General features: G+C 54.2%; 52 protein-coding genes, 2 tRNA genes, 1 other RNA gene and 1 pseudogene (2 of these 56 cut by a window edge). 39 read left to right on the top strand and 17 right to left on the bottom strand.

What is annotated here, in order from left to right:
- From JGF26_RS13425 to JGF26_RS13320, 22 genes are all read left to right on the top strand, one after another.
- On the top strand, nt 1-788 hold the 3' portion of the coding sequence (locus JGF26_RS13425) for a hypothetical protein (RefSeq protein ID WP_108089718.1). 211 nt of this gene lie to the left of the window's left edge; the window shows 788 of its 999 coding nt (coding positions 212-999); the start codon falls outside the window, past its left edge; it ends in the stop codon at nt 786-788.
- Between the two features lie 9 nt (nt 789-797).
- Entirely contained in the window at nt 798-1,610 is an 813-nt protein-coding gene (locus JGF26_RS13420) for a type VI secretion system accessory protein TagJ (protein ID WP_134708081.1), read from the top strand.
- Entirely contained in the window at nt 1,603-2,166 is a 564-nt protein-coding gene (gene tssE, locus JGF26_RS13415) for a type VI secretion system baseplate subunit TssE (protein WP_028018721.1), read from the top strand. The genes JGF26_RS13420 and tssE overlap by 8 nt, the downstream gene beginning before the upstream one ends.
- A 2-nt stretch (nt 2,167-2,168) precedes the next feature.
- Complete coding sequence (gene tssF, locus JGF26_RS13410; RefSeq protein ID WP_134708082.1) at nt 2,169-4,040, top strand: type VI secretion system baseplate subunit TssF; 1,872 nt, start codon at nt 2,169-2,171, stop codon at nt 4,038-4,040.
- Nucleotides 4,037-5,080 carry a type VI secretion system baseplate subunit TssG gene (gene tssG / locus JGF26_RS13405; RefSeq protein WP_129323414.1) on the top strand — a complete coding sequence of 348 codons (1,044 nt, stop codon included), beginning with the start codon at nt 4,037-4,039 and terminating at the stop codon, nt 5,078-5,080. Before tssF ends, tssG begins: the two co-directional genes overlap by 4 nt.
- A gap of 34 nt (nt 5,081-5,114) precedes the next feature.
- Nucleotides 5,115-7,730 carry a type VI secretion system ATPase TssH gene (gene tssH / locus JGF26_RS13400; protein ID WP_134708083.1) on the top strand — a complete coding sequence of 872 codons (2,616 nt, stop codon included), beginning with the start codon at nt 5,115-5,117 and terminating at the stop codon, nt 7,728-7,730.
- 24 nt (nt 7,731-7,754) lie between these two features.
- Nucleotides 7,755-9,176 carry a serine/threonine-protein kinase gene (locus JGF26_RS13395; protein ID WP_134708084.1) on the top strand — a complete coding sequence of 474 codons (1,422 nt, stop codon included), beginning with the start codon at nt 7,755-7,757 and terminating at the stop codon, nt 9,174-9,176.
- A 36-nt stretch (nt 9,177-9,212) separates the two neighbouring features.
- Nucleotides 9,213-10,631, top strand: a complete 1,419-nt coding sequence (locus tag JGF26_RS13390) for a phospholipase (protein WP_134708085.1) — start codon at nt 9,213-9,215, stop codon at nt 10,629-10,631.
- Between the two features lie 41 nt (nt 10,632-10,672).
- The gene (locus JGF26_RS13385; RefSeq protein ID WP_134708211.1) at nt 10,673-11,389 is read left to right on the top strand and encodes an ankyrin repeat domain-containing protein; all 717 of its coding nucleotides are present in this window, start codon (nt 10,673-10,675) and stop codon (nt 11,387-11,389) included.
- Nucleotides 11,390-11,403: 14 nt separating this feature from the next.
- Entirely contained in the window at nt 11,404-12,159 is a 756-nt protein-coding gene (locus JGF26_RS13380) for an ankyrin repeat domain-containing protein (RefSeq protein WP_134708086.1), read from the top strand.
- On the top strand, nt 12,135-12,623 hold the full coding sequence (locus JGF26_RS13375) for a hypothetical protein (protein WP_238934221.1): 489 nt from the start codon (nt 12,135-12,137) through the stop codon (nt 12,621-12,623). Before JGF26_RS13380 ends, JGF26_RS13375 begins: the two co-directional genes overlap by 25 nt.
- A 31-nt stretch (nt 12,624-12,654) precedes the next feature.
- Nucleotides 12,655-13,422 carry an ankyrin repeat domain-containing protein gene (locus JGF26_RS13370; protein ID WP_134708087.1) on the top strand — a complete coding sequence of 256 codons (768 nt, stop codon included), beginning with the start codon at nt 12,655-12,657 and terminating at the stop codon, nt 13,420-13,422.
- Nucleotides 13,419-13,892: a hypothetical protein gene (locus JGF26_RS13365; protein ID WP_128347566.1), complete on the top strand. Its 474-nt coding sequence runs from the start codon at nt 13,419-13,421 to the stop codon at nt 13,890-13,892. Before JGF26_RS13370 ends, JGF26_RS13365 begins: the two co-directional genes overlap by 4 nt.
- A gap of 65 nt (nt 13,893-13,957) precedes the next feature.
- Nucleotides 13,958-15,880: a type VI secretion system tip protein TssI/VgrG gene (gene tssI, locus JGF26_RS13360; protein ID WP_134708088.1), complete on the top strand. Its 1,923-nt coding sequence runs from the start codon at nt 13,958-13,960 to the stop codon at nt 15,878-15,880.
- 162 nt (nt 15,881-16,042) lie between these two features.
- On the top strand, nt 16,043-16,588 hold the full coding sequence (locus JGF26_RS13355; protein ID WP_240739549.1) for a hypothetical protein: 546 nt from the start codon (nt 16,043-16,045) through the stop codon (nt 16,586-16,588).
- Nucleotides 16,589-16,590: 2 nt separating this feature from the next.
- Nucleotides 16,591-17,031 (top strand): hypothetical protein, encoded by a 441-nt coding sequence (locus JGF26_RS13350; protein ID WP_238934220.1) that lies wholly within the window; start codon nt 16,591-16,593, stop codon nt 17,029-17,031.
- Nucleotides 17,032-17,224: 193 nt separating this feature from the next.
- Entirely contained in the window at nt 17,225-17,665 is a 441-nt protein-coding gene (locus JGF26_RS13345; protein WP_049005139.1) for a DcrB-related protein, read from the top strand.
- A gap of 3 nt (nt 17,666-17,668) precedes the next feature.
- Entirely contained in the window at nt 17,669-22,078 is a 4,410-nt protein-coding gene (locus JGF26_RS13340; RefSeq protein WP_238934219.1) for an RHS repeat-associated core domain-containing protein, read from the top strand.
- Nucleotides 22,075-22,506 (top strand): immunity 26/phosphotriesterase HocA family protein, encoded by a 432-nt coding sequence (locus JGF26_RS13335; protein ID WP_134708089.1) that lies wholly within the window; start codon nt 22,075-22,077, stop codon nt 22,504-22,506. Before JGF26_RS13340 ends, JGF26_RS13335 begins: the two co-directional genes overlap by 4 nt.
- A gap of 143 nt (nt 22,507-22,649) precedes the next feature.
- Nucleotides 22,650-23,132 carry a competence protein ComJ gene (comJ, locus tag JGF26_RS13330; RefSeq protein WP_134708090.1) on the top strand — a complete coding sequence of 161 codons (483 nt, stop codon included), beginning with the start codon at nt 22,650-22,652 and terminating at the stop codon, nt 23,130-23,132.
- Nucleotides 23,133-23,407: 275 nt separating this feature from the next.
- Nucleotides 23,408-23,926, top strand: a complete 519-nt coding sequence (locus JGF26_RS13325) for a hypothetical protein (RefSeq protein ID WP_134708091.1) — start codon at nt 23,408-23,410, stop codon at nt 23,924-23,926.
- A 393-nt stretch (nt 23,927-24,319) separates the two neighbouring features.
- Nucleotides 24,320-24,613: a YciI family protein gene (locus tag JGF26_RS13320; protein ID WP_134708092.1), complete on the top strand. Its 294-nt coding sequence runs from the start codon at nt 24,320-24,322 to the stop codon at nt 24,611-24,613.
- A gap of 54 nt (nt 24,614-24,667) precedes the next feature.
- Here JGF26_RS13320 and ychF read toward each other — a convergent pair whose 3' ends face one another.
- Nucleotides 24,668-25,762, bottom strand: a complete 1,095-nt coding sequence (gene ychF / locus JGF26_RS13315) for a redox-regulated ATPase YchF (protein WP_010432886.1) — start codon at nt 25,760-25,762, stop codon at nt 24,668-24,670.
- Nucleotides 25,763-25,888: 126 nt separating this feature from the next.
- Nucleotides 25,889-26,473, bottom strand: a complete 585-nt coding sequence (pth, locus tag JGF26_RS13310) for an aminoacyl-tRNA hydrolase (protein ID WP_134708093.1) — start codon at nt 26,471-26,473, stop codon at nt 25,889-25,891.
- A gap of 274 nt (nt 26,474-26,747) precedes the next feature.
- Here pth and ychH point away from each other — a divergent pair, with 274 nt between their 5' ends.
- Both ychH and JGF26_RS22425 read left to right on the top strand, forming a co-directional pair.
- Entirely contained in the window at nt 26,748-27,023 is a 276-nt protein-coding gene (gene ychH / locus JGF26_RS13305) for a stress-induced protein YchH (RefSeq protein WP_028018741.1), read from the top strand.
- A gap of 58 nt (nt 27,024-27,081) precedes the next feature.
- Nucleotides 27,082-27,210 (top strand): annotated as a pseudogene (locus tag JGF26_RS22425) (MerR family transcriptional regulator); the annotation flags it as partial.
- On the opposite strand, the gene dauA reads toward JGF26_RS22425, so the two are convergent.
- The 4 genes from dauA to lolB form a co-directional block, all read right to left on the bottom strand.
- Nucleotides 27,196-28,875 (bottom strand): C4-dicarboxylic acid transporter DauA, encoded by a 1,680-nt coding sequence (gene dauA / locus JGF26_RS13300; RefSeq protein ID WP_049005085.1) that lies wholly within the window; start codon nt 28,873-28,875, stop codon nt 27,196-27,198. The pseudogene JGF26_RS22425 and the gene dauA sit on opposite strands and share 15 nt — an antisense overlap.
- A gap of 124 nt (nt 28,876-28,999) precedes the next feature.
- Nucleotides 29,000-29,947 carry a ribose-phosphate diphosphokinase gene (prs, locus tag JGF26_RS13295; protein ID WP_003856663.1) on the bottom strand — a complete coding sequence of 316 codons (948 nt, stop codon included), beginning with the start codon at nt 29,945-29,947 and terminating at the stop codon, nt 29,000-29,002.
- A gap of 125 nt (nt 29,948-30,072) precedes the next feature.
- Nucleotides 30,073-30,942 (bottom strand): 4-(cytidine 5'-diphospho)-2-C-methyl-D-erythritol kinase, encoded by an 870-nt coding sequence (gene ispE / locus JGF26_RS13290; protein ID WP_134708094.1) that lies wholly within the window; start codon nt 30,940-30,942, stop codon nt 30,073-30,075.
- Nucleotides 30,939-31,550, bottom strand: coding sequence for a lipoprotein insertase outer membrane protein LolB (gene lolB, locus JGF26_RS13285; protein WP_028018744.1), 612 nt, complete (start codon nt 31,548-31,550; stop codon nt 30,939-30,941). Before lolB ends, ispE begins: the two co-directional genes overlap by 4 nt.
- A gap of 201 nt (nt 31,551-31,751) precedes the next feature.
- Between lolB and hemA the strand changes: the two genes are divergently transcribed.
- From hemA to kdsA, 6 genes are read left to right on the top strand one after another with little or no spacing between them, the layout of a single operon-like run.
- On the top strand, nt 31,752-33,008 hold the full coding sequence (gene hemA / locus JGF26_RS13280) for a glutamyl-tRNA reductase (RefSeq protein ID WP_128347571.1): 1,257 nt from the start codon (nt 31,752-31,754) through the stop codon (nt 33,006-33,008).
- A 41-nt stretch (nt 33,009-33,049) separates the two neighbouring features.
- Entirely contained in the window at nt 33,050-34,132 is a 1,083-nt protein-coding gene (gene prfA / locus JGF26_RS13275) for a peptide chain release factor 1 (RefSeq protein ID WP_049005087.1), read from the top strand.
- Nucleotides 34,132-34,959 (top strand): peptide chain release factor N(5)-glutamine methyltransferase, encoded by an 828-nt coding sequence (prmC, locus tag JGF26_RS13270; RefSeq protein WP_134708095.1) that lies wholly within the window; start codon nt 34,132-34,134, stop codon nt 34,957-34,959. Before prfA ends, prmC begins: the two co-directional genes overlap by 1 nt.
- The gene (gene sirB2, locus JGF26_RS13265) at nt 34,959-35,351 is read left to right on the top strand and encodes an invasion regulator SirB2 (RefSeq protein WP_028018748.1); all 393 of its coding nucleotides are present in this window, start codon (nt 34,959-34,961) and stop codon (nt 35,349-35,351) included. The genes prmC and sirB2 overlap by 1 nt, the downstream gene beginning before the upstream one ends.
- Before the next feature lie 3 nt (nt 35,352-35,354).
- Entirely contained in the window at nt 35,355-36,164 is an 810-nt protein-coding gene (gene sirB1, locus JGF26_RS13260) for an invasion regulator SirB1 (RefSeq protein ID WP_028018749.1), read from the top strand.
- A gap of 36 nt (nt 36,165-36,200) precedes the next feature.
- Nucleotides 36,201-37,055, top strand: a complete 855-nt coding sequence (gene kdsA, locus JGF26_RS13255) for a 3-deoxy-8-phosphooctulonate synthase (protein ID WP_028018750.1) — start codon at nt 36,201-36,203, stop codon at nt 37,053-37,055.
- A gap of 74 nt (nt 37,056-37,129) precedes the next feature.
- Here the strand turns inward: kdsA and chaA are convergent, their stop codons facing one another.
- Entirely contained in the window at nt 37,130-38,230 is a 1,101-nt protein-coding gene (gene chaA / locus JGF26_RS13250) for a sodium-potassium/proton antiporter ChaA (RefSeq protein ID WP_134708096.1), read from the bottom strand.
- 271 nt (nt 38,231-38,501) lie between these two features.
- Between chaA and chaB the strand changes: the two genes are divergently transcribed.
- Nucleotides 38,502-38,732, top strand: a complete 231-nt coding sequence (gene chaB / locus JGF26_RS13245) for a putative cation transport regulator ChaB (protein ID WP_134708097.1) — start codon at nt 38,502-38,504, stop codon at nt 38,730-38,732.
- Nucleotides 38,733-38,909: 177 nt separating this feature from the next.
- Nucleotides 38,910-39,605 carry a gamma-glutamylcyclotransferase gene (locus JGF26_RS13240; protein ID WP_134708212.1) on the top strand — a complete coding sequence of 232 codons (696 nt, stop codon included), beginning with the start codon at nt 38,910-38,912 and terminating at the stop codon, nt 39,603-39,605.
- A 30-nt stretch (nt 39,606-39,635) separates the two neighbouring features.
- Here the strand turns inward: JGF26_RS13240 and JGF26_RS13235 are convergent, their stop codons facing one another.
- The 3 genes from JGF26_RS13235 to JGF26_RS13225 form a co-directional block, all read right to left on the bottom strand.
- Entirely contained in the window at nt 39,636-39,875 is a 240-nt protein-coding gene (locus JGF26_RS13235; RefSeq protein WP_010432930.1) for a DUF1883 domain-containing protein, read from the bottom strand.
- Nucleotides 39,876-40,086: 211 nt separating this feature from the next.
- Nucleotides 40,087-41,871, bottom strand: a complete 1,785-nt coding sequence (locus JGF26_RS13230; RefSeq protein ID WP_028018753.1) for a methyl-accepting chemotaxis protein — start codon at nt 41,869-41,871, stop codon at nt 40,087-40,089.
- A gap of 106 nt (nt 41,872-41,977) precedes the next feature.
- Nucleotides 41,978-42,331: a DsrE/DsrF/TusD sulfur relay family protein gene (locus tag JGF26_RS13225; RefSeq protein ID WP_049005091.1), complete on the bottom strand. Its 354-nt coding sequence runs from the start codon at nt 42,329-42,331 to the stop codon at nt 41,978-41,980.
- Nucleotides 42,332-42,508: 177 nt separating this feature from the next.
- Between JGF26_RS13225 and JGF26_RS13220 the strand changes: the two genes are divergently transcribed.
- Nucleotides 42,509-43,915: a YchO/YchP family invasin gene (locus tag JGF26_RS13220; protein WP_134708098.1), complete on the top strand. Its 1,407-nt coding sequence runs from the start codon at nt 42,509-42,511 to the stop codon at nt 43,913-43,915.
- 3 nt (nt 43,916-43,918) lie between these two features.
- Here the strand turns inward: JGF26_RS13220 and narL are convergent, their stop codons facing one another.
- Together narL and narX are read right to left on the bottom strand one after the other, a co-directional pair.
- The gene (gene narL, locus JGF26_RS13215) at nt 43,919-44,569 is read right to left on the bottom strand and encodes a two-component system response regulator NarL (protein ID WP_028018756.1); all 651 of its coding nucleotides are present in this window, start codon (nt 44,567-44,569) and stop codon (nt 43,919-43,921) included.
- Nucleotides 44,562-46,358: a nitrate/nitrite two-component system sensor histidine kinase NarX gene (gene narX / locus JGF26_RS13210; RefSeq protein WP_134708099.1), complete on the bottom strand. Its 1,797-nt coding sequence runs from the start codon at nt 46,356-46,358 to the stop codon at nt 44,562-44,564. The genes narL and narX overlap by 8 nt, the downstream gene beginning before the upstream one ends.
- 309 nt (nt 46,359-46,667) lie before the next feature.
- On the opposite strand from narX, the gene JGF26_RS13205 reads away from it, so the two are divergent.
- The 5 genes from JGF26_RS13205 (at nt 46,668) to narI (ending at nt 55,106) form a co-directional block, all read left to right on the top strand.
- On the top strand, nt 46,668-48,065 hold the full coding sequence (locus tag JGF26_RS13205) for a NarK family nitrate/nitrite MFS transporter (protein ID WP_049005094.1): 1,398 nt from the start codon (nt 46,668-46,670) through the stop codon (nt 48,063-48,065).
- Between the two features lie 381 nt (nt 48,066-48,446).
- Entirely contained in the window at nt 48,447-52,190 is a 3,744-nt protein-coding gene (locus JGF26_RS13200) for a nitrate reductase subunit alpha (protein ID WP_134708100.1), read from the top strand.
- On the top strand, nt 52,187-53,722 hold the full coding sequence (narH, locus tag JGF26_RS13195; RefSeq protein WP_028018760.1) for a nitrate reductase subunit beta: 1,536 nt from the start codon (nt 52,187-52,189) through the stop codon (nt 53,720-53,722). The genes JGF26_RS13200 and narH overlap by 4 nt, the downstream gene beginning before the upstream one ends.
- Entirely contained in the window at nt 53,719-54,429 is a 711-nt protein-coding gene (gene narJ / locus JGF26_RS13190) for a nitrate reductase molybdenum cofactor assembly chaperone (RefSeq protein WP_028018761.1), read from the top strand. Before narH ends, narJ begins: the two co-directional genes overlap by 4 nt.
- Nucleotides 54,429-55,106, top strand: coding sequence for a respiratory nitrate reductase subunit gamma (narI, locus tag JGF26_RS13185; RefSeq protein ID WP_108089734.1), 678 nt, complete (start codon nt 54,429-54,431; stop codon nt 55,104-55,106). The genes narJ and narI overlap by 1 nt, the downstream gene beginning before the upstream one ends.
- On the opposite strand, the gene JGF26_RS13180 is transcribed toward narI, so the two are convergent.
- Nucleotides 55,103-55,999 carry a DMT family transporter gene (locus tag JGF26_RS13180; RefSeq protein ID WP_134708213.1) on the bottom strand — a complete coding sequence of 299 codons (897 nt, stop codon included), beginning with the start codon at nt 55,997-55,999 and terminating at the stop codon, nt 55,103-55,105. The genes narI and JGF26_RS13180 overlap by 4 nt on opposite strands.
- 108 nt (nt 56,000-56,107) lie before the next feature.
- On the opposite strand from JGF26_RS13180, the gene JGF26_RS13175 reads away from it, so the two are divergent.
- Nucleotides 56,108-56,551 (top strand): Lrp/AsnC family transcriptional regulator, encoded by a 444-nt coding sequence (locus tag JGF26_RS13175; protein WP_023312105.1) that lies wholly within the window; start codon nt 56,108-56,110, stop codon nt 56,549-56,551.
- Nucleotides 56,552-56,602: 51 nt separating this feature from the next.
- Here JGF26_RS13175 and JGF26_RS13170 read toward each other — a convergent pair.
- From JGF26_RS13170 to purU, 4 genes are all read right to left on the bottom strand, one after another.
- A non-coding RNA gene (locus tag JGF26_RS13170) (RtT sRNA) lies at nt 56,603-56,733 on the bottom strand.
- A gap of 45 nt (nt 56,734-56,778) precedes the next feature.
- Nucleotides 56,779-56,863 (bottom strand) — tRNA-Tyr (locus JGF26_RS13165).
- A 35-nt stretch (nt 56,864-56,898) separates the two neighbouring features.
- Nucleotides 56,899-56,983 (bottom strand) — tRNA-Tyr (locus tag JGF26_RS13160).
- A gap of 157 nt (nt 56,984-57,140) precedes the next feature.
- Nucleotides 57,141-57,671: the 3' portion of a formyltetrahydrofolate deformylase gene (purU, locus tag JGF26_RS13155; RefSeq protein ID WP_028018765.1), read on the bottom strand. It continues 312 nt past the right edge of the window; 531 of the gene's 843 nt are visible here — the last part of the coding sequence; its start codon lies beyond the right edge, outside the window — the gene reads right to left on this strand; its stop codon occupies nt 57,141-57,143.

Raw genomic sequence — 57,671 nt, 5'->3', positions numbered from 1 at the left:
TGCCACGTCTTGGCTCCCTGCTGGAACACCAGTGCAGCAAAGTGAATAAGCTCAACTGGACGCTTAACGATCCGGCGGGCACGACGCTGGCACAGGGCACAGCAGGTAAAGCACAGGATTGGGCGCTGGTGGTGAAACAGGAGCAGTCCGCCCCTGCAGCGACCGTAACCGCAACCCCTGCCAGCGGTGCATTAGTGCCGCCGGACCAGAATGTCGCCGCCCAAACTGCTGCCGCCGACCGCACGCCGTGGCAGGAATTTACCCTTCAGGATGGTTGCCACCTACGCACCTTCTGGGAAGGGGGCTCCTCAGCACCGGCGCTGTTTATTCCGGATACTGACACCACCCGCTGCGGTAACGGGAGCTGGCTGAGCGGACACGCCGTCATCTCGCAGTCCCGTAACGGCGGGCAGAAAGAGATGGCAGTGACGTACATTCATGGCTTCCCGGTAACGGGGCTGAATCAAAGCGCCAACCCTGAAAACGCGCTGATCACCTCCGTCAACAAAGAGCGCATGGTATTCAGCACCCCAAACAGCGACCAGAGCTGGATGATCCTGCCTTACGACGACACCCTAAATAGCTGGAAGAGCAACGGCACCGTAGCGGTGGAGATTTCCCGTGAAACCGCCAGCGACGATGCAAAACTGCAGGCGCGTATTGCGGCAGTGAAAAAAACCTGGAGCGCCTGGGTTGCACCCGGTACCCCGGTGAATATCGTTCTGATTGATACCCTGCGTCCTCAACTGCGCGACCCGGCAGTCGGTGCGTGGCGCGCGGCGAATTAAGGAATGGCTATGAATACGCTTTATCAACACCTGGCGGGTGAGTCGCTCAGCGACGCGCTGGCACGTCTTGAAGCCGAAATCAAAGCCCGTCCGGCAGATGCCGATCTCCGCGCCGCGTTCGTGCAGTTTTTAACCCTCAGCGGCAACTGGACGCGTGCGCTGACTCAACTGAAAAGCTGGCTGGCGCTGAAGCCTCAGGCAAAGCCAACGGTTACGCTGCTGGAGCAGTCAATCCAGGGCGAGTTGCAACGTGCGCAGGTAATGGCGGGACAAGCGCGTCCGGCCATGCCTGAAACCCAGTGGCCGTGGCTGACCACGCTTGCTGCGGCGCTGAGCGAAGAAGGCGAACAAGCAGCGGTACTGCGTCTGGACGCCCTTGAACAGGCGCAGGCAAACCCGGGACACCTCACCCTCGAAAACGAGGAAACACAGACGTTTGACTGGCTGATGGATGGCGATGCCCGTCTCGGTCCGGTGTGTGAAACCATTGTGAACGGTCGCTATTTCTGGCTGCCGTTTAGCGCCATCGCAGAAATCCGCTTCCAGGCCCCGGCCAGCGTCACCGATCTCGTCTGGCGCCATGCGCTGGTACGTCTGACCGACGGTACGGAACAGGTGTGTCAGATCCCGGCGCGCTATCCTTTTGCGGACGATGCCTCCGATGCGGTCAAGCTGGGACGCACCACCGAGTGGCGTCCGCTCGACGAGGACGCCACCCTTTACGAAGGGATGGGGCAGAAAGCCTGGCTGAGCGAACAAAGCGAAAGCCCGCTGCTGACGCTAAGCCTCGTGACGTTTGCGACGGATGGAGCCGATGAGTAATCCCGCTGGCGAAGGCGATCTGCTGCGCAGCGGCTGGCAAGCCCGCAGCAAGCAGGAGAAGGTGGGGGCGCGCGATAAAATGCAGCCCTCACTGCTGGATCGCCTCACCGATAACGACCCGGAAAAAAAACGCGAGTCGGCCAACAGCAATCTGATCACCCACGCTGCGCTGCGTCGCAATGTCCTGCGGGATCTGCAGTGGCTGTTTAACACCATTAACCATGATGCGTCCGGTGATTTGAGTGCGTTGCCACACGTCAACCGCTCGGTGATCAACTTTGGTGTTGCGCCGCTGGCCGGGAAGCGCATGTCGGATATCGAATGGCACGACATTCAGCGCAAGCTCACTGAGGCCATCATCAATTTTGAACCACGTATTTTGCCGCAAGGGCTGCAGGTTCGCTGCGTATCGGATACCTCATCGCTGGATCTGCACAACGTGCTGTCCATCGAAATCAAAGGGCGTTTGTGGTGTGTGCCATACCCGCTGGAGTTTCTGTTTCGCACTGATGTCGATCTGGAAAACGGCCATTTTGAACTGAAAGATGCGGGGTAATCATGGAAAGTAAACTGCTCGAATACTACAACCGTGAACTGGCCTACCTGCGCGAAATGGGGGCTGAATTTGCAGAACGCTACCCTAAAGTCGCCGGACGGCTGGGCATGCGTGGCATCGAGGTTGCGGACCCGTATACCGAACGTCTGATGGAGGGCTTTGCCTTCCTGACGTCCCGCGTGCAGATGAAAATGGATGCGGAGTTTCCGCGCTTCTCTCAGCGCCTGCTGGAGATGATTGCACCGAACTATCTCGCCCCGACCCCCTCAATGGCGATTGCTGAAATCCAGCCAGACAGTAGCCGGGGCGATCTGAGCAAAGGCTTTATCGTGCCGCGCGGCACTATGATGGACAGCCTGGCGCTGAAAAAAACCGGCGTGACCTGCAGCTATACCACTGCGCACGAGGTCAACCTGCTGCCGCTGAAAATCGAGAAAGTCGAACTGGGCGGGGTGCCTGCTGACCTGCCGCTGGCGCAGCTGGGCCTGAGCCAACGGGGGATCAACAGCGCGTTACGGATCCGCATTGCCTGCGACGGCCCGCAAAACCTCGGTCACCTGGATTTCGACCGTCTGGAATTTTTCCTCGGCGGTCCTGACATTGAAGCGCTGAAACTGCTGGAGCTGGTGATGGAGCACCACGCCGGGATCGTCTGCCAGACGGTCAGCCCTCAGCCGCAGCGACAACTGCTGGCATCTGACGCTTTGCGTCAGGAGGGCTTTGAACCGGATCAGGCGCTGCTCCCGGACGATCTGCGTAACTTTGACGGTTATCGCCTGTTGCAGGAGTATTTTGCTTTTCCGGCACGTTTCCGCTTCATCAGCCTGAGCGGTCTGAGCAGGCTTATTCAGCGCTGCGAAGACGAAAAAGCCTTTGATATTTTCATCCTGCTGGATAAATCGGATGAACAGCTGGAGCGCGTCGTTGATGCCAGTCATCTGGCGTTGCACTGTACGCCGGTGATCAATCTGTTCCCGAAAGTGGCGGCGCGACAAAAGCTCAACGACGGTCAGCATGAATACCATCTGGTGGTGGATAACATCCGTCCGCTGGATTATGAAATTTACGCCGTGAATAAAATCTTCGGCAGCGCCGACGGCCAGCGTGACGACCAGACGTTTCGTCCTTTCTGGAGTACCTGGAGCGGCGATGCGGGTAATTACGGTGCCTATTTTTCTCAGCGCCGGGAACAGCGCGTGCTCTCAGAACATGCTCTGCGATACGGCACCCGTACCGGTTATATCGGTTCGGAGGTCTTTGTTTCGCTGGTGGATGAACAGCATGCACCCTGGCAGGAAAACCTGCGCTACATCTCTGCAGAGGTGTTGTGCACCAGCCGCGATCTGCCGCTGATGCTGCAGCAGGAGCTCGGGCAATTCATTATGGCTGACTCCATGCCGGTGAAATCCCTGACCTTGCGTAAAGGCCCAACGCCACCGCGTCCGGCGCTGGCCGAAGGGTTCAGTACCTGGCGGCTTATCAGTCAGTTGCAGATGAACTACCTCAGCCTGATGGACAGCGAAAATGAAGAGGGCGCGGCGGCGCTGCGTCAGCTGTTAGGGCTGTATGCTAACCTGGCAGAAACGCCCGTTGCGCGTCAGGTCGAAGGGGTTCGCCACTGCGTGCTGGAACCCGTTCACCGTCGTGTTCCTGAACCCGGTCCGGTCGTTTTCGCCCGTGGGATCGGTATTACCCTGACGGTGGATGAGCGGGCGTTTTCCGGTGCCAGCCCCTGGCTTTTTGGCAGCGTGCTGGAGCGCCTGTTTGCCCGGCTGGTGTCGATCAACAGCTTCACCGAGTTCACCCTGCAAAGTCAGCAGCGCGGCGAGATCGGCTACTGGGCTCCGCGGATGGGTAAAAGGGCGCTGCTATGAGTGACGTTGCTGTCGCACCGCTGCGCGTCCAGCGCCTGACGCCGCTGCCGGATACGTTCTGGCATGGCGTTCGCGAGACCCCGTGGCGCTACGATCTGTTCCAGCTGTTAAGGCGTATTGATGCTCAGGGCGGCGAGCGCTACCCGCTGGGACGCGCGCCACTGCCAAAGTTTGAGCCGTTACGCATCGGTCAGCAGCCGTCGATGAGTTTTGCGCCGTCGACGGTGGCACAGGTCGGCCTGCGGGAGGAAAGCGGGCTGCATGAAGTGTCTATCCTCAGCTTCGGCCTGTTTGGCCCTAACGGCCCGCTGCCGGTACACATGACCGAGTACGCCCGCGAGCGTATTCATCATCACCAGGACACCAGCCTGAGCGCGTTTGCCGATCTGTTCCATCATCGTCTGACGCTGCTGTTTTATCGCGCGTGGGCGGATGCGCAGCCTGCAGTCTCTCTGGACCGCGCCGACAACAGGCGCTTTGAGGGGTATCTGGCGTCGCTGATTGGTATGGGACAGCCGGGCCAGATGGACAAAGGCAGCCTGAGCTCGCATGCCCGTTTTACCCACGCCGGGCACCTGACCCGTCACGGGCGGGATCCCGAGGGGCTGGAGAAGATCCTGCGCAACTATTTTAAAGCGCCGGTCAAACTGATAAGCAACGTGCCGCAGTGGATGCCGCTTTCACCGCGTGAGCAGGCGCAGTTGGGCGAAGGACGTCGTTTGCCTCGTCTGGGCGAATCTGCGTTTCTCGGCGTTGCCGTCCGCGACGTGCAGCACAAGTTTCGCATCGACATTGGCCCGCTGAGCGCGGAGGAGTACAACCGTTTTCTGCCGGGCGAAGCGTGGGTCACCGAGCTGCGCGACTGGGTGCGCCAGTATCTTGGGGTGGAGTTTGAATGGGAAACACGGGTGATCCTGCGTGAAGACGCGGTACAGGGCACCACGCTCGGCAGCGCCGGGCGATTAGGCTATAACACCTGGCTGGGACTTCAGCCGCAGCCTGTCCCGCGTGGCGACCTGGTGTATTGCGCAGAGCGATAATTTTTCTAACGCATTGTTATCAACGGAACCGAACATGTCAGAAATTAGCCGTGCCGTGCTTTTCGGCAAACTGGATACGCTGTTATTTACCTCTCTGGAAAGCGCCACTGCGTTCTGCAAGCTGCGCGGCAACCCCTATGTTGAGCTGGTGCACTGGCTGCATCAGCTGATGCAGCAGCAGGATGGCGATCTGCAGCAGGTCATCCGCCACTTTGGTCTCGACGAACAGCAACTGACGCGTGATATCGTGGCCGCGCTGGACGCACTCCCGCGCGGCGCGAGCTCCGTTTCCGATCTCTCCGAACATATCGACAGCGCTGTGGAGCGCGCCTGGGTGTTCGGCTCGCTGAAGTTTGGCGTCAGCCGTATTCGTGGCGGGCATTTGCTGATCGGCATACTGAAAACCTGGAATCTGGCTAACGTGCTGAAAAGCATCTCTGCGCAGTTTACTCGCCTTAACGTCGAGGTGCTGATTGAGCAGTTCGACGCTATTTGCGCCAACAGCAAAGAGACGCAGCAGGCTGCTGCCGCGGCGGATGTGCCAACCGGTGCGGTACCGGCTGCACAGGGCACGCTGGCCCAGTATGGTCAGGACCTGACTGCGCGTGCCCGTGAAGGGAAAATTGATCCGGTGGTCGGGCGTGATGAAGAGATCCGCCAGATGGTCGACATTCTGATGCGCCGCCGTCAGAACAATCCGCTGCTGACCGGAGAAGCCGGGGTCGGGAAAACGGCCGTGGTGGAAGGACTGGCGTTGCGTATCGCCGACGGCGACGTGCCGGAACCGCTGCAAAATATTCAACTCTGGCTGCTGGATATCGGCATGCTACAGGCCGGTGCAGGCATGAAAGGCGAGTTCGAAGCGCGTCTGCAGGCATTAATCAATGAAGTGCAGTCCAGCGCTACACCGATCATTCTGTTCATTGATGAGATCCACACTCTGATTGGCGCAGGTGGCCAGCAGGGGACCGGTGATGCGGCGAACCTGCTCAAGCCAGCCCTGGCTCGCGGGCAACTGCGTACCATCGGGGCCACGACCTGGGCAGAGTACAAAAAATACATTGAGAAAGATCCGGCGCTGACCCGTCGTTTCCAGACGGTACAGGTTCACGAGCCGGATGAAGCCAAAGCCATTCTGATGCTGCGCAGCACCGTCTCGCCGCTGGAGACCCATCACCAGGTCCTGTTGCTGGACGAAGCGGTCAGCGCGGCGGTGAAGCTGTCGCATCGCTACATTCCGGCGCGTCAGCTACCGGATAAAGCTGTTGCGTTGCTTGATACCGCCTGTGCCCGCGTCGCGGTCAGCCAAAGCGCGCCACCTGCGCAGCTGGAAGACTGCCTGCGCCACCTTGCCGCGCTGGACGTGGAAATTGAGATAGCGGAACGCGAAGCCCGCGTGGGGGCAGGTGACGTCGATCGCGTGACGGCATTACTTGCAGATCGCGACGCGTATGAAACAAAGCGCGAAGCCCTGGCCCAGCGTTGGGAAGAGGAACGCAGCCTGGTGCAGGAGATTATCCGCCTGCGTGCCGCGCTGTTTGCAGCGGGCGACGACGATAACGCTGAGCTTCGCCGCCAACTGGCGGAACAGCAGCAGGCGCTGAACGCCTTGCAGGGTGATGAACCGCTGCTGTTCGCGGCGGTGGATGAAAACGTGGTCGCTGCAGTGGTTTCTGACTGGACCGGCATCCCGCTGGGCCGGATGGTGAAAAACGAGATCGACGCGGTGCTGAACCTCGCCGACACGCTCAACCAGCGCGTTATTGGCCAGCGTCACGGTCTGGAGCTCATTGCCCGTCGCGTCAAAACCTCACGGGCGAAACTCGACGACCCGAACAAACCGGTCGGGGTCTTTATGCTGTGTGGCCCGTCTGGCGTCGGTAAAACCGAAACCGCACTGGCGCTCGCCGAATCGCTGTACGGCGGTGAACAGAACGTTATCACTATCAACATGAGTGAGTTCCAGGAAGCACACACCGTTTCCACCTTAAAAGGTGCGCCTCCGGGGTACGTAGGGTATGGTGAAGGCGGGGTGTTAACCGAGGCGGTCCGCCGTCGTCCGTACAGCGTGGTGCTGCTGGATGAAATTGAAAAAGCGCACCCGGACGTACACGAGATTTTCTTCCAGGTCTTCGACAAAGGCTGGATGGAAGACGGCGAGGGTCGCCACATTGATTTCCGTAACACCATAATTATTCTGACGTCTAACGTTGGCACCGATCTGATCAGCGCCATGTGTGCCGATCCGGATCTGATGCCGGAGCCAGACGCCCTGAGCGGCGCGCTTCGCCAGCCACTGCTGGAAGTATTCCCGCCAGCGCTGCTGGGCCGCCTGCTGGTGGTGCCGTACTACCCGCTCAGTGACGAGATGCTGGGGCTGATTGTTCGCCTGCAGCTCAAGCGCATTCAGCGTCGTCTGGAAGAGAATCACAGCATTATTTCTGAGTTTGACGACAGCGTGGTGGAACAAATTGTTCAGCGCTGTACCGAGGTGGAGTCTGGTGGTCGCATGGTGGACGCTATCCTGACCAATACCCTGCTGCCTCAGATGAGCCAGATCTTACTTACCGCCAGCCGCAGCGACGAGCAGTATCGACGTCTGCATGTCACCTGCGAGCAGGGCGAGTTTCACTGTCAGTTTGCCGCGTAATAATCATCAAGAGAACTGTAAAAGATGACGGATAATGATAACAATCGGACTGTTCCAAACGCGCTCCCGGTCGGGTATCGCTTCAACGAGTTTGAAATCAAAGAGGTGATCGGCGGCGGCGGATTCGGCATCGTCTATCGCGCGTGGGATCATCAGCTCGAACGCACTATCGCTATCAAAGAATTTATGCCTTCTTCGCTCGCCGTGCGTGGCGATGACATGACCCTCGTGCTGCGCAGTGAGCGCTTTGGCAAAGCCTTTTCCGCAGGCCTGAACAGCTTTATTCAGGAGGCCCGTCTGCTGGCGCGTTTTAACCACCCGAACCTGCTACATGTGCTGCGTTTTTGGGTACAAAACGACACTGCCTATATGGGGACGCTGTTTTACAGCGGTACCACGCTTTCTCGCCTGCGTGAAGAAAAGCCGGAGCTGATTAACGAGGCCTGGATCCGTCGTACGCTGCCGATGTTGTTTGGCGCGATTAAGACCATCCATGACGAGGGTTATCTGCACCGCGACATCTCCCTGGATAACATTCAAATTCAGGAGAACGGTCTGCCGGTACTGCTCGATTTCGGCTCCGCACGTCGCACTATTGGTAACCTGTCTGACGAAACGGAAACCATGTTGCGCCCTGGCTTTGCGCCGATTGAGCAGTACACCGACGACAACGAAAGCGAGCAGGGCCCGTGGACAGATATTTACGCCCTCGGCGCGGTGTTGCGTACGCTAATTGTGGGATCGCCGCCGCCGGTCAGCGTGGTGCGTTCTATCCAGGACACCTGCAAACCGCTGGTAGAAATCATGCCGCAGGGCTATTCCATTCCGCTGCTGCAGGCCATTGACCGCGCGCTGGCGCTGCACATGGAGGACCGTCCGCAGTCAATCGACGAGTTCGCCGCGCTGATTGAGATGCCGGTCGCCGGTATCAACGATGTGCTGACGGCGAAAAAACCTGGCACGATGCTGGTTCCGGTGGAAGAGGAAAAACCGGCTTCTGTACTCGACTGGCGTCGCTACAAGATCCCTGGGATGGTTGCCGCAGGTGTGCTGGTGGGCGTTGTCGCCGGAGCGATGCTGTTTAGCGGCGGCCATGATGCGCCTGAGCAGGCTGCACAGGCACCGGCAGAAACACGTCCGACAGAAACCGCCGCGAACACGCCAGACGTGAAGCCAGAAACGGCGAAGGTTAATGAACAGGCGACGGCGCAGCAGGTGCCACCGCCCGTCGACGCCAGCCCGGTTGCCCTGGTCTATATCCGTATTCTCGACGGCGAAACGCTGAGAGTAAACGGCGAGACAAAAGCGCTGCGTCCGGCAACCAACGGCTATGCGTCGCTCAAGCTGCCCGCTGGTGAAGTGAAGATTGAATTGCAGGGCAACGGAAGAACGCGTACCCAGACGCTGGATATTGCGAAGCCTGGCACCTGGCTGGTGAATCCATAAGTAAGGTAGACAGGGACAGGTAACAGGACGGAGCGAATGTATAACATTAAGTTTGTCTATCTTTTCAACGAGAATGTCTCGCCAGCGCTTTTTGCGAAAATTATCCGCCCGTCCGTTGCCGGGCAGTGGATTATGTCGGTTCCTGACAATTCGCTGCGCTCCCTGTTCACGCGCTACGATTTGCTGCACGCCATCACTGGCGCGAATCCTTATCAGTCAGGGCGTGATACCCGTAAGCTGATTGTGCAGGATCTCGATATGGGCAGGGTCGTTGCTATTGACGAGAGCTATCGCAACTGGTCGTCGGTGACGGAGATGTTTTATATCAATGCCGATGGCCGTCTGCAGGCCGCCTCGTTGAACGGTCTGGGCTGGTACCCGGTAAGTACCATTGTCGATCGTTACGAAACGATGGTGCGAACCTATGGTTCTCGCCCTGCGCCAACAGTGCTGCCGAAGCAGGTTGTGAAATCCAAAACGGCACAGATGCCGGATAAGCCGACACCGGGCAAAGACGGTAAAACCTACGCGGCGCAACTGCAGGAGATGACCAAGGCAGAGCGTTGGCAGGCACGTAAGGATCTGATTGCGAAGGGAAGCAATAGCGTGTATCCCGACGCGCAGATTGCGGCTAAACGCCTGGCGGCGAATAATATCGCGGTAGAAAAAGCGAAACTGGCGGAGAATGTGTATAAGACCGTGAACCCGCTGGAAACCACGCCTGGGGTGCCTGAGGGGTGGAAGGATATTAGTAATGATGCGAGTGCGTTAGACAAATTAGGTCTCAAAAGCAACATGCTCTATGATAAGGCCAACTCACCTGATTTTCTTTCACGTGTTTATCAGCCTGATCCCAAAGTGTTCGGTAAAGACATGAATCCCACTTTAGTCTTTAGAGGCTCGAGGGAGCCAGAGTTTTTCCCAATGAAAAACATGGCTGACTGGAAAAATAATGCCGCTCAAGGATTAGGAATGGAATCTGATTATTATAGAAAAGCCGTTCAAATTGGTAAGCAAATATATAGATCAGGTCAAAAAATAGATATTGCGGGGCACTCTCTGGGAGGTGGTTTAGCTTCAGCTACATCTGTGGCGAGCGGTCAAGCAGGATGGACCTTTAATGCGGCCGGTTTGCATTCAAGCACTGTTGAAAAGTATGGCGGAAGCTTGCTCGGTAATAAGGATAATATTCAGGCTTATCGTGTTGAAGGCGAACTGCTGACTAAAATTCAGGAAGTGAATCTTGTGGAAGACTATAAAATGTTGAACGGTCACATCCCAACACTTATAGCCAAAGAAGAAATCTCTGCCATTATGCCTAACGCTGCCGGTGTTGTACACGATCTTCCCGGTGGGACAGGCGGTCCGCTGGATCGACATGGGATTGGTCAGGCAATAGACTGCATAGAACAGCAGAAGGATGAAGACATTTCTATTATCAGGAGCCGCGCGTGAAATCATTTTTAACAGGCTGGGTAGTGCTTGGTTTCATTTTAATGGTTCAGGGGTGTAAACAAAATATGGATTTAAAACCAGACAATTATTTTAGCGGGCAACAGCTAACAATAGCCCGTGCAATCGAGAATGGTGAGGTCGATGAGGTGATGAAATTAGCTTCAGAGACTGATTTAGACAAGCCTGGCAAAGAAGATATGACATTATTATTTTGGGCTGTCATGAATTCAATAAACGATAAAAAAACGGCAAACCATTTGAAAATAATTACTATCCTGGTTAAGTCAGGGGCAGACCCCTTACAGCCTAGACCAAATGGAGGGAGTAGCCCGGCTGAGTTTGTGCTAAAAGCAGATAGCGGTGTCTGGATTAAGGCTATGCTTGGCGGTGGCTTATCTCCGAATGCAAAAGATAAAATTTTTGATGAGCCAATTATATTTCAAACTATTGAGGCAAAAAATACAGAGACGCTGCAAGCGATGCTTGATCAAGGAAGCAATATTAATGTGATTGATTCATTAGGAAAAACGCTGTTGATTGATGCCCTTGATTACGGAGCCTATGATCATGTACTTCTTTTGCTGCAGCGTGGAGCAAACCCTGAGATAAAAGCTGAAAGTGGCTGGTCGATGGGAAATCAATTGCAGCTCGAACTGGATAGAGCGAAAGAGGGGAGCGAGTTATACAAGAAGCTCAACGAAATTAAAGAGGCGCTTATTCAACATGGCGGGAAATGGCCACCGACTCCAGTTAAATAGGATATGTATAGCATATGCATCTCGCTGTTCGTCTGATGCTGATTTTTATCGTTTTGTTACAGGGATGTAGACAGAACACAAATCAAAATCCGCAAGACTACTTCGGTGGCCAGCAACTGGTTCTGGCTCAGGCTATTGAAAGTGGCAAGTTCGAAGAAGTTAACAAACTTGCCCCAAAAACCGAGCTCAACAAACCAGGGCAACATGATATGACTCTGCTGTTCTGGGCTGTGGGATGCTCAATAAATGATCGAAATTCTGTCTCGAAATTAAAAATAATAACTGATCTGGTAAAGAGTGGAGCGGATCCACTCCAGCAAACTCAGAAAGGTGATAGCAGCCCGGCTGAATTTGTTCTGAAAAGTGATAATGGTGAATGGATAAAGGCAATGCTAGATGGTGGCTTATCGACTGATGCTAAAGATAAGACTTTCAATAAGCCAATAATATTCAACACGCTTGAAGCAAAAAATACCAGGACACTAAAGGTCATGATTGACAGAGGAGCAAATATCAACGTCACTGACTCGCTCGGAGATACTTTACTGATGTATGCAATGGATTACGGTAAATACGAGCATGTACTGTTATTACTGGATAGTGGTGCGGATCCTACAATTCCTGGAAAAGGTGGCTGGACTTTAGGTAATCAACTTGAGCGTCTTTTAACTGACACAAAAGAAGATGACGAGCACTATCAAATCCTAAATAAGATAAAGGAAAAATTAATTAAGCACGGCGGTAAATGGCCACCAGTCCCAGTAAAATAAGAGATAAGCAGGACATGACTGGAAAAGATAAGGTTTTCTTTTTTTGGGGTGGTATGGATATTCTTGCCATCATACTCTATTGTGTGAACTCAGTACGAATGGGAAGAATACCTGTCATTTCGGATACCCAATCATTTATTGATCTATGGTATGCACACAACGCTGTAGTGCCTGGCATATTCGTAATGATCCTTTTTATCCTGGATCTAGGACTTCTGCTTTCTTTTGTTGTCTCAGCAATTCTTTTCTTTAAACGGAAGCACTGGGCAGTTAAGTTTGCTCTGTTTCAAGAAGTTTTTCGATTGATATCATTCCGTTGTTCCGTTTCATTATTCCCGTTGCTGGTGGGCGTTACTGGTATCTCGAATGTTTGGGTTAATCTTATTTTATTCATAATCTCCGAAACGCTAAAATTGTACTCCCTAAAATATTATAAATATGTGCAGAAGGGAGTTTCTGCGTAAAATAGTGCTTTTATCTAGCACTGAGGGGCGAATGATTCTTCGAAATTTTTTCGTGTTAGTAATAGTAATCCTTTTGCCAGGTTGCAATTGGGATGTAGAGATGGGCCCCCGGGATTATTTCAGTGGTTCACAGCTTTTTCTGGCTGAGGCAATTGAGCGTGGCGATACGAGTCATGTAAAAAAACTTGTGGCAACAACTGAACTCAACAAACCTGGTAAAGAGGACATGACGCTGCTCTTTTGGGCGCTGATGAATACGCTCTATGATAAGAAAACGCAACCGCGCCTACAGATTGTGACGGAACTGATAAGGGCTGGAGCCGACCCGCTTCAACCAAGGCCTGATGGAAAAAGTAGCCCGGCAGAATTTGTTCTTATGGCAGACAGTGGGGAGTGGATAAAGGCGATGCTGGATGGTGGTTTATCCCCGAATGCAAAAGATTACGTTTTTGATAAACCCATTATTTTTCAATCAATTGAAGCAAAAAACACCGAGACGCTGAAAGTGATGCTTGACCGGGGCGGTAATATCAACATTACGGATTCACTTGGTAATACGATGCTCATTGATGCTTTCGATTTTCATTCCTACGATCATGTTTTCCTTTTACTGGAGCGTGGGGCTGATCCTGACATTCGTGCTGATAATGGTTGGACATTAGGAAATCAGTTGCAGCGTTTTCTGAGAAAAACAAAAAAAGACAGCGACGAGTATAAAGACCTTATTGCTATTAAAGAATCACTTATTCGACATGGTGGTAAGTGGCCACCAGAGCCGGTCAAAAGAGGGATTGAGTGAATATAACCGCGAAAAATAAAATATTCTATTTCTGGGGCATTATGGATGTCATTGGTATTGTGTTTTATTCAATTGGCCCATACCACTTGCTTCAGTCATGGTGGGATTCTACAGGCGGAAACTTTGGTGTTATTATCTTTATGCTGATAGCAGGAGGGGTAAACGGTTTATTGGCGGGGCTTTTTTACCTCGTTTACCTTCTGTGGCCGGTTTCATTATGCTTCTCTGCCTGGTTTTTTTTCACAACGCACCGATATGCCGTCCGGTTTGCTCTGGCGCAGGAAGTACTGCGCCTGCTCACCATGAGTTGTTCGGTGACCTTGTTCCCGATGATTATAGTCGGTCTTGGAATGAGTGTTATCCCTCTCAATATCACGCTGTTTGTTTTTTCTGAAATAGTGAAAATTGGTTCGCTCATATTTGTAATGAAAAAATATTGTTCTGTGAATATCAAGTCTGATTCAGAATAGACATTATCATCGTACGTTTATTGCCTTAATTATCTACATCGCATAAGCCATATGGATTAACGATTATGCTCAACCGAATTACCGTTCAGCTCCCGGTCGAGGGGCTTCTTTTCTGGAAACTTTCTGGCCGCGAGGCGATGTCCGAATCGTTCGCCCTGACGCTGACGCTGCTCGGCACGGATGCGCGCATTGACCGCAGTAAACTGCTGGGGCAGCCGGTCACGGTCACCATTCCGACGCAGAATCTGCTCACTTCCCGCTACATCAACGGCAAAGTCACACGTGTGGGGGTCAGCGCCGTGGAACTGACGGGCACCCGCTATGCGGTCTATCAGTTGACGGTAGAGCCAGATTTGTGGCCGATGAAACGTGACCGTAACCTGCGAATCTTCCAGGGCCAGACGGTGCCACAGATTGTGAAAACCCTGCTGGGTGAGCATCAGGTCAACGTTGAGGATAAACTCACCGGCAGCTACCGGGTGTGGGATTACTGCGTGCAGTATCAGGAGTCCAGTCTGGACTTCATCAGCCGTCTGATGGAGCTGGAAGGGATTGCGTATCACTTTAATCACGAAGCGGACAAACATACGCTGGTGCTGACCGACGCCGCGACGCAGCATCAGCCGTTCAGTGGCTATGAGGTCATTCCTTACCACCAGACACCGTCCGGCGGCAGTACGGACGAAGAGGGCATCAGCCAGTGGGCGCTGGAAGACAGCGTCACGCCGGGGATTTACAGCCTCGACGATTATGACTTCCGCAAGCCGAATGCGTGGTTGTTCCAGGCTCAGCAGAACCCGGCGTCACCGAAACCGGGCAGCATCGACGTCTACGACTGGCCGGGTCGCTTTGTGGAAACAGGGCATGCGGAGTTCTATGCCCGCATCCGCCAGGAGCGCTGGCAGGTGGAGCATCAGCAGATTCAGGCCACCGCGACGGCGGCAGGAATTGCGCCAGGCCACACCTTCTCGTTAACCAACGCGCCGTTCTTCAGCGATAACGGTGAGTATCTGGTGACGGCCGCAGGTTACCACCTCGAAGAGAACCGCTATGCCAGCGGCGAGGGGGAAACCATTCACCGTACCGATTTCACGGTCATCCCGTCGGCGGTGGTCTACCGTCCGGCGCAGTCCACGGCATGGCCACGCACCTACGGGCCGCAGACCGCGAAAGTGGTGGGACCGCAGGGGGAAAGTATCTGGACGGATAAATATGGCCGCGTGAAGGTGAAATTCCACTGGGACCGTCTGGCGAAGGGCGATGACACCAGCTCCTGCTGGGTACGCGTGTCGAGCGCGTGGGCGGGCCAGGGCTACGGCGGGGTACAAATCCCGCGCGTCGGCGATGAGGTGGTGGTGGACTTTATCAACGGCGACCCGGACCGTCCGATTATTACCGGCCGTGTGTATAACGACGCGAGCATGCCACCGTGGGCGCTGCCCGCGGCAGCGACGCAGATGGGCTTTATGAGCCGCACGAAAGACGGTTCCGTCGACAACGCAAACGCTCTGCGCTTTGAGGACAAAGCAGGTGCAGAGCAGGTGTGGATCCAGGCCGAGCGCAATATGGATACCAGCGTTAAAAACGATGAAACGCACAGCGTCGGCGGGGAGCGCAGCCATTATGTTAAGAAAAATGAATTGCATCGGGTGGAAGCAAACCAAATCCAGGCCGTAAAAGGCGGAACCGAAATCCTTACGGGTAAAGGCAAGCTGGATGCGGCGGTAGAGCAGTATGTCATTGCTTCCGGGACGAAGCTGCGGCTGGTCTCAGGTGAAAGCGCTATTGAGCTGAATGCTAACGGCAAGATTAACCTGATCGGCAAAGAGTTTAACTTCTTTGTTGAGGGCGATGGTTATATCACCACAGGCGGTAAGCTGCATCTGAATACCTCCGGTACAAATCCAGGTACCACGGCACCGGGAGCGGGACATAAAGGGGATATTGATGCGGCGGTGCAGGAGAAATTTACGACCAAAGGTGAGTAAGGCAGGAGCGGTGCTTGCCGCTCACTTAAAACGTTATCCGTTATGAATCTGAGTGCTGCACCGCTTCGGTTTCACCATGAAAAAACCTGACTCTCTTGCTTTAGTCTTCATTTTTCACCAGTGGTGAGAAACGCAATACACATTCCTTAAATGACAAATAACGTGAAAAAGTGCATCCCGACATATCTCTGCTGTGCCCTGATGTTGACCTGTCTGAGCAGTTATGAAGTATTGGCTCAACAGGTTTTAGTAAAACAGGATTTTTCTGTGCAGGTAAAAGACCATACTGTCGCATTGGGCGACAGGTGGACTCATGACGTTGCGCGTAAAATCGAGGTGCCGGTTGAAGGGAATTTTGTTGGTGAGGTTCCTTTTGACGGAACCAATTATAAATTCTACCAGCATCAAAGGGCTGGGTTAGAAATATTCAGTTCCAATCTCTGGTGGGATAAAGCGGAAAGACGCGTTGATGATTATATCGTGTCGCAGATTACGCTGACGGTAGCGGATATCAAAACGCCGCGTGGTATCCATGTGGGTTCAACGACGACGGAACTGAATAAAGCATACGGTGACGGTCTGGTCGAAAATGATTCCGGGGAACGGTGGGTTTCCTATGAATTGGGTAAGAAATTGCTCTCTTTTGAGATTAAAGACAGCAAGATCGCAAAAATAACAATGAATTACGATAATGGTACTTCAGAGTGATTATGACCAGAAAATATTTGGCAGCTGCCTTGCTCGCAGCTTTATTGACTGGCACTGTTGAACCGTCATTTGCACTTGAATTATCTCAGTACAATAACCTCGATACGGTAAGTCGCATCGTTGACGACAGTGCAGTGACAGACAATCTCAGGAAGGCGCTGGGTCGAGATTACGAGACGTTTATTGATAACTTTGATGTCTTTGGTGAACCGCATACCACCCCAGGTGGCGGATTGTTTGTTGAAGGCTGGCTAAAAGATCTTTATCAGGAGAACGCATCAGCTCTGGTCATCAATCCTGACGGCAAAATCTTTGCGGCCTGGGTGGTTCCGGAGTCTGACGTTATTCATTATCGGTCATCTGATAATAGTCCGGATATTCATGCCGATATTCGGCAATGGGCCGCCAGATTCAAGACGATGCATTTTGCAACGATGAACTAATCAAGATTATGCACCGTAAAATTTATTGTCAGCAAAGGCAGCCATATTTTAGTCGACCAGTCAGGTCATTGGCTCACAAAATAAAATAGCCAGCCAGCCAGCCAGCCAGCCAGCCAGCCAGCAGGCCAGCAGGCCAGCAGGCCAGCGTGAATTGGCCATTCCTCTCTCAATAGTCATCATCCCGAGTTCACTTATGAAATACACCCTTCAGGAAGGTTCGTTTTCCCTATTCCCTGCTGCCTGGCAGGATAACAGCATGAACATTATTCGTGATGACGAAAGTGGGTTGTCCGTGGTGGTCAGTCGCGGCGTTATCCCGGATGGCAGCAACTACGAACAAGAGTTCCACCGCCAGTGGGATGCTCTGCGTCCTCAGATGGGTGAGATTGCCCAGAGTGAATTCCGCAACGTAAAAGCCGGGCCTGACGGAAAAATTAACGGGCTGGAAGTCGAGACCACCTTTGACCGTAATGGCCAGCGCCTGTGGCAAAAACAGCTGGCCGTTCAGACACCGGGCAAACCGGTATTGATGATTTTTACCCTCTCGGCACTCAGAGCCTTCACCGAAGAGGACGAGGTGCGCTGGAGCGCGCTTAAGCAGAGTCTGACGCTAAACGACAACCGGAATGTGTAAGGCATGAGCGATAACAACGCGGCCCGTAAGGGCGATGAGATTATTCACTCCAGCATTTTTGCTGACATCACCAGCATTGTGGCGGAAGGTGCCGCCTATGCGGTGATCGGTGCGGCGGTGGGCGCGGCAGCCACCGTCGCTGCACCATTGCTGGGGGCGGGGGCTGCTGCCGCAGGCGTGGCGGCGATTGGTTCCAGCTGTTTGCTGAGCGGTATCATTGGCGGGGTGCTGGCAAACGTGGCGGGCATCACCGACGATATCAGCAACGCTGCGGAGGGATTGGGTAATGCACTTTTCCCGCCATCGCCTGCGGGTAAAATCACCACTGGCTCGAATAACGTTCTGACGAATGCGATCCCTGCTGCACGCGCGGCGGGCACGCTGACGCCCGCGGATACCCCTTCGCCCGAACCGCAGTCCCCGGGTAGCTTTGCCGATTACGCGGGCATGCTGCTTTCCGCTGCCGGACAGTTCGGCAGTGAAATGTGGCAGCCGAGTGTGGCATCTGCCGCTGCGGGGACTTCGCCGCTGGAAGAAGACAAGGTGGCGTGCGAAAAACACTCCGGGCCGCAGTATCTGGCAGAAGGCTCCAAAAGCGTCTTCATCAACGGACAACCCGCTGTGCGTGCGAAAGATCGCACCACCTGCGAAGGCACCGTTTCCGACGATGTCTCCCCGAACGTGATCATTGGCGGCGATACGCTGACGGTCCGCGATATCAAAAGCGGCAAAACGCCTGGGCTGGCGCTGGGGATGATTGCGCTATCCTTGCTGCGCGGGCGTCCGGGCAAGATCCTGAAAAACATGCCCTGTGCGCTGGCGGCAGCCGGCGGCGGGATGCTGGCCGATATGGCCGTCAATGCCGTGTTTGGCTCCTCGCATCCGGTTCACGCCGCCACTGGCGTGAAGGTCTTGAATGACGACGACGAGCTCGACTTCTCGCTGCCGGGGCGTTTCCCGCTTCGCTGGCAGCGCAGCTATAACAGCCTGACCACCCGCGAAGGGCTGTTTGGCCTGGGCTGGGCTACCACCTTTGACAGCTATCTGACGCTGGAAGAGAACAACGCCACCTGGTTCGATGAAACAGGACGAGAGCTGACTTTTGAGCTGCCGCCGGTTGACCGCGCGTTTTACAGCATCAGCGAAGGCATCATTATCCGCCGCAATGAGAGCGGCGACGTGGCGATTGCCGACGATGACGGCGCTGTGTGGCGTCTGTATAAACCAACCCGGGCGGAGCCATCTATCCTGCGTCTGGCCTCTCTCAGCGACGAATACGGCAACGCGCTGCTGACGGAGTGGGATGAGCACGGCAGGCTGGTCGGTCTGCACGATGAGTTGCGGGCGATAGATGTCACCCTGCGCTATGAAGATGAACGTTTCCCGCAGCGCGTGACCGCTGCCAGCCATTTTGACGGTAACCAGACATGGCCGCTGATGCAGTGGCGCTACGATGCGCGCGGACAGCTGGCGAGCGCGACGGATGCTTCCGGCGTGGTGACGCGTGAATACCGCTATAACGACCACGGCCTGATGGTCTGGCATCGCCTGCCGGGCGGTCTGGAAAGTGAATACCGCTGGAAAAAATTTGACCACTGGCGCGTGGTGGAAAACCGCACCAGCACAGGGGATGGCTGTCGCTTCACCTACGATCTGAACGCCGGGCTGACCACCGTTGAACACTACGATGGTCAGAAACGTCAGCACTACTGGAACGCGCAAAATCTGATCGTCCGCTACGTTGACGAGCGCGGCGAGAACTGGCGCTACGCGTGGGATGACAACGAGCTCCTCACGCAACGCATCGATCCGCTCGGGAACGTCGTCACCTTCGTCTACGACGACATGGGCAATCGGGTGCAGGAGATCGACGCCGACGGCAATGCCCGTACCACGACCTGGCTGGAGCACCGTGCGCTTCCCGCGGCGATTATCGAAGCAGACGGCAGTGCCACCCGGTTCTGGTACGACGAACACCACGGCCTGAAACGCGTGGTGGACCCGATGGGGCAGACCACGCAGCTGCGACGGGATGAGTTCGGTCAGGTGGTTGAAGAGGTGGACGCCGCCGGGAACAGCCGCTACCAGGAGTACAACGAGGCCGGACAAGTCGTGCGTGCGACGGATTGCTCTGGCCGCACGACCCGGTATCACTATCATCCGCTGGGCTGGCTGACGACTGAGATAAGCGCTGACGGTGAAGAGACCCATTACCGCTATGACGCTACAGGGCGTCCGGTGCAGCTCGATCGCCCGGAAGGCTGGACAGAGTCGCTCAAATGGAACGAACGTGGCCTGCCTGTGAAGCATGCTGGCGCCGACGGGAAAGAGAGTGAGTTCAGATACGATGAGGCAGGGCGCTTAACTGCCATCCGCAATACCCGGGGCGAAGAGGTTCGCCGCCGCTGGGACAGCCGCGGGCGTCTGATTGCTCTGGAAAACGAAAACGGCGAAGCGTATCAGTTCCGCTGGGGCGCAGACTCGCTGCTGCTGGAAGAGGTGGGGCTCGATGGGGTGGCCTCGCAGTATCGCTACGACGCCTGCGGGCGCACGATAGCGCGTACCTTTGCCGCCGGTCATCCCGAAGCCATTACTCACGCCTTTGCCTGGAGCGCGAGCGGCCAGTTGGTCGCCCGCACCACGCCGGAAGGGCAGACCCGCTACCATTACACCCCGTCCGGGCTGTTAAGCCGGATTGGCCTGCACCCTGCGCTTTCAGCGGATGCGTGGAGCACCGAGGCAGAGCAGGAGCTTGCCTTTGAGTATGACGCGCTCGGTCGCGTCACGCGCGAGGCGGGTGAGCACGGCGAGCTGGCGTGGCAGTATGACGCGCTGGGCAACCGCACGTCCGTCACGCTGCCAGATGGCCGCGAGCTGAAGCAGTTCTACTACGGCAGCGGGCATCTGCTCAGCATTGCCCTTGATAAGCTGTCGGTCTCCGACTTTACCCGCGACGAACTTCACCGGGAGACCAGCCGCACCCAGGGGCTGCTGACCACCCGCAGCGAGTACGACCGCCTCGGCCGCCTGCATCGCCGGGACGTCTTCACCGGCAACGCTCAGCGCCCTTCGCCGCGTCGCTGGTCCCGCCGCTGGGATTACGACTACCGCAATAACCTGGTGCGGGAAGAGCGGGACGATAACCCGTTCAGCTGGTACCGCTGGCAGTACGACAGCGCCGGACGTCTGCTCGTTCAGGACGGTACGCTGCCCGGACAGGAGCAGTGGCGCTGGGATGCGGCCGGTAACCCGCTCGAAGGCACTGCTGAGAAGATCACGCACAACCGCCTGACGCAGCTGAACGGCATTCGCTGGCGCTATGACATCCACGGCCGCACCGTGGAAAAAGATAACGGCCAGACCCGCTGGCACTACCGCTATGACGGTGAACACCGCCTGACGGAGGTCATCAGCCAGCCGCGGGACCGCAATAAACCGCAGACGCAGGTCAGCTTCCGCTACGACCCGCTCGGACGCCGCATCAGCAAAACGCGCCGCCAGATGCTGGGCGGTCAGCCAGCCGGCAAGCCGGTCACCACCCGGTTTGTCTGGGAAGGGTTCCGCTTGCTGCAGGAAGTGCACGGGGATGTGCCTCTGACCTACGTCTACAGCGACCAGGACAGCTACGATCCGCTGGCACGTATTGACGGCGTGGATGCGCCGGAGATTTTCTGGTTCCACTGCCAGCCCAACGGCACGCCGGAGCGGATGACGGATATCGAGGGGCAGGTGCGCTGGGAAGGAGTGAACAGCGCCTGGGGCAAGCTGCTGCGGGAAAGCGAGACGCAGATATCAGGATATTCTCAGAACCTGCGGATGCAGGGGCAATACCTGGACCGTGAGACAGGGCTGCACTACAATCTGTTCCGGTATTATGACCCGGACTGCGGAAGGTTTACGCAGCAGGACCCGATAGGGTTAAATGGCGGGTTAAATCTTTACAGCTATGCTCCTAATCCTATAATCTGGACAGATCCTTTAGGTCTAACACCTTGTAAGGGTTTACCTTCTACACGTAGGGCTGGGGGAACAGGCAAACATTATGATCCTGTAAATGGACAAGGGTTGTATGTGCTACACGATGGAAAGAATATTATCTATGTAGGACGTGGGGATGCACCAACGCGTTTAAATAGCCATGCAAATACACCGGGTAAATCTCATTTGGAACAGCTGACTATATTTGATAATAATTTGACCAAGGCTGAAGCTAAATACTTGGAACAAAGAATTATGGATCTTAATGGTGGAGCTAAGTCAACGAATTCCTTAACAAATCTCCTCAATAAAATCAGATCATATAGTCCTAATAACCCAAATGCTAGCACATATGATATTGCGGGTCATAGCAGTGATTGGGGTGGGAAAGTATTGAAAGATGCGTTATCAATTCTGAAAGGTAATGGTTTATGAAAGTAAAATATAAAGAGGGTGACATTTTTGTCATTCCATTGAGTAATGGGGAATATGCGATTTGTCATATTGTTTTTGCTCCAAGCAAAAAATTTAAGCAAGCAATAGGGTTCTGCATATTATCATTACAGCATACTGAAGAACTTATGGATAGCGGTTCATTAACGCCTTTAGTTTTTGAAAAGTTTGGTAAGGAGATGAAAGTTATCTTTACTGGCAACCAAAATATCAGCAAAGGCGTTTGGAAAATTATTGGTTACGCTGATCTCACAGAAGAAAAAAAACAACTGAAAATATTTAATTATGCAGGTGGTTTGTATAATGGAGAGGACGAAATCAGGAGATTATCTGTTGCAGAATACCCTAATTACACAACAATGGGGGTATCAGGGTTTGAGCTTGTCGATAACATTCTGACCAATATTTGAGTATCAGGGGAAGGGTGCTTCCCCTGTCACCTTTCGTATTACAGCAACTCATTAACGCCTTGAAAAATATCACGGGAATTTTATTTTTTGATGGCCTGACCTCACATTATAGGTAGAGCGAGAATAAAAATAGAGGTAATGTAATGAATGATAAAAAAATACAAATAGTTGACCTACTGATTTCGCATAGTCAAATATTTTTACGTTCCCGAGATTATGACGAAAAACTGAGTCAGTGGGGAAAAGGCAATGTTTCTCAAGGTGCTGTTCTACACAAGGATTATGTTATATTCGATCCATTACCAGAGGACGCGTTTGGAGCAAACGTCAATATCAAAATAGAGAATGCTTTCAAATTGGATGAAAATGCTCAGCGCTGTATTGTTGTACCATTTTTCATTACGGATAAACATAAGCTGCAAATCGCTTCTGTAACTGAGAAATTCGATTTAAATATAGATGTGAACGATAAGGTTTATTCACTCTTTTATGAGATTTGTGAAGGGGATGAAATTTACTATAATTTCACTCTTGTACCGACAAAAGAAGCTATTACTGCTAAGTTTTTGCTAGATGACCCTTGGGGAGGAATAAAAGATTATCCTCTCAAAGAAGGTTTTTTTTAAGTTAAAATTGGAATATAAAAAAACTACGTCACGCCACTGTATGGAGTTTTCGTTCAAAATAAATCAAAAATAAAACAAGAAGTTAATCACATCGCTGTCTGTGACGATGTAATCTTTCCCACCGTCCCCAAGGGCTGCTGACCAGCCGCAGCGAGTACGACAGCCTTGGCCGATTGCATCGCCGCGTCTTTACCGGCAATGCGCAGAGCCCTTCACTTTATGGAGCTTGAAGAAGTAGCGATTCCAGGCTCGGGGAATGTAAATTAGGTTGCTATATGAATGTTAATAAAGATGATGAACTCCTTGTAATAGTAAAGAACGAAGGAAGATTTTTTTGGTTTGTTGCCTTTAAAGAAAAGTGGGTTTTGGACAGAGTTAAATGGGTAGACGATTTTGTGAAAAGCGGGGTAGAAATAAACCTACAGGATATCCATAAGGAAAGATATGACATACCAGTAGTAAATGAAGAAAACGTACAGATATTCATTGATAACTTAATTAAAGATGGTTATTTATACGATAAGGATGATATAGCTGAGGCGTTTTACAATAGACTTTCAGAAAAAACAACCTGGTGGGATATATATGATCTAATGCCGGATTTATTTATAGACTTTGATAGTAAGCGACTATTTTCTGAATATGTTGAGAGTATGCATTATCACAAATATGTTTCTGATGGGTGGTTAGGTGAACTTGTTGATTTCTGCAGTGATGGATCGTTACCTCAAGATGAAATGTTCTGGATAAAAAATGAAACAGATTATAGAAGCGTTGTGATCGCTAAAGGGTAAAAATATACTTTCGGCATATCATTTTTAGACTATGCAATGTTCTATTCAACACGTTAATTATTCTTTATATTAAATGAACAAAAGCCGTTACCAGCCGTTTTGACAAACTTCAATGCACTGTGTTAAAAATATATTTCTCAGCACCTCCCCAAGGGACTTTTTTTATTGCTTAACACCCACTCTCCCAAGGGAAGTCGTCATTGTCAGTAACTGTGCGGTAAAAAACGGCTGGCATGATTGGTTTTTTCCTATGATTCTTAACGTGTTGTCCCAATCCGGACCCGCGTATTAAGATTAAAATACACATAAACGTTATACCAATACCGGGTGGCAAAAGAGGAGCTGCATAAGCAGTTCCAACAAGCGGTTTAAAGCAGAGCTAAGAGGCAAAGGATGAGTACGGTTTACATTGTCATACTGACCTATATCAAACCACTTGAAGAGGTTGACGCAGCGATACCTGCTCATGTTGAGTGGCTTAAAAAGGGGTACGAGGAAGGGATATTCCTGGCGTCCGGTAGACGGATCCCAAGAAACGGTGGGGTCATTGTCGCGAAATGTGAGAGCCTTGCCTCTCTTGAAGAGCGCTTACGCGAGGATCCTTTTCAGAGGTTAAAGCTTGCGACTGCCGAAATCATTCCCTTTGAACCCAGCATGAAAACAGAACTCCTGGAAAATGTGTTTTAACCCCGGAATAAAAAAATCCACGCCAAAGCGTGGATTTTTTTCATTCAAAACAAATCAAACGTTAAACAGGAAGTTCATTACATCGCCATCTTTAACTATGTAATCTTTCCCTTCCGCACGCATCTTGCCTGCTTCTTTCGCGCCTTGCTCACCCTTGTAGGTGATGAAGTCTTCAAACGCGATTGTCTGCGCACGAATAAAGCCTTTCTCGAAGTCGGTGTGGATCTTACCAGCCGCCTGAGGCGCAGTTGCACCTACAGGGATGGTCCACGCACGTACTTCTTTCACGCCAGCGGTGAAGTAGGTCTGCAGGTTCAGCAGCTCATAGCCTGCGCGGATCACGCGGTTCAGGCCCGGCTCTTCCAGACCCAGCTCGGCCATGAACTCTTCACGGTCGGCGTCGTCCAGCTCGGCGATGTCGGATTCAACGGCAGCGCACACCGCCACAACCACAGAACCTTCAGCCGCCGCGATTTCACGCACTTTGTCGAGGTACGGGTTATTCTCGAAACCGTCTTCGTTAACGTTGGCGATGTACATGGTTGGCTTCAGGGTCAGGAAGCTCAGGTATTTGATTGCCGCCTTGTCTTCTTCCGTCAGATTTTTCAGCGCGCGCAGCATGCCCGCGTTTTCCAGCTGTGGCAGACATTTTTCCAGCGCAGCCAGTTCCGCTTTCGCGTCCTTGTCGCCGCCTTTGGCTTTCTTCTGCACGCGGTGAATTGCGCGTTCGCAGGTGTCGAGATCAGAGAGCGCCAGCTCGGTGTTGATAACGTCGATGTCGTCAGCCGGATCCACTTTGTTGTTTACGTGGATAATGTTGTCGTTCTCGAAGCAGCGCACAACGTGACCGATCGCTTCGGTTTCACGAATATTGGTCAGGAACTGGTTACCCAGACCTTCCCCTTTGGATGCGCCTTTTACCAGGCCCGCGATATCCACGAATTCCATGGTGGTTGGCAGAATGCGCTGCGGCTTCACGATTTCCGCGAGCTGGTCCAGACGCGGGTCCGGCATTGGTACAACACCGGTGTTAGGTTCGATGGTACAGAACGGGAAGTTCGCCGCTTCGATACCCGCTTTGGTAAGCGCGTTAAACAGGGTGGATTTGCCCACGTTTGGCAGACCGACGATACCGCATTTGAATCCCATTTCTAAATCACCTTAATATCTTGATAATCAATCCGTTAACGATAACCGATTGATGAAAAGTAAATAACTACGCCTATTATACACGTAACCCGCATGACGCGCGGTAAAAAAGCCGGATCGGGCGGATTATTGCGCTTTGAAAGCGTGTAAGCGGTTTGTCGCTTTGGTTAACCCATCTTTCAGCCAGATTTCAGTGCAGCGAGCCGCTTCGTCTACCGCCCCGTCAATCAGTTTCTGCTCAGAAACCGGGGGTTTACCGAGTACGAAACCAACAACTTTGTTTTTATCGCCCGGATGACCGATTCCCACGCGCAAACGGTGGAAATTCGGGTTATTACCCAGCTTGCTGATGATATCTTTTAGACCGTTGTGGCCACCGTGCCCGCCGCCCAGTTTGAATTTTGCCACACCAGGCGGGAGATCCAGCTCATCGTGCGCCACCAGAATTTCATCCGGGTTGATACGATAAAACGTTGCCATCGCCGCCACGGCTTTACCGCTCAGGTTCATAAAGGTGGTTGGCACCAGCAGACGAACATCAGCGCCAGCAAGGTTGATACGTGAGGTATAGCCAAAGAATTTAGGTTCTTCACGCAAAGGAGCACGTAACCGCTCGGCCAGGAGATCGACGTACCATGCCCCGGCATTATGGCGTGTTGCCGCATACTCTGCGCCTGGGTTGGCGAGGCCGACAATCAGTTTAATCGTCACGATTCAATTCCTAATGGGTTCCAGATCTGGCGCGTAGTTTACTGTCTGACGAGCCGCTTGACAAAATTCTGCGATCTTCACAGCGGAATACGAATAATTTCTTATTTGAACAATTAGAATTTCAAGCTGTTCAACGTCTTATTTGTAAACTTTTGTTTGGATGTGATCGGTAATTGTGATCATTCACGCAACTCATAAAAGAGGCGTTGTCTATACTTTACACACAAGGATTAGGGGCTTTTCCCCTGACAACCCAAAGTTCCGGAGGTGACACATGAAACGCAAAAACGCTTCGTTATTCGGTAACGTGCTGATGGGGTTGGGACTGTTCGTGATGGTAGCCGGCGTGGGTTATTCAATTTTAAACCAACTGCCGCAGCTTGACCTCCCGCAATACTTCGCGCATGGCGCTATATTGAGCATCTTCATTGGTGCGGTATTGTGGCTGGCAGGGGCCCGCATGAGCGGTCGTGAGGAAGTGTGTGACAAATACTGGTGGGTGCGCCACTACGACAAGCGCTGTCGTCGCGACCAGCACAAGCACAGTTAGTGCGACGATAAAGAACACCGAAACGGCTCCCAAGGGAGTCGTTTTTTTTTGCACGGACATGAAGCAGGAACCGCATATGATGAAGGGAATATGGATGGTGCCTGCCGTGCTTGCATCGCTCCAGCAGGCCACCCGGGTGATGATGCAGAGACGTTATTCTGCATCAGGCCACTCACAGATCCGCTAATGCGGCTTCACGGTTAGGGTAGAAGGAGAGTCGGCCAGGGATTGGCTGCACGCCCGCGCGCGCCATGGTGCGTAGAGGCTGGAATTCCAGGTTACTCACGCGCAGCTCACAGCCTTCCGGCAGACGTTTCACAAAGCGCTGGAAGGCATCCAGGCCACCGGCATCCAGCACCGGAACGGCATCCCATTTAAGCACCACAATCCGTTTACCCGCGATGCGGGATTCGAGATCGCTGAACAGCCCCTCCGCGGCGGCAAAGAACAGCGGGCCAATCACGCGCAGAACCAGCACATCGTCAGGCACTTCGACGTTCACCGGGGAAAGACGCGTCATCTGCGCAATACGACGCATAAACAGCAGGGACGCCAGCACAATCCCGACGCTGATGGCAATGACCATATCAAACAGCACGGTCAGCGACATACAAAGCAGCATCACGATAATGTCGTCTTTCGGGGCACGGCGGAGCAGGTTCACCACCTTATGCGCCTCACTCATGTTCCAGGCTACCATCAGCAGCAGAGCTGCCATGGCTGAAAGCGGTAGCCAGGAGAGCAACGGAGCAAGGATAAGCAGGGCGAGGATCACCAGCACGGAGTGGATCACTGCCGAAATGGGGGATGTTGCCCCGGCACGCACGTTTGCCGCGGAGCGTGCGATGGCTGCCGTTGCAGTGATGCCGCCAAAGAACGGTGCGATAAGGTTACCCAGACCCTGACCAACGAGCTCGCTGTTGGCTTTATGCTTCGTTCCCGTCATGCCGTCCAGTACCACCGCGCAGAGCAGAGATTCAATGGCCCCCAGCATTGCCATTGAGAAGGCCGCGGGAAGGAGGGCGCGCAGGGAATCCCAGCTTAGCGTGAAGCTGGAACCGGGCATATCCCACGGCAACACCAGCTGCGGTAACAGCTGCGGAATACCGCTTCCCTGTGAACCGTCCGCCAGAACATAGTGGAATTGCGAGCCGATAGTAGCGACATGGCCACCGAACATATTGACGATGGCCATTACCGCGCAGCCCAGCAGCAGTGCGGGCAGATGGCCAGGGAGACGAATGCCCAGACGAGGCCACACAATCAGTGTACCCAGCGTCACAATCCCGATGGCGGCGTCGCCCAGGTTGGCGGTCGGCAGCGCCATAAATAGCGCACCGACTTTTTGCAGATAGTGTTCAGGTACGTGAGCCATCTGCAGGCCCAGGAAGTCCTTGATCTGCATGGTTCCGATGGTGATACCAATCCCGGAGGTGAACCCCAGCGTCACGGAAAGGGGAATGTATTCTATCAACCTGCCAAAACGGGCCAGACCAAACAAAATCAAAAAGACGCCGGACATCAGGGTGGCAACCAGCAGGCCTGCCAGGCCAAACTGCTGGGAAACCGGGTAGAGGATCACCACAAAGGCAGCGGTCGGGCCAGAGACGCTAAAGCGTGAACCACCGGTCAGGGCAATGACGATCCCGGCAACGGCCGAAGTATAAAGGCCATACTGTGGTGCAACGCCGCTGCCAATCGCCAGCGCCATTGCCAGCGGAATGGCGATAATGCCAACGGTGATCCCGGCTATCAGGTCACGTACAAAGCGTGACGAGGTGTATTTCTCTTTCCAGCAAGCGTCGATGAGGGCGCGAAAGGGCAGAACATGTGAGGAGGTTACGTTTTTCACAATTATCTATCTTCCAGATGCGCATCATCTGTCATGTGAATGGCAGGTGAAGGAGGCATTGATCATACAAATAAATATTAAAGACAAAAAAACCCGCCGCAGCGGGTTTTTTGGCCGTGCTCGATTAGTGTTCGAACATAGCTGAGATGGATTCTTCGTTGCTGATACGACGAATCGCTTCGGCCAGCATCCCGGACAGGGTCAAAGTACGCACGTTTGGCAGCGCTTTGATTTCGTCACTCAGTGGGATGGTATCGCACACCACAACTTCGTCAATGACGGAGTTACGGAGGTTGTTTACCGCGTTACCGGAGAAGATAGGGTGAGTTGCGTAAGCGAATACGCGCTTGGCACCACGTTCTTTCAGTGCTTCTGCAGCTTTACACAGCGTACCGCCGGTATCGATCATGTCGTCAACCAGCACGCAGTCACGGCCAGCTACGTCACCGATGATATGCATCACCTGAGAAACGTTAGCGCGCGGACGACGTTTGTCGATGATCGCCATATCGGTATCGTTCAGCAGCTTCGCGATAGCACGAGCACGTACCACGCCACCGATGTCCGGAGAAACCACAATTGGGTTGTCCAGGTTCAGTTGCAGCATGTCTTCCAGCAGAATTGGGCTGCCGAATACGTTATCTACCGGGACGTCGAAGAAGCCCTGGATCTGCTCTGCGTGCAGGTCAACGGTCAGTACGCGGTCAACGCCGACGCTGGACAGGAAGTCAGCAACAACTTTGGCGGTGATAGGTACACGTGCAGAACGAACACGACGGTCCTGACGGGCATAGCCGAAGTAAGGGATTACAGCAGTGATACGGCCTGCTGAAGCGCGACGCAGCGCGTCGACCATAACAACCAGTTCCATCAGGTTGTCATTTGTTGGAGCACAGGTGGACTGGATGATGAAAATATCACCACCGCGTACATTTTCGTTAATTTGTACGCTGACTTCGCCGTCGCTAAAGCGACCTACGGCGGCGTCGCCGAGGGAAGTGTACAGGCGGTTGGCAATACGTTGTGCTAGTTCCGGGGTGGCGTTACCAGCAAAAAGCTTCATATCAGGCACGAGAAGAACCTCAGGCATGCGTCCAGTGGTGGATAGCGTTCGCCGCAAACTGTGCGGGCCAGGCGAATACTACCCAGGCGGTGTATTAAAGAGCGCGATGCAACGTCTGGAACAGGGTGACGTTGTCACCGAAACTCAGTCTGCGCCAGAATGGCCTGCTGTAGGGGAGAGGTGTTCATCCCACGCGCTACAAAACCATGCAGCCAAACCGGCGCTTGCTCAAGCACCTGACGAGCGGCGGATTCGGTGTCAAATTCAGCAAAGACACAGGCCCCTGTACCAGTCAGGCGCGACGGCGCGTATTCTAACAGCCAGGAAAGCACCGCATCAACCTCGCGAAAACGTTTTCTTGCGATATCCTCGCAATCGTTGCTGAATTCACAATTTAATAACGTTTCTATTGACCGAACCGGAGTATCTCTTTTCAGGTCAGGATCTTTAAAGATGACCGGGGTCGGAATGCTCACGCCGGGATGGGCAACGAGATACCATTTTTCCGGCGGCTCGACCGGAGAGAGGATCTCACCTACACCTTCGGCAAATGCCGCATGACCACGAATAAACACCGGTACATCCGCGCCCAGCGTCAATCCTAAGGCTGCCAGTTCGTCCGTCGACAGCCCACAACCCCAGAGATGGTTCAGAGCAACCAGCACGGTTGCGGCATTGGATGAGCCCCCACCGAGACCGCCACCCATTGGCAGACGTTTCTCAATGCGGATATTTGCGCCGCTTCCTGTCGGTAGTCGTCCGGAGTCAGTTGTCGCTCTCATCAGCAGGCGCGCAGCGCGGACAATCAGGTTGTCCTCATGCGCAACACTTTCGACAGGCGTCAGCAGGCAAACCTGCCCGTCCTGACGCAGCTCAATCGAGATCGTGTCACCATAGTCAATAAACTGAAACAGCGTCTGCAGGGTGTGATAGCCATCAGCACGCTGGCCGGTGATGTATAAAAACAGGTTCAGTTTTGCCGGAGAGGGCCAGTGGGTCATCATTTAACGATCCAGTTGTCCATTTTCAGCTTGATACGCTGGCTGCCCTGGGTCAGTTCCATATTCGATGGCAGAGAAGGTTTACTGTTGCTGTCATAGGCGCTGTACACCACTTTCCAGGTTTTGCCATTCTGCGCGTAATTCACCTGGCTTAGACGGTACTGATCGTCAAGCTGGTAGTCGGTGGCATCCCCCGGCAGGCCAAGGATCCACTGGCGCAGGCTGTTGAGCGGGATAGGCATTCCCGTCAGCTTACCAATCATCTCTTCGGCATCTGTTGCGGTGTAATGCTGGCCTTTGTTATCGGTGATCTGCGCTTCGCCCGGTTTCGCGATAAGCTCCAGTTCGGTGCTGCCCAGCGGGTTCAGCAGCAGCAGACGGTAGTTGTCCTGGCCTGTTTGCTGCCAGAAGAAACGCGCATAAACCTTTTGTTCGTCAGAGAGATACGCGAAAGCGCCGCGAGTCTGGTACTGGCTCAAATTACGGACGTCCTGCTGGTGTTGACGCCACTGCGGAGAATCAGGGCTTTTGCCTGGGCCTTTTGGTTGGGTGACAGTACAGGCGGTCAGAACCAGTGCGGCCAGCGGCAGCAGGCGAATCAGTCGGGTCATAATGAGGACAAATCCTTGAGATACGTTGCAGTTATAACTGTTAATGCTAGCGTTGAAGGGGCCCACCGTCTACGTTCAAATTATCTCAAAGCGCGATGTAACCTATTACTCCGAAAGGGTGCAGTCTCTTTTATTGATCTCGCGCATCCTGTATGATGCGTTCTGCTAACCTTATTAACGCTGGTACTACTCCCGCTCAACATGACCTTATTAGCACTCGGCATTAACCACAAAACAGCCCCGGTTTCGCTGCGAGAACGCGTAACGTTTTCGCCAGACACGCTTGACCTGGCGCTGGACAGCTTGCTTGCACAACCTATGGTGCAGGGTGGCGTGGTGCTCTCGACGTGCAACCGTACCGAGCTTTATTTGAGTGTGGAAGAGCAGGATAACCTGCACGAGGCGCTGATCCGCTGGCTATGCGACTACCACAATCTCAACGAAGACGAACTGCGCAATAGCCTGTACTGGCATCAGGACAATGATGCCGTCAGCCATCTGATGCGCGTGGCCAGCGGGCTGGATTCGCTGGTTCTCGGCGAACCGCAAATTCTGGGGCAGGTGAAAAAAGCGTTTGCGGATTCGCAAAAAGGGCATCTGAAGGCCAGTGAACTGGAGCGTATGTTCCAGAAGTCATTCTCCGTGGCTAAGCGTGTGCGAACCGAAACCGACATTGGTGCCAGTGCGGTTTCTGTTGCTTTCGCGGCCTGCACCCTTGCACGCCAAATCTTTGAATCCCTGTCGACCGTTACCGTGATGCTGGTGGGTGCGGGCGAAACCATCGAACTTGTCGCGCGCCATCTGCGCGAACATAAAGTGAAAAAGATGATTATCGCCAACCGTACCCGCGAACGTGCTCAGGTGCTGGCGGACGAAGTGGGCGCAGAGGTGGTGGCGTTAAGCGACATTGATGAACGCCTGAAAGAGGCGGACATTATTATCAGCTCTACCGCCAGCCCACTGCCGATCATCGGTAAAGGGATGGTGGAGCGTGCGCTGAAATCCCGTCGTAATCAGCCGATGCTGCTGGTGGATATCGCCGTCCCGCGCGATGTTGAGCCAGAAGTCGGTAAACTGGCTAACGCCTATCTTTACAGCGTGGATGACCTGCAAAGTATCATTTCGCACAACCTTGCCCAGCGTAAAGCGGCGGCAGTGCAGGCGGAAACCATTGTTGAGCAGGAAACCAGTGAGTTTATGGCCTGGCTGCGCGCGCAAAGCGTCAGCGAGACCATCCGCGAGTACCGCGGGCAGGCGGAGCAGGTGCGTGATGACCTGACAGCCAAAGCGTTAGCGGCCCTGGAACAGGGTGGCGACGCAAATGCGATTATGCAAGATCTGGCGTGGAAACTGACCAACCGCCTGATCCATGCCCCAACCAAATCTCTTCAGCAGGCTGCCCGTGACGGGGATGATGAACGCCTGACTATTCTGCGCAACAGCCTCGGGCTGGAATAGCGCCCTATACCCATTTTCTAAGACAAGGTGCACTTACGCCTATGAAGCCTTCTATCGTCGCTAAACTGGAAGCTCTGCACGAGCGCCATGAGGAAGTACAGGCGCTGCTCGGTGATGCCGGGACCATTGCGGACCAGGAACGTTTTCGCGCGCTCTCTCGCGAATACGCGCAGTTAAGTGATGTTTCTAAATGCTTTACTGACTGGCGACAGGTTCAGGAAGATATTGAAACTGCGCAGATGATGCTTGATGACCCTGAAATGCGCGAAATGGCGCAGGAAGAGTTGCAGGATGCGAAAGCGCGTTCGGAAGAGATGGAACAGCAGCTTCAGGTGCTGCTGCTGCCGAAAGATCCGGACGATGAACGTAATGCATTTGTGGAAGTCCGCGCCGGTACCGGCGGTGATGAAGCGGCCCTGTTTGCCGGGGATCTGTTCCGCATGTACAGCCGCTACGCTGAATCGCGCCGCTGGCGTGTGGAGATCATGAGCGCCAACGAAGGCGAGCATGGTGGTTTTAAAGAAGTGATCGCGAAGATCAGCGGCGACGGCGTATACGGTCGTCTCAAGTTTGAATCTGGCGGTCATCGTGTGCAGCGCGTACCTGCCACCGAATCGCAGGGGCGTATTCATACGTCAGCCTGTACCGTTGCGGTCATGCCGGAGCTGCCGGAAGCGGAACTGCCGGACATCAACCCGGCGGACCTGCGTATTGATACCTTCCGTTCCTCCGGAGCGGGTGGTCAGCACGTTAACACCACCGACTCCGCCATCCGTATTACCCACCTGCCGACCGGTATTGTCGTTGAATGTCAGGACGAACGTTCGCAGCATAAAAACAAAGCCAAAGCGCTTTCCGTGCTCGGTGCGCGTATCCACGCGGCAGAAATGGCAAAACGCCAGCAGGCAGAAGCGTCTACCCGCCGTAACCTGCTGGGCAGCGGCGACCGCAGCGACCGTAACCGTACCTACAACTTCCCGCAGGGGCGCGTGACCGACCACCGCATCAACCTGACGCTTTACCGTCTGGACGAAGTGATGGAAGGCAAGCTGGATATGCTGATTGAGCCTATTGTGCAGGAATACCAGGCCGATCAGCTGGCGGCGCTGTCCGAGCAGGAATAATGGATTTCCAGCGCTGGTTACGCCAGGCCGTCGGTGAGCTTTCAGAAAGTGAGAGTCCAAAACGCGACGCCGAAATCTTGCTTGAGCATGTGACGGGGAAACCGCGCACGTATCTGCTGGCTTTTGGGGAAACACAGCTGGCTTCTGAGCAGGAGACGCAACTTGCCACGCTGCTTGCCCGTCGTAAGGCCGGTGAGCCGGTGGCGCATCTGGTTGGAGAGCGGGAATTCTGGTCGTTACCTTTGTACGTTTCGGCAGCGACCCTGATCCCACGTCCGGACACCGAGTGTCTGGTCGAGCAGGCGCTGGCGCGTTTACCGGCTAGCGCCAGTCGAATCCTCGATCTTGGCACTGGCACGGGCGCTATTGCACTGGCGATTGCCAGTGAACGCCCGGACTGTGATGTGACGGCAGTGGATGTGATGCCAGACGCGGTAGCGCTGGCAAAGCGTAACGTGGACAGGCTCGGCCTGACTAATGTCACCGTACTGCACAGCAGCTGGTTTAGCGCGCTGGAAAATCACACGTTTGGGATGATTGTCAGCAACCCTCCTTACATTGACGAACATGATCCGCATCTTGCGCAGGGAGATGTCCGTTTCGAACCGCTGACGGCCCTGGTCGCCGCTAACGAGGGACTGGCCGATCTTGATCACATTGTGACAACGTCACGGAAGCATTTAGTTCGCGGCGGCTGGCTGCTGGTGGAGCACGGCTGGACGCAGGGAGAAGCCGTGCGGGCGCTGTTTACGCAAGCAGGCTACACCGCAGTGGAAACCTGCCGCGACTACGGCGGCAACGAACGTCTGACGCTGGGGCAGTGGTGATGAGCCTGTTTACTGTGCTTATTTCCGCTCACCTGATTTCCGTTGCGCTGACCATCGGTTTTTTCATCGTGCGCTACTGGTGGCGTTACAGCAACAATCCGCTGATGGATGCCCGCTGGGTGCGTGTCGCACCGCACTGTATCGATACGGTTCTGTTCCTGACTGGCGCCGGACTCATGTGGAAGACCGGCTATCTGCCATTTACTGATAAAGGCGCATGGCTGACTGAAAAGCTGTTTGGCGTTATCATCTATATCGTTTTGGGTTTTATCGCGCTTGGGCGTCGTCGTCCGCGCAGCCAGCAGGTGGGATTTATTGCCTTTCTGCTGGGTCTGGTGGTGCTGTACATCATCATTAAACTCGCCACCACAAGAATACCGTTACTGGGGTAAGTCATGAAGTCCTTAGCCGATTTCGAATTTAATAAAGTGCCGCTTTGCGATGGCATGATCCTGATTTCGGAGATGATCCGTGACGATTTTACGTCGCAGTATGTCTACGATGAGCTGGAAAATCTGGTCAGCCTGGCGCGTGAAGAGATCAATCAGGCGCGTCCGCAGGACTGGCAATTAGAGAAGCTTCTGGAACTTTTCTACGGCGAATGGGGTTTCTGCGACACGCGTGGCGTGTATCGCCTGTCTGACGCATTATGGCTGGATCAGGTCTTAAAAAATCGTCAGGGCAGCGCCGTTGCGCTGGGCTCTATTTTGCTGTGGGTCGCACACCGTCTGGATATTCCACTGGTGCCGGTCATTTTCCCGACGCAGATGATCCTGCGTGCCGAGTGGCTGGATGGTGAGATGTGGCTCATTAATCCGTTTAACGGCGACACGCTGGATGAGCATACGCTGGACGTCTGGCTGAAAGGCAATATCAGCCCGGTGGCCGAGCTTTTTAACGAAGATCTCGACGAGGCGGATAACTCAGAAGTGATCCGCAAGCTGCTGGATACACTGAAATCAGCGCTGATGGAAGAGCGTCAGATGGAACTGGCTTTGCGTGCCAGTGAAGTGCTGCTGCAGTTTAATCCGGAAGATCCGTATGAAATTCGCGACCGTGGGCTTATTTATGCTCAGCTCGATTGTGAACACGTCGCGCTGAATGATTTGAGTTATTTCGTGGAACAATGTCCGGAAGATCCGATTAGCGAAATGATTCGCGCGCAGATCAACGCGATCTCGCACAAACAAATTACACTGCATTAATCTTAACTCCGATTCACACCTGAATAAGGCGATCCTATGAAACAAAAAGTGGTTAGCATTGGTGATATCAACGTGGCAAACGACCTGCCGTTCGTGCTGTTTGGCGGTATGAACGTGCTGGAATCCCGCGATCTCGCTATGCGTATCTGCGAACACTACGTGACTGTGACCCAGAAACTGGGTATCCCGTACGTGTTTAAAGCCTCTTTTGACAAAGCCAACCGCTCCTCCATCAACTCTTACCGTGGCCCGGGCCTGGAAGAGGGAATGAAAATTTTCCAGGAGCTGAAACAGACCTTTGGCGTGAAAGTGATCACCGACGTGCATGAAGCCGCTCAGGCGCAGCCTGTGGCCGATGTGGTAGATGTTATCCAACTGCCGGCGTTCCTGGCTCGCCAGACTGACCTGGTTGCCGCGATGGCGAAAACCGGTGCGGTGATCAACGTGAAGAAACCACAGTTCGTGAGCCCGGGTCAGATGGGCAACATCGTCGATAAGTTTATCGAAGGTGGCAACGACAAAGTTATTCTGTGCGATCGTGGTTCAAACTTCGGTTACGACAACCTCGTTGTGGATATGCTGGGCTTCAGCGTGATGAAGAACGTCTCTAATCAGTCTCCGGTGATCTTCGACGTGACGCACGCACTGCAGTGCCGTGATCCGTTTGGTGCAGCGTCCGGCGGCCGCCGTGCCCAGGTTACCGAGCTGGCGCGCGCCGGTATGGCAACCGGCCTGGCGGGTCTGTTTATCGAAGCGCACCCGGATCCGGCTAACGCGAAATGTGACGGTCCATCCGCGCTGCCGCTGGATAAGCTCGAGCCGTTCCTGAAACAGATCAAAGCGATTGACGATCTGGTGAAGAGCTTCGACGAGCTGGATACCAGCAACTAATAAAAAAACCCGCTTCGGCGGGTTTTTTTATGGGGCATATTGCCGGGTGGCGCTTCGCTTGCAGGGCAAAAAGGCTACGCAAATATCGTCATCAGATACGCAATAAACAAGGCCATATGCGCCGCACCGTTCAGCACGTTGGTGCGTCCCGTCGAGAACGAAATCTGACACAACAACAGTGATGCCACCATCACGATCATCTCTGGCGCACCCAGCGCAAACTGCAGCTCATTACCGGTCATAAAGGCAATCAGCGTCACCACTGGTACGGTAAGCGAAATCGTCGCCAGCACGGAGCCGAAGAACAGGTTCATTGCGCGTTGCACCTGATTATTCAGTACCGCTTTCAGCGCGCCCAGTCCTTCAGGGGACAGAATCAACAGCGCTACCAGGAAGCCGGTAAAGGCCACCGGCGCGTTCAACTCGGTTAACAGCGTCTCCAGCGAATTGGCGTTCATCTTGGTGACCGCGATAACCGCAATCAGATGCACGATCAGCCAAACCGTGTGCCACGCGCTGCTGTGGGCCGACGGTTTACCGTGATGCGGGTCGTCATCGTCGCTGTCGTCTTCATGCTCATACACAAACAGACTCTGGTGCGTTTTGGTCTGAATCAGCAGGAATACGCCGTACATGGCCGCGGAAATCAGCGCAACCAACAATGCCTGACCGGTGGAAAAGTTCGCGCCCGGCAGCGCCATCGGGAACACCAGCACGATAATCGCCAGCGGGAAGAGGGCAATCAGATACTGTTTAATGCCGAACAGGTTCATATACTGGGTCGCGAATTTACGACCACCCAGTAACAGCGAGAAGCCCACCAGACCGCCCGTCACAATCATAATGATTGAGTAGAGCGTATCGCGCATCAGCGTCGGTGCGGCATCACCGGTCGCCATCAGCGCAGAGATCAGGCTAACTTCGAGGATAACAACGGAAAGACTAAGAATTAACGAACCGTACGGCTCGCCCAGACGGTGGGCTAATACGTCGGCATGGCGAACGACGCTAAAGGCGCTGGTTAAAATACCAACCAGAGCAAGAATATTGATACCAACCACCACTGGCAGTGACTGACTGCTTCCCCAGAAGAGCAGCACAGCCAGTGCCAGAACCGGGAAAATGAGTGACGTCTCCTTGTGGCGGGTCTTTACCGCCTCGTGTGTTGCTGTCATGTGCTTCTCCATCAATGCAGGTGCTTGTAATTATAGATAGATTTTTGAGGTCATTAAACTAACAGATCTCTGTTAAATACCCTTTATTTTTTACTTAATTTTACCATTTGTCATAATTTTTGTTTCTTGATGGGTAAAATGCAGAGTCTTTGTTTATTAGTCATTAAATAACAATGTATTAAAAATATAATATCCTCATAAATTATTGCCGGGTGGCACCATACCATATCGTCGTCCACACTTATCTCTTTAGCCAAAAGAGAGGTCAGTGATGCCCTATAAAACGAAACGCGAATTACCCGATAACGTGCAAAACGTGCTGCCCGCCCACGCGCAGGATATCTACAAAGAAGCGTTTAACAGCGCATGGGATCAATACAAAGATAAGGACGATCGCCGGGATGATGCCAGCCGTGAAGAGACGGCGCACAAAGTCGCCTGGGCCGCCATAAAACATGAATATCAGAAAGGAGACGACGATAAATGGCATAAAAAGAAATAGCCGTGAAATAATTCGCTGCCTTCATTTTGACTTTTCAGGCGGTTGAACTTCCGTTGTATTGCAACTGGTCCGCTAATTGCTTATCGTTATTTGACTGCTGGCAAAATGACCAGCACCTAAGGCCGGGAAGGCGAATTACAGATGTCGCAAGGAAGCATGCAGTGGCGGAGGTGTAAAGTGTTAACGCGTGATTTCTTAATGAAGGCAGATTGTAAGACGGCATTTGGTGCTATTGAGGAATCGCTTCTCTGGTCGGCTGAACAACGTGCGGCGTCACTCGCTGCCACGCTTGCCTGCCGCCCGGATGATGGCCCGGTATGGATTTTTGGCTACGGCTCTCTCATGTGGAACCCGGCTCTGGAATTTGTCGAATCGGCAACGGGAACGCTGCCGGGCTGGCACCGCGCATTTTGCCTGCGTCTGACGGCCGGGCGTGGCAGTGCGTGTCAACCTGGGCGCATGCTTGCACTGAAAGAGGGCGGACGCACCACGGGCGTGGCTTATCGCCTCCCGGATGCCACGCTGGAAGAGGAGCTCACGCTGCTCTGGAAGCGCGAGATGATTACCGGCTGCTATATGCCGAGCTGGTGCAAGCTGGAACTGGACGACGGACGTACCGTCAATGCGCTGGTCTTTATTATGGACCCGCGCCATCCGCTGTATGAAGCGGATACCCGTACGCAGGTGATAGCCCCGCTGATTGCTGCCGCCAGTGGCCCGTTGGGTACTAATGCGCAATATCTCTTCTCTCTTGATGACGAGCTGACTCGCCTCGGTATGAAGGACGACTGTCTGAACGAACTGGTGGTGAGGGTAAAGGCTCTGCTGGAAGGAAACCCGCTTAACAGCTCGCTGCGACCGGGTTTTGCCTGAGAATACGCCCGGCTCGCCGGGCGTTTAATGTTATGCTGCTACGTAGCTGACAGAATGCTCCAGTGACTGACTGTGGCTGTCGATCAGCACATCCCACGTGCCGGTATAGGGCACCGTAAGCCAGGCTTTATCATCCTGCACGGTCAGAATATCTGCCTGCGATTGTTTTTGTGCTTTTGAACTCATCAGATGAATACGGCAGCGCTCTGAACAACGAACCACTACCGTATCCCCGCCAAACAGTTTCAAACTTGTTTTTACCAGTGCCATTTTTTACCCCGTAGTCTTAAACAACGCTCTCCCTGCTGCCATATCCGAGCGTGATATTGTTCACAATTCACTCATTGCATAACACCAAAGGGGAGGGGCCGGGATGCTGATTTTGATCAAAAAATGGCATAACGATTAAACAAAAATGACAAAATTCCTAAAAATTTCAGCTGGCGCGCGTTTTACCCGCTAAACGCGCGCCGGGATAAAATTAAATGCGGAAATGTCCGGCGGTTTCAGCAAGGTCACCCGCCTGGCTCTGCAGGGCGCCCGCGGCGGCGGCGGATTGCACAACCAGCTCGGCGTTCTGCTGTACCATTCTGTCGAGATGGGTTACCGCATGGTTGATCTCATGGATACCTTTCATCTGCTCGCTGGTGGCGATGGAGATTTCACGCATGATGCCCGAGACGCTGCCGATGCTGGCGCGGATTTCATTCATGCTTTCCCCTGCCAGATGCACGTAACGGGAGCCCGTTGCCACGCTGTCAGTGGTGGAGTCGATGAGCGATTTGATCTCTTTCGCCGCCTGAGCGCTACGGCTTGCCAGATTACGCACCTCTCCTGCCACCACGGCAAACCCACGCCCTTGTTCCCCGGCTCGTGCTGCTTCCACCGAGGCGTTCAACGCCAGAATATTGGTCTGGAAGGCAATGCCGTCAATTACGCTGGTGATATCGCCAATTTTTGCGGATGCCACTTCGATGGACTGCATGGTGCTGATTGCCTGCGATACCACCTCTCCACCGCGCGCCGCGGCCGCTGAGGCTTTGCTCGCCTGGTCGTTGGCTTCTGCTGCAGACTCATTCGACTGCGTCACGGAGGCGGTGATCTGCTCCACGGCACTGGCGGTCTCGCGCAGGCTGGATGCCGCCTGCTCGGTGCGTCCGGAAAGATCCTGGTTACCAGCCGCAATTTCCTGCGCGGCATTTTTTACCGATGCGCTGGCATCACGGAGCTGTACCATGACGACGGAGAGTTTATCGCTGAAGGCGTTAAACGCTTGTGCAATCTGCGCGACTTCGTCTTCACCATCATCCGGCAGGCGCTGTGACAGGTCGTTAGTCCCGTTAGCAATGTTGTGCATCGCGTCGCGGATGTCAGACAGTCGCTTCAGCAGACGGGCAATCAGGAAGTGAACAATAGCGGCGCTCAGCAGAGCCAGGATCACCAGCGAGATAGCCGACGCTTTAAGCAGGGAACGCATGCCGGATGTCGCATCGCCATTGTCGAGGGCGACAACTAACATCCAGTTAGTGCCTGGCACGGCCGTCGCAACAAAGGTTTTTTCTTTGTCATCGAATGTGCCGTCAACCGGATTACCGCTTTTCAGCGCCGCAAAATCGATACCTTTGATCGTCTCGGCAAACGGTTTAAGCGTCAGCGCCGGATCATTGGCAGCAATCACGGTGCCATCGCTGGTCAGAAGTAATCCACTACTTGCCGGGGTCGGATGGATCCCGCGCACGTTAGCGACCACGCTATCCATGGCCACATCGCCTGCTACCACGGCTTTCAGGGTGCCATTTTCTTTCACCGGCACGGCGAACGTCACCACCAGCTTCCCGGTACCGGCATCTACGTAAGGTGCGGTGACGACCGGGGCGTCCTGGCTTACCACCTGCTGATACCAGGGGCGAATGGTCGGGTCATAATCCGCGGGGACGCCCGCTGGGTCAGAGAATTTGGCTGTCTTGCTGGCATAACCAACATAGACGTTGGTGAATCCCCCCGCCTGCGCAAGCTGTTTGAATACCGGAACCGGATCGTCACTCAGCGCCACGGTCTGAGCGGAGGCGATCACCGTCATTTTGCTTTTTACCCAGTCGGCAATCGCCATGTTATGGCTGGCGCTGGTGCTGGTCAGGATATCGCGCTGTGACTGCTGGTTATCCTGACGCGTGACCTGGAAGTTGATAACGGTATTAAGGAGAAGGGCGACGACCAGACAGCCTGCCGTCGCGGCGATGATGCGTGCACGAATCGATCTGAACATAAGTGAAATACCTGCTGTGTTGTTTCCATGCCTATCGGCAACCTTGCAGGTAAACTTGATGCTGAAACCGCGTCCATAAGAAAATAATATTTTTACGGGTTTATTATTAAAAAGTTAATACTTTATCGGCGGACAGCGTCCACTCGGCCAGCTCAACCAGCGTACCAATCTCTACACCATCAATCAGCGGCAGCCCGGTAATGCCGCGGCCGTCGGTGCAGGTCTTGCACAGCTTCACCGGCACATTTTGCGCGGTGAGGATCTCCAGCATTTGCTGAATGTTGTAGCCTTCTGCAGGTTTCTGTCCCTTCAGCCCGGCAGTGACCGCGTCCGACATTAAAAAGAGCCGTAACTCCAGTTCGCTCTCTTTATCGCGGAGTGCGATAGCCAGACGCAGGCTGTTAAAAAGGGATTCGCTGCCGTAAGCCGCACCGTTGGCGATGATCACTATCTTCTGCATGTTGACTCCTGTTCTTAAAAAGGCACGAATAATATAGGGTTTACCAAGTTTACGCCGTCTACAGCCGACAATAAACTTCAGGATATTCCTGAAATTTCCCGTAAGGCTGCAATTCTTTCTTAATAGCGTTAAGGTAAGAGCGTCTTTAACAAAACCCAGGCGCTAAACCCGACGTTGATGGCTGTATCGTCCTGCATTCGCTTTCTGTTATTACTCCCCCTTCTTACGGCGGGAGCCGTTCACGGTGCCCCGAATTCCTTTATGCATCAGGCAGAAAATCCCTTTGATAACAACGGGGATAGTTTGCCCGATCTCGGTATGTCCCCCCCAACTGGCGAGGGAGAAAAACACCTGGCCGAAATGGCAAAAGCGTTTGGTGAAGCCAGTATGACCGATAACGGTCTGACCACGGGCGAGCAGGCGCGCCAGTTTGCGTTTGGTCAGGTACGTGATGCGGTGAGTGGGGAAGTGAACCAGCAGATTGAATCCTGGCTCTCCCCGTGGGGTAACGCCAGCGTAAACTTGCTGGTGAATGACGAAGGTAAATTTAACGGCAGTAGCGGGAGCTGGTTTATCCCCTGGAATGATAACAACCGTTACCTGAGCTGGAGCCAGTTTGGCGTGACGCAGCAGACGGATGGCCTGGTCAGTAACGCCGGGGTAGGTCAGCGCTGGATCGCCGGCAAGTGGTTGCTGGGCTACAACACGTTTTACGATAACCTGCTGGATGAAAACCTGCAGCGTGCCGGGCTGGGCGCGGAAGCGTGGGGCGAAAATCTGCGTCTGTCTGCTAACTACTATCAGCCGTTTGCCAGCTGGCGTGACAGCTCGGACGTTCAGGAGCAGCGCATGGCGCGTGGGTATGATGTCACCGCCAAAGCCTGGTTGCCGTGGTTCCATCATCTGAACACCAGCGTTAGCTTCGAGCAATATTTTGGCGATAACGTCGACCTGTTCAACACCGGAACCGGCTATCACAACCCTGTCGCGGTAAATCTGGGGCTCAACTATACCCCTGTTCCGCTGGTCACATTGACGGCCGCCCATAAGCAGGGAGAGAGTGGCGTCAGTCAAAATAATCTCGGACTGAAGCTTAACTATCGCTTCGGCGTACCGCTTATAAAGCAGATCTCTGCCGGAGAAGTCGCCGCCACGCGCTCCCTGCGCGGGAGCCGCTACGACTCGCCGGAGCGGGACAACCTGCCGGTTATGGAGTTCCGCCAGCGCAAAACGTTATCAGTGTATCTGGCGACGCCACCGTGGGATCTGAAAGGGGGCGAGACCGTGATGCTGAAGCTACAAATTCGCAGCACGCATGGTATTCGTCAGATCCACTGGCAGGGTGATACCCAGGCATTGAGCCTGACATCACCGGCGAACAGCAACAGCGGCGATGGCTGGAGTGTGATTATGCCTGCCTGGGATAGCCGGGAAGGGGCAACTAACCGCTGGCACTTGTCGGCAGTGGTAGACGATGAGAAAGGCCAGCGCGTCTCTTCCAATGAGATCACGCTTATCGTGGTGCAACCGCTGGTCGCATTACCCAACGATGACCCGCGCTGGAGGCTGCTGCCGGATGAGTAATGCTTAAAAAATCCGTTCCTGATGTACCCACACAGCGGCTTCAACGCGGGATTTTAACTTCATTTTCTTCAGCATGTGCTTCACATGTACTTTGACCGTGCTTTCGGTGATATCCAGGCGGCGGGCAATCATCTTGTTTGGCAGACCCTGAGCAATCAGCTTGAGAATGTCGCGCTCGCGTGGCGTTAACTGACTGACGTCGCGATCGGAGGTGGCGCGGTTGGCGCGCAGGCTGGCGGCCAGTACCGGCGTTAATGCTTCGCTCAGCACCATCTCACCTGCGGCAGCCTGTTGCAGCGCTTTAAGCAGATCTTCCGGCTCCATATCTTTCAGCAGATAGCCGTCCGCGCCACGCTTTAGCGCTGTGACCACATCTTCTTCATGGTTCGACACGCTAAAGACCACCACGCGACCGGAAAGGGATTTTTCCCGCAGCTTGTCGAGGGTTTCCAGACCGTTCATGCCGGGCATATTGAGATCAAGCAGGATCAGATCGGGATCAAGCGCTTCGGCAAGCTCAATGCCTTGTTCACCGTTGCTGGCTTCGCCTACGACGGTGATATCGGGTGCCATGCTGACCAGCTGTTTCACGCCAGTACGCAGCATCGGATGGTCGTCGATCAACAGAATTGATGCCGGTTCCTGATTAGTCATGGGTTTCTCCTTGAGCAGTTGTGAGCGGTTTCTCGGGAATAAAGGTGACAACAACTTCCGTGCCACCTGTCTCTCTCCGGCGAACCTGGCAATCACCGCGCAGGCTTTGGGCGCGGTCTCGCATGATGATTAAACCATAGTGGTTAGTTCGTTCGGCATTTTCCGGCACGCCGCGGCCGTTGTCATGAACCGTGAGCCTGACCTGATTAGCGTGCTGGCTGACGGTGACGGTTACCGCCGTCGCGCCGGCATGTTTGAGCACGTTACTCAACGCCTCACGGGCGATCTGCAGTAAATGAATGGCCTGATGCGACGGGACAAACCGTGGCGGTAACTGGTAATCCAGCTTCACCGGGAACCCCAGCCGGGCACTAAATTCGTGACAGCTGGATTCCAGGGCGGGGCGCAGGCCAGGTTCAGTGAGCTGCAGACGGAAAGTGGTCAGCAGTTCACGAAGTTGCACCCAGGAGGTATTCAGTTCGTTGCGGATCTGGCTCAGCAGCTGTTTATTACTTTCCGGCATCTCCGTATCCTGCATTTGCAGGCAGCTCACCTGCATTTTCATACAGGAGAGCGACTGGGCGATGGAGTCGTGAAGCTCGCGGGCGATGGTTGCACGCTCTTCCATGACGATCAGCTGCTGCTGTTTTTCCTGATGACGGTCGAGCGCCAGCGTGGCCGTCAACTGTTCAACCAGCGTATCAACCAGCTGCTGCTGGTCGTGGCTAAGGTGACGACCGGCCGGCAGGGTTGCCAGCAGAATGCCGTACTGGGTGTGGTTGTCCGTCAACCGCCACTTCAGCGTGGTGCCGCTTGACGTCAACGGCGGCAAGCCGCGAGGACAAAGATGGCAACCTTTGTCATCACAGGACATATCGGACTGACAGGTAAATTCCTGGTGGTTATCTTCGTCTTCCACATCATAGACCCGCAACTCCAGGTCGTGAAGCAGGGTCAGATTTTGCAGGCCATTCAGTACCGGCGAGAGACGCTCGCAGAGCGGTACCTGCATATGCAGACGACGGTTGGCTTGCCACAGGAAGGAGAGCATCTCGTTTTTCTGCTCCAGCCCGGCCGTTTTTTCCTGAACGCGCTGCTCCAGCACCGCGTAGCTTTCGGAGAGTTCTGCCGACATGGTATTCAGCGCCTGGCCGAGCATCGCCATCTCGTTGCGCCCGCTAATGTGCGTGCGCTGGGTAAAATCGCGTGCGGTGACGGCGCGGGCCATTGCCAGCAGCTGTTTCCAGGGATTCAGCAGCCGTGCACGGAGCCAGACAATCGTGAAGATGAGTAATAGCCCCATACACAGAGCCATTGCACGGTGCATCATCACTACCCGGTCAATACGCAATTCGGTGGTTTGGTCAAAAGAGGAGACCAGGGCATCAATGCGTGATACGAAACCTGCAACGTCATGCGCAACCGCTTCTGGACTGCGCGCCTGCTTCAGCCCCGGCTGCAGTTGGTTATGCCAGTAACCCTGGAGTGCTTTAAGCTGAGATTGCTGACCGGCGCGAATGGCGGCGTTTTCCAGTTCCGGGCTGAACGCCGTGCGTTCCATTTCATCGATCAGTGGCTGATCGCCCTGCGTCAGAGGAACCGATGCCAGCAGACGGTAACTCTGCATGCGTAGCGAGCCTGCCTCATTGATGGCATGCGCGTTACCCTGTACTCCCTGTACCAGCCAGCCGGAGATCGCCATGCCCGTCACGCCGAGGGCGGTGGACAGCAAAACGATCAGCGCGACCTGATTCACGAGTGTCAGCGGAGATAAACATCTTTTTAACATAGAGTTGCCGTGCTCCTGACGTGGCCTGCTTGCAGGAATGGCGCTATTCTGGTGCATACCCTGGAGTATACCCATACCAATAAAGGATTACTCCCAAATTGCCAACGGAGTAACGGGAAGGGGGTGGGGGTAGCAAGGAAACGTCAGCACCGTGAAAAACCACATCTTTTTTATCGTAATAACCTACTCATTAAGGATGAGGGCTTTTTTTGCACCGCAAATCCTCCCACTTTTCCTTTGATTTATATCAACTTACCGCCGCTCTAAAACCCTAATGTTTGCAGCATCATTCGAGAATCAGAGGTGTCTATGAGTCACTCATCCGCTCCCGAAAGGGAAAATGGTGCCGTTATTACAGACTGGCGTCCAGAGGATCCGGCGTTCTGGCAACAGCGCGGCCATCGTGTAGCAAGCCGGAATCTGTGGATTTCCGTTCCGTGCTTGTTGTTAGCGTTTTGCGTCTGGATGTTGTTTAGTGCGGTGGCGGTAAATCTGCCAAAAGTCGGTTTTACCTTTACAACCGATCAGCTGTTTATGTTGACCGCGCTACCGTCTTTATCCGGCGCATTGCTGCGAGTGCCTTACGCGTTTATGGTTCCGGTGTTTGGCGGCCGTCGCTGGACGGCATTCAGCACCGGTATCATGATCGTGCCATGTGTCTGGCTCGGTTTTGCGGTGCAGGATACGTCTACCCCGTTTAGCGTGTTCGTGATTATCTCCCTGCTGTGTGGCTTTGCGGGTGCGAACTTCGCCTCCAGTATGGCAAACATCAGCTTCTTCTTCCCGAAAGCGAAACAGGGCGGCGCGCTGGGTATTAATGGCGGTCTCGGCAACATGGGCGTGAGCGTGATGCAGTTGATTGCCCCGCTGGCGATCTCTGTCTCCATTTTCGCAGCGTTTGGCGGCGGTGGCGTTGAGCAAGCGGATGGCTCTTCCCTGTATCTGCAAAACGCCTCCTGGATCTGGGTTCCGTTCCTGGTGATCTTCACTCTGGCAGCCTGGTTCTTTATGAACGATCTGTCAGCGTCAAAAGCGTCACTGAGCGAGCAGTTGCCGGTGCTGAAGCGCGGGCATCTGTGGGTAATGGCGCTGCTGTATCTGGCAACGTTCGGTTCGTTTATCGGATTCTCTGCGGGCTTCGCCATGCTGTCGAAAACGCAGTTCCCGGACATTCAGATCCTACAGTTTGCCTTCTTTGGGCCATTTATTGGTGCCCTGGCGCGTTCGCTGGGTGGCATGGTGTCTGACCGTCTGGGCGGGACGCGTGTGACGCTGGTGAACTTTGTGGTAATGGCTGTCTTCTGTGCGCTGCTGTTCCTGACGCTGCCAACTGACGGACAGGGGGGTAACTTCACCGCCTTCTTCGGTGTGTTTATGGTGCTGTTCCTGACTGCCGGGCTGGGCAGCGCTTCTACTTTCCAGATGATTTCCGTGATCTTCCGTAAACTGACCATGGATCGCGTAAAAGCGCAGGGTGGAACCGAAGAGCAGGCGATGCGTGAAGCGGCGACGGACACGGCGGCAGCGCTGGGCTTTATCTCTGCCATCGGCGCAATTGGCGGCTTCTTTATTCCGAAAGCGTTCGGTATCTCTCTTGATCTGACCGGTTCTCCGGCGGGGGCAATGAAAGTATTTCTCGTCTTCTATATCGCCTGCGTTGTGATCACGTGGCTGGTATATGGCCGTAATACTAAGAAAAATAAGTAAGTTTGATTATCCGTTTACGCGGCCTTCGGGCCGCGTTTTTTTTGGCTCGTGAATAGTTACAACATACTGGCGGGTTTGCAGAGGAAATCTGCGGGTAACACTGTGATCGCCATCGCTTTGCAGATGGTTCTACCCCTTAATACCTGGGATGTTAAATCGTCTCCGCCTTTTTGTATGGCGAAATAAAAAATATTAATATAAATCATAATTATATGAAAAATAAAAAGCTACCGCTTTGGTGGTATTCGCTCTAATACCTCGCCTGAAAGTCCCTCGTCGTCTTGATCGTTATCAATTCTCCCCCTCTTTCAGGGCGTTACCTTCGCTGCAAATCAGCAATGTCGATTTAGAGAGCCACAGGCTCCACACAGGAGATACCCGATGAGCAAATTTTTGGACCGGTTTCGCTACTTCAAGCAGAAGGGTGAAACGTTTGCCGATGGGCACGGCCAGGTTCTGGAGACTAACCGGGACTGGGAAGACGGTTACCGCCAGCGCTGGCAGCATGACAAAGTCGTCCGTTCGACCCACGGCGTGAACTGCACTGGCTCATGTAGCTGGAAGATTTTCGTTAAGAACGGTCTGGTGACATGGGAAATGCAGCAGACCGACTATCCGCGCACTCGCCCGGATATGCCAAACCATGAGCCGCGCGGCTGCCCGCGTGGGGCGAGCTACTCCTGGTATCTCTACAGTGCTAACCGGCTGAAATACCCGCTGATGCGCAAGCGCCTGATGAAAATGTGGCGTGAAGCGAAAGTTCAGCACAGCGATCCGGTTGATGCCTGGGCGTCTATTATCGAAGACGCTGACAAAGCGAAAAGTTTTAAGCAGGCTCGCGGCCGCGGTGGCTTTGTGCGTTCTTCCTGGAAAGAGGTGAACGAGCTGATTGCTGCCTCTAACGTCTATACCGTTAAAACCTACGGTCCGGATCGTGTAGCGGGCTTCTCACCCATCCCGGCGATGTCGATGGTCTCTTACGCCTCCGGGGCTCGCTATCTGTCACTTATCGGCGGTACCTGCCTGAGCTTCTACGACTGGTACTGCGACCTGCCGCCGGCGTCTCCGCAGACCTGGGGCGAGCAGACCGACGTGCCGGAATCCGCCGACTGGTACAACTCCAGCTACATCATCGCCTGGGGCTCTAACGTGCCTCAGACCCGTACGCCTGACGCGCACTTCTTCACCGAAGTCCGTTACAAAGGCACCAAAACCGTAGCAGTGACCCCTGACTACGCGGAAATCGCCAAGCTCTGCGATCTGTGGCTGGCACCGAAGCAGGGTACCGATGCCGCGATGGCGATGGCGATGGGCCACGTCATGCTGCGTGAATTCCACCTGGATAAGCCTAGCCAGTACTTCACCGACTACGTGCGTCGTTACACTGACATGCCAATGCTGGTCATGCTGGAAGAGCGTGATGGCTACTACGCTGCAGGCCGTACGCTGCGTGCTGCCGATCTGGTGGACGCGCTGGGCCAGGAAAATAACCCTGAGTGGAAAACCGTTGCGTACACCAGCAACGGCGAGCTGGTGGCGCCAAACGGCTCTATCGGTTTCCGCTGGGGTGAGAAGGGTAAGTGGAATCTTGAGCAACGCAACGGCACGACCGGTGAAGAGACGGAACTGCGCCTGAGCATGCTGGGCAGTCAGGACGAGATCGCCGATGTGGGCTTCCCGTATTTCGGTGGTGAAGGTTCCGAGCACTTCAACAAGGTCGAGCTGCAGAACGTTCTGATGCATAAGCTGCCGGTAAAACGCCTGCAGCTGGCTGACGGCTCCACGGCGCTGGTCACCACCGTTTATGACCTGACCATGGCGAACTATGGTCTGGAACGTGGTCTGGGCGACGAAAACTGCGCAACTCACTACGACGAGGTGAAAGCCTACACCCCTGCGTGGGCGGAGCAGATCACTGGCGTTCCTCGGGCACAAATCACCCGTATCGCTCGTGAATTCGCAGAAAACGCCGACAAGACGCACGGCCGTTCGATGGTCATCGTCGGTGCCGGTCTGAACCACTGGTATCACCTCGATATGAACTATCGTGGCCTGATCAATATGCTGATCTTCTGCGGATGTGTCGGTCAGAGCGGCGGTGGCTGGGCGCACTACGTGGGCCAGGAAAAACTGCGTCCACAGACCGGCTGGCAGCCGCTGGCGTTTGCCCTCGACTGGCAACGTCCGGCACGTCACATGAACAGCACATCCTACTTCTATAATCACTCCAGCCAGTGGCGTTACGAGACCGTAACCGCGCAAGAACTGCTCTCGCCAATGGCGGATAAATCCCGTTACAGCGGCCACCTGATCGATTTCAACGTGCGCGCAGAGCGCATGGGCTGGCTGCCATCGGCACCTCAACTGGGCGCCAACCCACTGCGCATTGCAGAAGAGGCGAAGAAAGCGGGCATGTCGCCGGTGGATTACACCGTTAAGTCTCTCAAAGACGGTTCCATTCGTTTCGCGGCAGAACAGCCTGAGAACGGTAAAAACCATCCGCGTAACCTGTTCATCTGGCGCTCCAACCTGCTGGGCTCGTCCGGTAAAGGGCACGAGTACATGCTGAAATATCTGCTGGGCACCGAGAACGGTATTCAGGGGAAAGATCTGGGCAAGCAGGGCGGCGTGAAGCCAGAAGAAGTGGAATGGAAAGATAACGGCCTGGACGGCAAGCTGGATCTGGTGGTGACCCTGGACTTCCGTCTGTCCAGCACCTGCCTGTACTCCGACATTGTGTTGCCAACCGCGACCTGGTATGAAAAAGACGACATGAATACCTCGGATATGCATCCGTTTATTCATCCGCTGTCTGCGGCTGTTGACCCTGCGTGGGAATCGAAAAGCGACTGGGATATCTACAAAGACATCGCGAAGACATTCTCCGAAGTCTGCGTCGGGCATCTCGGCAAAGAGACTGACGTGGTGACGCTGCCCATCCAGCACGACTCCGCTGCCGAACTGGCGCAGCCGCTGGACGTGAAGGACTGGAAAAAAGGCGAGTGCGACCTGATCCCGGGTGTCACCGCACCACACATTATTGCGGTTGAACGCGACTACCCGGCAACCTGGGAGCGCTTTACCTCTATCGGCCCGCTGATGGAGAAAATCGGTAACGGTGGGAAAGGGATCGCCTGGAATACCCAGAGCGAAATGGATCTGCTGCGCAAGCTCAATTACACCAAAGCGGACGGCCCGGCCAAAGGTCAGCCAATGCTGAATACAGCGATTGATGCCGCAGAGATGATCCTGACTCTGGCACCGGAAACCAACGGCCACGTCGCCGTGAAAGCGTGGGCGGCACTGAGCGAGTTCACCGGCCGCGACCATACGCACCTGGCGACGAATAAAGAGGAAGAGAAAATCCGCTTCCGCGATATTCAGGCCCAGCCGCGCAAGATTATCTCCAGCCCGACCTGGTCAGGCCTGGAAGATGAGCATGTGTCCTATAACGCGGGCTACACCAACGTTCACGAGCTGATCCCATGGCGCACCCTGTCAGGCCGCCAGTCGCTGTATCAGGATCACCAGTGGATGCGCGACTTCGGTGAAAGCCTGCTGGTGTACCGTCCGCCAATCGACACCCGCTCCGTGAAAGCCGTGATGGGCGCGAAATCGAACGGTAACCCTGAGAAGGCGCTGAACTTCCTGACGCCGCACCAGAAGTGGGGTATTCACTCCACCTACAGCGACAACCTGCTGATGCTGACCCTGTCGCGCGGCGGTCCGATTGTCTGGATGAGCGAAACGGATGCCAAAGATCTGGGTATTGAAGATAACGACTGGATCGAAGTGTTCAACAGCAACGGTGCCCTGACGGCGCGTACGGTGGTGAGCCAGCGCGTACCGGCCGGGATGACCATGATGTACCACGCGCAGGAACGTATCGTTAATCTGCCGGGGTCAGAAATTACCGAGCAGCGCGGCGGGATCCACAACTCCGTGACCCGCATTACGCCGAAGCCGACCCATATGATCGGTGGCTATGCTCAGCTGGCCTACGGCTTTAACTACTACGGCACCGTAGGATCGAACCGCGATGAGTTCGTGGTGGTACGTAAGATGAAGAATATTAACTGGTTAGACGGCGAAGGTAATGACCAGGTACAGGAGAGCGTAAAATGAAAATTCGTTCACAAGTCGGCATGGTGCTGAATCTGGATAAATGCATCGGCTGCCATACCTGCTCGGTCACCTGTAAAAACGTCTGGACCAGCCGTGAAGGTATGGAATACGCCTGGTTCAACAACGTGGAAAGCAAGCCGGGCACCGGCTTCCCGACCGACTGGGAAAACCAGGAGAAGTGGAAGGGCGGCTGGATCCGTAAAATCAACGGCAAGCTGCAGCCGCGCATGGGTAACCGCGCTTGGCTTCTGGGAAAAATCTTCGCTAACCCGCATCTGCCGGGCATCGATGATTACTACGAGCCGTTTGACTACGACTACCAGAATCTGCACAACGCGCCGGAAGGCAAACACCAGCCGATCGCCCGTCCTCGCTCGCTGATTACCGGCCAGCGCATGGACAAGATCACCAGCGGTCCAAACTGGGAAGAGATTCTGGGCGGCGAGTTCGAGAAACGCGCCAAAGACCAGAACTTCGAGAACATGCAGAAGGCGATGTACGGCCAGTTCGAAAATACCTTCATGATGTATCTGCCGCGCCTGTGCGAGCACTGCCTCAACCCGGCGTGCGTGGCGACCTGCCCGAGCGGCGCCATCTACAAGCGTGAAGAAGACGGCATCGTGCTGATCGACCAGGATAAATGTCGCGGCTGGCGTATGTGCATCACCGGCTGCCCGTACAAAAAAATCTACTTCAACTGGAAGAGCGGGAAATCCGAGAAGTGCATCTTCTGTTATCCACGTATTGAAGCGGGGATGCCGACCGTCTGCTCTGAAAGCTGTGTAGGTCGTATTCGCTACCTCGGCGTGCTGCTGTATGACGCGGACGCGATTGAAAACGCCGCCAGCACCGAGCACGAGAAAGATCTGTATCAGCGTCAGCTGGACGTGTTCCTCGATCCTAACGATCCAAAAGTGATTGAACAGGCGCTGAAAGATGGCGTACCGCAGAGCGTGATCGACGCCGCGCAGCAGTCACCGGTGTACAAAATGGCGATGGACTGGAAGCTGGCGCTGCCGCTGCATCCGGAATACCGCACGCTGCCGATGGTCTGGTACGTGCCGCCTCTGTCGCCGATTCAGTCAGCTGCAGATGCGGGCGAACTGGGCAGCAACGGCATTCTGCCGGACGTGGAAAGCCTGCGTATTCCGGTTCAGTACCTGGCGAACCTGCTGACTGCCGGTGATACGCAGCCAGTACTGCTGGCACTCAAGCGGATGCTGGCAATGCGCCACTTCAAACGTGCGGAAACGGTAGACGGTGTTATTGATACCCGTGCGCTGGAAGAGGTCGGTCTGAGTGAAGCGCAGGCGCAGGAGATGTACCGCTATCTGGCCATTGCCAACTACGAAGACCGTTTCGTCGTACCGAGCAGCCACCGTGAACTGGCTCGCGAAGCCTTCCCGGAGAAAAACGGCTGCGGCTTTACCTTTGGCGACGGTTGCCACGGGTCAGACAGCAAATTCAACCTGTTCAACAGCCGCCGCATCGACGCCATGGATGTGACCAGTAAAACGGAGCCGCACCCATGATTGAACTTGTTATCGTTTCTCGTTTGCTCGAGTACCCGGATGCTGCGCTTGTGCAGCATCAACAGGAACTTTTCGATGCACTCGCAGCATCTGAAAACCTGGATAAAGAGGATGCCCAGACATTGGGCATTTTCTTCCGGGACCTGTTAACGCGTGATCTTCTGGATGCGCAGGCGGATTACAGCCAACTGTTTGACCGGGGTCGCGCAACCTCTTTACTGCTGTTTGAACATGTTCACGGTGAATCCCGTGACCGTGGTCAGGCGATGGTTGACCTGATGGCTCAGTATGAGCAGCACGGCCTGCAGCTCGACAGCCGCGAGCTGCCTGACCATCTGCCGCTGTATCTGGAGTATCTGGCGCAGTTGCCGAAAGAAGAGGCCCTCGGTGGTCTCCAGGATATCGCGCCGATCCTGGCGTTGCTCAGTGCGCGTCTTCAGCAGCGCGAGAGCCGCTATGCGGTACTGTTCGAGTTGCTGGTGAAACTGGCTAACGCATCTGTCGACAGTGAAAAAGTGGCGGAGAAAATCGCCGATGAAGCCCGCGACGATACGCCGCAGGCGCTGGATGCCGTCTGGGAAGAAGAACAGGTGAAATTCTTTGCTGACCAGAGCTGCGGCGAGTCTGAAATCTCGGCTCACCAGCGCCGTTTTGCCGGCGCTGTGGCCCCGCAATATTTGAATATCTCTAACGGAGGACGGCAATAATGCACTTCCTGAATATGTTCTTCTTTGACATTTACCCGTATATCGCGGGCACCGTGTTCCTGGTGGGAAGCTGGTTGCGTTATGACTACGGTCAGTACACCTGGCGTGCGGCCTCCAGCCAGATGCTGGATCGGAAAGGGATGCATGTGGGTTCTAACCTGTTCCACATCGGTATTCTGGGGATTTTTGCCGGTCACTTCCTCGGGATGCTGACGCCGCACTGGATGTATGAAGCGTGGCTGCCCATTGAGGTGAAGCAGAAGATGGCGATGATCGCAGGGGGTGCTTGCGGTGTGATGACGCTGGTGGGTGGTTTACTGCTGTTGAAACGCCGTCTGTTCAGCCCGCGTGTGCGTGCGACCACTACCGCAGCGGACATCCTGATCCTCTCCCTGTTAATGGTGCAGTGCGCGCTGGGCCTGCTGACCATTCCGTTCTCAGCACAGCATATGGACGGCAGCGAAATGATGAAGCTGGTCGGCTGGGCACAATCTGTGGTGACTTTCCACGGTGGTGCGTCGTCGCATCTGGACGGCGTGGCGTTTATCTTCCGCCTGCATCTGGTGCTGGGGATGACGCTGTTTGTGCTGTTCCCGTTCTCCCGACTGGTACATATCTGGAGCGCGCCGGTAGAGTATTTGACGCGCAAATACCAGATTGTGCGCGCCCGTCGCTAATTTGCTGTTTTGATCCCAACCCCGCACTCGCGGGGTTTTTTTTCGCCCCAGCCCAGGTTATTGCCAGCCGCAGCAAACAATATCAGTGCGCCGCCCGCCAGCTGCGTCAGGTTCAGCGAGTGTCCGAATACCAGATTATCGACAATAATCGCTACCACCGGATAGATAAACGACAACGAGCCGGTAATGGGTGTAGGCAGCTTCTGGATCGCGCTATAGAGCAACTGATACATAATGCCGGTATGGACGATGCCCAGCGTCAACAAAATTGACCACGGAAAATCCCCTGATAATGAGAGCATGTGGGCAAAAGGCAGAAGCATTACCACGCCGGTCAGCACCTGAATAAAGGCAATATGCTGCGGCGCAATAGATCGTAGCTTACGAGCGATAATGGCGGTCACTGCGTAGAAGAAGGCTGCCGCCATTGCCAGACCGATACCCGTCAGCCAGTTGGAACTATGCGCTCCGGTCAGCTCACTGGAAAGCAATATCACCACACCGCCAAAGGCGAGGAATAGCCAACCCCATTTCACCAGGCTGACGCGTTCACCTAAAAACATCCCCATCAAAACCAGCATAAACGGCTGGGTGTTATACACCACAGTAGAAAGACCAATAGAGATCCGTTCATAAGCAGCGAAGAGCAGGAGCCAGTTCACCACGAGTGCCACACCACCGAGAATGGCCAGTAACAGTGTTGTCCGGGTGAGGGGACTGAACGGCTTTTGACTCATCCAAATAAAAATAAACAGTGCGATGGCTCCGATAAGGCAGCGCCAGAACACAACTTCCGTTACTGGCAGACCGGAAAGTAAAACAAACGCGCCAATCGAGCCGGAAATTAACATCGCCAGGCTCATTTGCCAGACGCCTTTATGTAAATCACACATCATCCACCTCCTGATTGTATGACGCTATTGTCGAGAATCGCTGTCGGGTTTTACAGAAGTGATATAAGGTTGAATACGTTAATGACTTTTTAAAATTAGGTGAAAATGATGGAATACCTTCTCGATGATATCGACCGGCAAATTTTGGCCTGTCTGGTCGAGGATGCGCGTATGTCTTTGAAGGTGCTCAGCGGACGCATCGGTCTGACCTCACCCAGCACGGCAGAGCGGCTGAAAAGGCTGGAAGAGCGTGGTGTGATTCAGGGGTATGGCGCACGAGTGAATCTGGCGGCGCTGGGGTATACGCTGCAGGCGCTGGTGCGTGTGCGGCCTTTGCCGGGGTTATTGCATAAGGTGGATAAATACATTCAGGCGATGCCGGAGTGTATTGAGAGCGACAAAGTCACCGGGGAAGATTGCTTTGTGATTAGGCTGGTGGTGCGTTCAATCGAGCAGCTTGATGGGTTGCTGGACGGTTTGGCAGAACATGCCCAGTGCAATACGTCGATTGTGAAGAGTTCGCCGGTGAAGAGACGCTTGCCGCCGATGTAGTCGTTTGTCGCCAGGTGGTCGATTCGGTTTTGTTATGATTTTGGGAAATGATGGTGGTGGGGGAAGGATTACTCGGCGCGTTGCGCCTCGCCCTTCGGGTCGTTGCCTGCGGCAACGCTTTCTCGCTGCGCTCGAATCGAACCTTAGTCGAAGCTTCTCATCCTTCCCCGTTACGGAAATACATGATACTGGGTGCGAACAGAAGATTTGGAGTCATTTGAAAGTGATGGTGGTGGGGGAAGGATTCGAACCTTCGAAGTCGATGACGGCAGATTTACAGTCTGCTCCCTTTGGCCGCTCGGGAACCCCACCAGGGGTAATTCAAATTTTGAGGTACTGCTGAGAGATGGTGGTGGGGGAAGGATTCGAACCTTCGAAGTCGATGACGGCAGATTTACAGTCTGCTCCCTTTGGCCGCTCGGGAACCCCACCACGGGGTAATGCTTTTTACTGGCCTGCTTCCTGTCGGAAGCGGGGCGCATCATATCAAATGAGACGCCCCTGTAAAGCATTCCTTTAGGGAAATGAAGTTGTTTGGCTGCTTTTTATCCGTAAAGGTGCAAAGCTAATCAATTCATTTTCCAAAAGATTAAAGAATGATAGTTCTGTTACCGTAGACGAAGACGCGCTGGGCAAGCACCTGATACAACGCACGGCTTAAGACGTTCTTCTCGACGTCACGTCCCGCGCGCATCATGTCCTCTGCGGTATAGGTGTGATCCACGTGAATCACGTCCTGCATGATAATTGGACCTTCATCCAGATTGTCATTCACGTAGTGCGCAGTCGCACCGATAATCTTCACGCCACGCTCGTACGCCTGATGATAAGGACGTGCGCCAATAAAGGCTGGCAGGAACGAGTGGTGAATGTTGATAATCTTGTTTGGGAAACGCGCCACGAAGGATGGCGTCAGCACGCGCATGTATTTCGCCAGCACGACGTAGTCGGGATTATGCGCTTCAATGGCCTGCGCCATCAGGTCGTCGTGCTCTTCACGCGTATGACCTTCGTGACTCACCAGTTCGAACGGAATATCAAAACGCTCAACAAGCGTGCGCAGCGTCTCGTGATTGCCGATCACGGCAGCAATTTCGACATCCAGGCCACCGTAGTTTGC

It is taken from the genome of Enterobacter sp. E1 (assembly GCF_016809815.1).
GTDB lineage: Bacteria > Pseudomonadota > Gammaproteobacteria > Enterobacterales > Enterobacteriaceae > Enterobacter > Enterobacter adelaidei.
This window is presented reverse-complemented; position numbering and strand designations above follow the sequence as displayed.

Excerpts from the sequence above, each read along its gene's own strand:
- JGF26_RS13420 (WP_134708081.1), top strand. The coding sequence starts at position 798 with ATGAATACGCTTTATCAACACCTGGCGGGTGAGTCGCTCAGCGACGCG.
- tssE (WP_028018721.1), top strand. The coding sequence starts at position 1,603 with ATGAGTAATCCCGCTGGCGAAGGCGATCTGCTGCGCAGCGGCTGGCAA.
- tssF (WP_134708082.1), top strand. The coding sequence starts at position 2,169 with ATGGAAAGTAAACTGCTCGAATACTACAACCGTGAACTGGCCTACCTG.
- tssG (WP_129323414.1), top strand. The coding sequence starts at position 4,037 with ATGAGTGACGTTGCTGTCGCACCGCTGCGCGTCCAGCGCCTGACGCCG.
- tssH (WP_134708083.1), top strand. The coding sequence starts at position 5,115 with ATGTCAGAAATTAGCCGTGCCGTGCTTTTCGGCAAACTGGATACGCTG.
- JGF26_RS13395 (WP_134708084.1), top strand. The coding sequence starts at position 7,755 with ATGACGGATAATGATAACAATCGGACTGTTCCAAACGCGCTCCCGGTC.
- JGF26_RS13390 (WP_134708085.1), top strand. The coding sequence starts at position 9,213 with ATGTATAACATTAAGTTTGTCTATCTTTTCAACGAGAATGTCTCGCCA.
- JGF26_RS13385 (WP_134708211.1), top strand. The coding sequence starts at position 10,673 with ATGGTTCAGGGGTGTAAACAAAATATGGATTTAAAACCAGACAATTAT.
- JGF26_RS13380 (WP_134708086.1), top strand. The coding sequence starts at position 11,404 with ATGCATCTCGCTGTTCGTCTGATGCTGATTTTTATCGTTTTGTTACAG.
- JGF26_RS13375 (WP_238934221.1), top strand. The coding sequence starts at position 12,135 with ATGGCCACCAGTCCCAGTAAAATAAGAGATAAGCAGGACATGACTGGA.
- JGF26_RS13370 (WP_134708087.1), top strand. The coding sequence starts at position 12,655 with ATGATTCTTCGAAATTTTTTCGTGTTAGTAATAGTAATCCTTTTGCCA.
- tssI (WP_134708088.1), top strand. The coding sequence starts at position 13,958 with ATGCTCAACCGAATTACCGTTCAGCTCCCGGTCGAGGGGCTTCTTTTC.
- JGF26_RS13350 (WP_238934220.1), top strand. The coding sequence starts at position 16,591 with ATGACCAGAAAATATTTGGCAGCTGCCTTGCTCGCAGCTTTATTGACT.
- JGF26_RS13345 (WP_049005139.1), top strand. The coding sequence starts at position 17,225 with ATGAAATACACCCTTCAGGAAGGTTCGTTTTCCCTATTCCCTGCTGCC.
- JGF26_RS13340 (WP_238934219.1), top strand. The coding sequence starts at position 17,669 with ATGAGCGATAACAACGCGGCCCGTAAGGGCGATGAGATTATTCACTCC.
- JGF26_RS13335 (WP_134708089.1), top strand. The coding sequence starts at position 22,075 with ATGAAAGTAAAATATAAAGAGGGTGACATTTTTGTCATTCCATTGAGT.
- comJ (WP_134708090.1), top strand. The coding sequence starts at position 22,650 with ATGAATGATAAAAAAATACAAATAGTTGACCTACTGATTTCGCATAGT.
- JGF26_RS13325 (WP_134708091.1), top strand. The coding sequence starts at position 23,408 with ATGAATGTTAATAAAGATGATGAACTCCTTGTAATAGTAAAGAACGAA.
- JGF26_RS13320 (WP_134708092.1), top strand. The coding sequence starts at position 24,320 with ATGAGTACGGTTTACATTGTCATACTGACCTATATCAAACCACTTGAA.
- ychF (WP_010432886.1), bottom strand. The coding sequence starts at position 25,762 with ATGGGATTCAAATGCGGTATCGTCGGTCTGCCAAACGTGGGCAAATCC.
- ychH (WP_028018741.1), top strand. The coding sequence starts at position 26,748 with ATGAAACGCAAAAACGCTTCGTTATTCGGTAACGTGCTGATGGGGTTG.
- ispE (WP_134708094.1), bottom strand. The coding sequence starts at position 30,942 with ATGATGACCCACTGGCCCTCTCCGGCAAAACTGAACCTGTTTTTATAC.
- lolB (WP_028018744.1), bottom strand. The coding sequence starts at position 31,550 with ATGACCCGACTGATTCGCCTGCTGCCGCTGGCCGCACTGGTTCTGACC.
- hemA (WP_128347571.1), top strand. The coding sequence starts at position 31,752 with ATGACCTTATTAGCACTCGGCATTAACCACAAAACAGCCCCGGTTTCG.
- prfA (WP_049005087.1), top strand. The coding sequence starts at position 33,050 with ATGAAGCCTTCTATCGTCGCTAAACTGGAAGCTCTGCACGAGCGCCAT.
- prmC (WP_134708095.1), top strand. The coding sequence starts at position 34,132 with ATGGATTTCCAGCGCTGGTTACGCCAGGCCGTCGGTGAGCTTTCAGAA.
- sirB2 (WP_028018748.1), top strand. The coding sequence starts at position 34,959 with ATGAGCCTGTTTACTGTGCTTATTTCCGCTCACCTGATTTCCGTTGCG.
- sirB1 (WP_028018749.1), top strand. The coding sequence starts at position 35,355 with ATGAAGTCCTTAGCCGATTTCGAATTTAATAAAGTGCCGCTTTGCGAT.
- kdsA (WP_028018750.1), top strand. The coding sequence starts at position 36,201 with ATGAAACAAAAAGTGGTTAGCATTGGTGATATCAACGTGGCAAACGAC.
- chaA (WP_134708096.1), bottom strand. The coding sequence starts at position 38,230 with ATGACAGCAACACACGAGGCGGTAAAGACCCGCCACAAGGAGACGTCA.
- chaB (WP_134708097.1), top strand. The coding sequence starts at position 38,502 with ATGCCCTATAAAACGAAACGCGAATTACCCGATAACGTGCAAAACGTG.
- JGF26_RS13235 (WP_010432930.1), bottom strand. The coding sequence starts at position 39,875 with ATGGCACTGGTAAAAACAAGTTTGAAACTGTTTGGCGGGGATACGGTA.
- JGF26_RS13230 (WP_028018753.1), bottom strand. The coding sequence starts at position 41,871 with ATGTTCAGATCGATTCGTGCACGCATCATCGCCGCGACGGCAGGCTGT.
- JGF26_RS13225 (WP_049005091.1), bottom strand. The coding sequence starts at position 42,331 with ATGCAGAAGATAGTGATCATCGCCAACGGTGCGGCTTACGGCAGCGAA.
- JGF26_RS13220 (WP_134708098.1), top strand. The coding sequence starts at position 42,509 with ATGGCTGTATCGTCCTGCATTCGCTTTCTGTTATTACTCCCCCTTCTT.
- narL (WP_028018756.1), bottom strand. The coding sequence starts at position 44,569 with ATGACTAATCAGGAACCGGCATCAATTCTGTTGATCGACGACCATCCG.
- narX (WP_134708099.1), bottom strand. The coding sequence starts at position 46,358 with ATGTTAAAAAGATGTTTATCTCCGCTGACACTCGTGAATCAGGTCGCG.
- JGF26_RS13205 (WP_049005094.1), top strand. The coding sequence starts at position 46,668 with ATGAGTCACTCATCCGCTCCCGAAAGGGAAAATGGTGCCGTTATTACA.
- JGF26_RS13200 (WP_134708100.1), top strand. The coding sequence starts at position 48,447 with ATGAGCAAATTTTTGGACCGGTTTCGCTACTTCAAGCAGAAGGGTGAA.
- narH (WP_028018760.1), top strand. The coding sequence starts at position 52,187 with ATGAAAATTCGTTCACAAGTCGGCATGGTGCTGAATCTGGATAAATGC.
- narJ (WP_028018761.1), top strand. The coding sequence starts at position 53,719 with ATGATTGAACTTGTTATCGTTTCTCGTTTGCTCGAGTACCCGGATGCT.
- narI (WP_108089734.1), top strand. The coding sequence starts at position 54,429 with ATGCACTTCCTGAATATGTTCTTCTTTGACATTTACCCGTATATCGCG.
- JGF26_RS13180 (WP_134708213.1), bottom strand. The coding sequence starts at position 55,999 with ATGTGTGATTTACATAAAGGCGTCTGGCAAATGAGCCTGGCGATGTTA.
- JGF26_RS13175 (WP_023312105.1), top strand. The coding sequence starts at position 56,108 with ATGGAATACCTTCTCGATGATATCGACCGGCAAATTTTGGCCTGTCTG.